51 protein-coding genes and 3 tRNA genes (1 of these 54 only partly in view) are annotated in these 57,671 nt (G+C 39.4%); 32 read left to right on the forward strand and 22 right to left on the reverse strand.

Annotation, left to right across the window (positions count from 1 at the left end):
* Both pheT and ihfA read left to right on the forward strand, forming a co-directional pair.
* Nucleotides 1–1,222 carry the 3' portion of a phenylalanine--tRNA ligase subunit beta gene (gene pheT / locus SJ312_RS02835; RefSeq protein WP_110591605.1) on the forward strand. 1,166 nt of this gene lie to the left of the window's left edge, so only the last 1,222 of its 2,388 coding nucleotides appear in the window; the start codon falls outside the window, past its left edge; it ends in the stop codon at nucleotides 1,220–1,222.
* A gap of 4 nt (nucleotides 1,223–1,226) precedes the next feature.
* The gene (gene ihfA, locus SJ312_RS02840; protein ID WP_004263721.1) at nucleotides 1,227–1,523 is read left to right on the forward strand and encodes an integration host factor subunit alpha; all 297 of its coding nucleotides are present in this window, start codon (nucleotides 1,227–1,229) and stop codon (nucleotides 1,521–1,523) included.
* 52 nt (nucleotides 1,524–1,575) lie between these two features.
* Here the strand turns inward: ihfA and SJ312_RS02845 are convergent, their stop codons facing one another.
* Nucleotides 1,576–2,742, reverse strand: a complete 1,167-nt coding sequence (locus SJ312_RS02845; RefSeq protein WP_319866897.1) for a hypothetical protein — start codon at nucleotides 2,740–2,742, stop codon at nucleotides 1,576–1,578.
* Between the two features lie 109 nt (nucleotides 2,743–2,851).
* Between SJ312_RS02845 and btuC the strand changes: the two genes are divergently transcribed.
* The 11 genes from btuC to SJ312_RS02900 all read left to right on the forward strand — a co-directional run bounded on the left by btuC (nucleotide 2,852) and on the right by SJ312_RS02900 (nucleotide 13,835).
* Entirely contained in the window at nucleotides 2,852–3,856 is a 1,005-nt protein-coding gene (gene btuC / locus SJ312_RS02850; RefSeq protein WP_153673497.1) for a vitamin B12 ABC transporter permease BtuC, read from the forward strand.
* 2 nt (nucleotides 3,857–3,858) lie between these two features.
* Nucleotides 3,859–4,635 (forward strand): ATP-binding cassette domain-containing protein, encoded by a 777-nt coding sequence (locus SJ312_RS02855; protein WP_110591608.1) that lies wholly within the window; start codon nucleotides 3,859–3,861, stop codon nucleotides 4,633–4,635.
* Between the two features lie 119 nt (nucleotides 4,636–4,754).
* Nucleotides 4,755–5,900, forward strand: a complete 1,146-nt coding sequence (gene arnB / locus SJ312_RS02860; RefSeq protein ID WP_319866898.1) for a UDP-4-amino-4-deoxy-L-arabinose aminotransferase — start codon at nucleotides 4,755–4,757, stop codon at nucleotides 5,898–5,900.
* Entirely contained in the window at nucleotides 5,900–6,892 is a 993-nt protein-coding gene (gene arnC / locus SJ312_RS02865; RefSeq protein ID WP_004263733.1) for an undecaprenyl-phosphate 4-deoxy-4-formamido-L-arabinose transferase, read from the forward strand. Before arnB ends, arnC begins: the two co-directional genes overlap by 1 nt.
* Nucleotides 6,892–8,877, forward strand: a complete 1,986-nt coding sequence (gene arnA, locus SJ312_RS02870) for a bifunctional UDP-4-amino-4-deoxy-L-arabinose formyltransferase/UDP-glucuronic acid oxidase ArnA (RefSeq protein ID WP_096863958.1) — start codon at nucleotides 6,892–6,894, stop codon at nucleotides 8,875–8,877. Before arnC ends, arnA begins: the two co-directional genes overlap by 1 nt.
* Complete coding sequence (gene arnD, locus SJ312_RS02875; protein ID WP_004263737.1) at nucleotides 8,877–9,770, forward strand: 4-deoxy-4-formamido-L-arabinose-phosphoundecaprenol deformylase; 894 nt, start codon at nucleotides 8,877–8,879, stop codon at nucleotides 9,768–9,770. Before arnA ends, arnD begins: the two co-directional genes overlap by 1 nt.
* 7 nt (nucleotides 9,771–9,777) lie before the next feature.
* The gene (arnT, locus tag SJ312_RS02880; protein WP_319866900.1) at nucleotides 9,778–11,436 is read left to right on the forward strand and encodes a lipid IV(A) 4-amino-4-deoxy-L-arabinosyltransferase; all 1,659 of its coding nucleotides are present in this window, start codon (nucleotides 9,778–9,780) and stop codon (nucleotides 11,434–11,436) included.
* On the forward strand, nucleotides 11,433–11,780 hold the full coding sequence (gene arnE / locus SJ312_RS02885; protein ID WP_004263742.1) for a 4-amino-4-deoxy-L-arabinose-phosphoundecaprenol flippase subunit ArnE: 348 nt from the start codon (nucleotides 11,433–11,435) through the stop codon (nucleotides 11,778–11,780). The genes arnT and arnE overlap by 4 nt, the downstream gene beginning before the upstream one ends.
* The gene (arnF, locus tag SJ312_RS02890; protein ID WP_004263744.1) at nucleotides 11,777–12,184 is read left to right on the forward strand and encodes a 4-amino-4-deoxy-L-arabinose-phosphoundecaprenol flippase subunit ArnF; all 408 of its coding nucleotides are present in this window, start codon (nucleotides 11,777–11,779) and stop codon (nucleotides 12,182–12,184) included. Before arnE ends, arnF begins: the two co-directional genes overlap by 4 nt.
* Nucleotides 12,185–12,266: 82 nt before the next feature.
* A complete protein-coding gene (locus tag SJ312_RS02895) occupies nucleotides 12,267–12,755 on the forward strand; it encodes a C40 family peptidase (protein ID WP_004910384.1) in 489 nt (162 codons plus the stop codon).
* Nucleotides 12,756–12,818: 63 nt separating this feature from the next.
* Nucleotides 12,819–13,835, forward strand: coding sequence for a lipoate--protein ligase A (locus SJ312_RS02900; RefSeq protein ID WP_110591611.1), 1,017 nt, complete (start codon nucleotides 12,819–12,821; stop codon nucleotides 13,833–13,835).
* A 78-nt stretch (nucleotides 13,836–13,913) separates the two neighbouring features.
* Here SJ312_RS02900 and SJ312_RS02905 read toward each other — a convergent pair whose 3' ends face one another.
* From SJ312_RS02905 to SJ312_RS02925, 5 genes are all read right to left on the reverse strand, one after another.
* Complete coding sequence (locus tag SJ312_RS02905; RefSeq protein WP_004910390.1) at nucleotides 13,914–14,285, reverse strand: helix-turn-helix domain-containing protein; 372 nt, start codon at nucleotides 14,283–14,285, stop codon at nucleotides 13,914–13,916.
* 617 nt (nucleotides 14,286–14,902) lie between these two features.
* The gene (locus tag SJ312_RS02910) at nucleotides 14,903–15,952 is read right to left on the reverse strand and encodes a hemin-degrading factor (RefSeq protein WP_096863962.1); all 1,050 of its coding nucleotides are present in this window, start codon (nucleotides 15,950–15,952) and stop codon (nucleotides 14,903–14,905) included.
* A 115-nt stretch (nucleotides 15,953–16,067) separates the two neighbouring features.
* Entirely contained in the window at nucleotides 16,068–18,212 is a 2,145-nt protein-coding gene (locus SJ312_RS02915; RefSeq protein WP_153673493.1) for a TonB-dependent receptor domain-containing protein, read from the reverse strand.
* Nucleotides 18,213–18,579: 367 nt separating this feature from the next.
* Nucleotides 18,580–19,629 (reverse strand): 3-deoxy-7-phosphoheptulonate synthase, encoded by a 1,050-nt coding sequence (locus SJ312_RS02920; RefSeq protein WP_187710300.1) that lies wholly within the window; start codon nucleotides 19,627–19,629, stop codon nucleotides 18,580–18,582.
* A 123-nt stretch (nucleotides 19,630–19,752) separates the two neighbouring features.
* Nucleotides 19,753–20,616, reverse strand: coding sequence for a pyruvate, water dikinase regulatory protein (locus SJ312_RS02925; protein WP_004263762.1), 864 nt, complete (start codon nucleotides 20,614–20,616; stop codon nucleotides 19,753–19,755).
* Between the two features lie 261 nt (nucleotides 20,617–20,877).
* Between SJ312_RS02925 and ppsA the strand changes: the two genes are divergently transcribed.
* The gene (gene ppsA, locus SJ312_RS02930; protein WP_004263765.1) at nucleotides 20,878–23,256 is read left to right on the forward strand and encodes a phosphoenolpyruvate synthase; all 2,379 of its coding nucleotides are present in this window, start codon (nucleotides 20,878–20,880) and stop codon (nucleotides 23,254–23,256) included.
* A 707-nt stretch (nucleotides 23,257–23,963) separates the two neighbouring features.
* On the opposite strand, the gene ydiK is transcribed toward ppsA, so the two are convergent.
* On the reverse strand, nucleotides 23,964–25,079 hold the full coding sequence (gene ydiK / locus SJ312_RS02935; protein ID WP_094961757.1) for an AI-2E family transporter YdiK: 1,116 nt from the start codon (nucleotides 25,077–25,079) through the stop codon (nucleotides 23,964–23,966).
* A 256-nt stretch (nucleotides 25,080–25,335) separates the two neighbouring features.
* On the opposite strand from ydiK, the gene SJ312_RS02940 reads away from it, so the two are divergent.
* The 9 genes from SJ312_RS02940 (at nucleotide 25,336) to SJ312_RS02980 (ending at nucleotide 36,162) form a co-directional block, all read left to right on the forward strand.
* Nucleotides 25,336–28,389, forward strand: a complete 3,054-nt coding sequence (locus SJ312_RS02940; protein WP_187710301.1) for an FAD-binding and (Fe-S)-binding domain-containing protein — start codon at nucleotides 25,336–25,338, stop codon at nucleotides 28,387–28,389.
* On the forward strand, nucleotides 28,389–28,805 hold the full coding sequence (gene menI / locus SJ312_RS02945) for a 1,4-dihydroxy-2-naphthoyl-CoA hydrolase (RefSeq protein ID WP_094961759.1): 417 nt from the start codon (nucleotides 28,389–28,391) through the stop codon (nucleotides 28,803–28,805). Before SJ312_RS02940 ends, menI begins: the two co-directional genes overlap by 1 nt.
* Nucleotides 28,806–29,216: 411 nt before the next feature.
* A complete protein-coding gene (gene sufA, locus SJ312_RS02950) occupies nucleotides 29,217–29,585 on the forward strand; it encodes a Fe-S cluster assembly scaffold SufA (RefSeq protein WP_004263773.1) in 369 nt (122 codons plus the stop codon).
* A 16-nt stretch (nucleotides 29,586–29,601) separates the two neighbouring features.
* The gene (gene sufB, locus SJ312_RS02955; RefSeq protein ID WP_187710302.1) at nucleotides 29,602–31,101 is read left to right on the forward strand and encodes a Fe-S cluster assembly protein SufB; all 1,500 of its coding nucleotides are present in this window, start codon (nucleotides 29,602–29,604) and stop codon (nucleotides 31,099–31,101) included.
* Nucleotides 31,102–31,146: 45 nt separating this feature from the next.
* Entirely contained in the window at nucleotides 31,147–31,893 is a 747-nt protein-coding gene (sufC, locus tag SJ312_RS02960; protein WP_004263776.1) for a Fe-S cluster assembly ATPase SufC, read from the forward strand.
* Nucleotides 31,868–33,175: a Fe-S cluster assembly protein SufD gene (sufD, locus tag SJ312_RS02965; protein WP_110591616.1), complete on the forward strand. Its 1,308-nt coding sequence runs from the start codon at nucleotides 31,868–31,870 to the stop codon at nucleotides 33,173–33,175. Before sufC ends, sufD begins: the two co-directional genes overlap by 26 nt.
* 5 nt (nucleotides 33,176–33,180) lie before the next feature.
* Nucleotides 33,181–34,419 carry a cysteine desulfurase SufS gene (sufS, locus tag SJ312_RS02970; RefSeq protein ID WP_110591617.1) on the forward strand — a complete coding sequence of 413 codons (1,239 nt, stop codon included), beginning with the start codon at nucleotides 33,181–33,183 and terminating at the stop codon, nucleotides 34,417–34,419.
* Nucleotides 34,420–34,452: 33 nt separating this feature from the next.
* Complete coding sequence (sufE, locus tag SJ312_RS02975) at nucleotides 34,453–34,869, forward strand: cysteine desulfuration protein SufE (protein ID WP_096863970.1); 417 nt, start codon at nucleotides 34,453–34,455, stop codon at nucleotides 34,867–34,869.
* A 228-nt stretch (nucleotides 34,870–35,097) separates the two neighbouring features.
* Complete coding sequence (locus tag SJ312_RS02980) at nucleotides 35,098–36,162, forward strand: L,D-transpeptidase family protein (RefSeq protein ID WP_094961761.1); 1,065 nt, start codon at nucleotides 35,098–35,100, stop codon at nucleotides 36,160–36,162.
* Nucleotides 36,163–36,259: 97 nt separating this feature from the next.
* On the opposite strand, the gene SJ312_RS02985 is transcribed toward SJ312_RS02980, so the two are convergent.
* The 6 genes from SJ312_RS02985 to SJ312_RS03010 form a co-directional block, all read right to left on the reverse strand.
* Nucleotides 36,260–36,496, reverse strand: coding sequence for a major outer membrane lipoprotein (locus tag SJ312_RS02985; protein WP_004263789.1), 237 nt, complete (start codon nucleotides 36,494–36,496; stop codon nucleotides 36,260–36,262).
* A gap of 481 nt (nucleotides 36,497–36,977) precedes the next feature.
* Nucleotides 36,978–38,390 carry a pyruvate kinase PykF gene (gene pykF / locus SJ312_RS02990; RefSeq protein ID WP_004263791.1) on the reverse strand — a complete coding sequence of 471 codons (1,413 nt, stop codon included), beginning with the start codon at nucleotides 38,388–38,390 and terminating at the stop codon, nucleotides 36,978–36,980.
* A gap of 417 nt (nucleotides 38,391–38,807) precedes the next feature.
* Nucleotides 38,808–38,884: transfer RNA gene (locus tag SJ312_RS02995), tRNA-Val, on the reverse strand.
* A gap of 30 nt (nucleotides 38,885–38,914) precedes the next feature.
* A tRNA-Val gene (locus SJ312_RS03000) sits at nucleotides 38,915–38,991 on the reverse strand.
* Between the two features lie 30 nt (nucleotides 38,992–39,021).
* A tRNA-Val gene (locus SJ312_RS03005) sits at nucleotides 39,022–39,098 on the reverse strand.
* Nucleotides 39,099–39,256: 158 nt separating this feature from the next.
* Nucleotides 39,257–40,630, reverse strand: coding sequence for an MATE family efflux transporter (locus tag SJ312_RS03010; protein WP_110591619.1), 1,374 nt, complete (start codon nucleotides 40,628–40,630; stop codon nucleotides 39,257–39,259).
* 275 nt (nucleotides 40,631–40,905) lie between these two features.
* On the opposite strand from SJ312_RS03010, the gene SJ312_RS03015 reads away from it, so the two are divergent.
* Nucleotides 40,906–41,571 carry a riboflavin synthase gene (locus SJ312_RS03015; protein ID WP_004263802.1) on the forward strand — a complete coding sequence of 222 codons (666 nt, stop codon included), beginning with the start codon at nucleotides 40,906–40,908 and terminating at the stop codon, nucleotides 41,569–41,571.
* Nucleotides 41,572–41,784: 213 nt separating this feature from the next.
* Here the strand turns inward: SJ312_RS03015 and SJ312_RS03020 are convergent, their stop codons facing one another.
* From SJ312_RS03020 to punC, 3 genes are all read right to left on the reverse strand, one after another.
* Entirely contained in the window at nucleotides 41,785–42,057 is a 273-nt protein-coding gene (locus SJ312_RS03020; RefSeq protein WP_004263806.1) for a putative quinol monooxygenase, read from the reverse strand.
* 24 nt (nucleotides 42,058–42,081) lie between these two features.
* Nucleotides 42,082–42,840: a helix-turn-helix transcriptional regulator gene (locus tag SJ312_RS03025; RefSeq protein ID WP_232062735.1), complete on the reverse strand. Its 759-nt coding sequence runs from the start codon at nucleotides 42,838–42,840 to the stop codon at nucleotides 42,082–42,084.
* A gap of 316 nt (nucleotides 42,841–43,156) precedes the next feature.
* Complete coding sequence (punC, locus tag SJ312_RS03030) at nucleotides 43,157–44,383, reverse strand: purine nucleoside transporter PunC (RefSeq protein ID WP_319866906.1); 1,227 nt, start codon at nucleotides 44,381–44,383, stop codon at nucleotides 43,157–43,159.
* Nucleotides 44,384–44,506: 123 nt separating this feature from the next.
* Here punC and punR point away from each other — a divergent pair, with 123 nt between their 5' ends.
* A complete protein-coding gene (punR, locus tag SJ312_RS03035) occupies nucleotides 44,507–45,412 on the forward strand; it encodes a DNA-binding transcriptional activator PunR (protein WP_004263815.1) in 906 nt (301 codons plus the stop codon).
* 9 nt (nucleotides 45,413–45,421) lie between these two features.
* On the opposite strand, the gene purR is transcribed toward punR, so the two are convergent.
* Nucleotides 45,422–46,447, reverse strand: a complete 1,026-nt coding sequence (gene purR, locus SJ312_RS03040; RefSeq protein ID WP_110591620.1) for an HTH-type transcriptional repressor PurR — start codon at nucleotides 46,445–46,447, stop codon at nucleotides 45,422–45,424.
* A gap of 441 nt (nucleotides 46,448–46,888) precedes the next feature.
* Nucleotides 46,889–47,467, reverse strand: coding sequence for a superoxide dismutase [Fe] (gene sodB, locus SJ312_RS03045; protein ID WP_004263823.1), 579 nt, complete (start codon nucleotides 47,465–47,467; stop codon nucleotides 46,889–46,891).
* A gap of 479 nt (nucleotides 47,468–47,946) precedes the next feature.
* Between sodB and SJ312_RS03050 the strand changes: the two genes are divergently transcribed.
* On the forward strand, nucleotides 47,947–48,294 hold the full coding sequence (locus SJ312_RS03050) for a Grx4 family monothiol glutaredoxin (RefSeq protein ID WP_004263827.1): 348 nt from the start codon (nucleotides 47,947–47,949) through the stop codon (nucleotides 48,292–48,294).
* A gap of 104 nt (nucleotides 48,295–48,398) precedes the next feature.
* Here SJ312_RS03050 and rnt read toward each other — a convergent pair whose 3' ends face one another.
* Together rnt and gloA are read right to left on the reverse strand one after the other, a co-directional pair.
* Nucleotides 48,399–49,043 carry a ribonuclease T gene (rnt, locus tag SJ312_RS03055; protein WP_110591621.1) on the reverse strand — a complete coding sequence of 215 codons (645 nt, stop codon included), beginning with the start codon at nucleotides 49,041–49,043 and terminating at the stop codon, nucleotides 48,399–48,401.
* Between the two features lie 144 nt (nucleotides 49,044–49,187).
* Nucleotides 49,188–49,595 (reverse strand): lactoylglutathione lyase, encoded by a 408-nt coding sequence (gene gloA / locus SJ312_RS03060; RefSeq protein WP_036958666.1) that lies wholly within the window; start codon nucleotides 49,593–49,595, stop codon nucleotides 49,188–49,190.
* 168 nt (nucleotides 49,596–49,763) lie between these two features.
* On the opposite strand from gloA, the gene SJ312_RS03065 reads away from it, so the two are divergent.
* Both SJ312_RS03065 and slyA read left to right on the forward strand, forming a co-directional pair.
* A complete protein-coding gene (locus tag SJ312_RS03065; protein ID WP_004263835.1) occupies nucleotides 49,764–50,003 on the forward strand; it encodes a DUF1289 domain-containing protein in 240 nt (79 codons plus the stop codon).
* A gap of 535 nt (nucleotides 50,004–50,538) precedes the next feature.
* Entirely contained in the window at nucleotides 50,539–50,973 is a 435-nt protein-coding gene (gene slyA / locus SJ312_RS03070; protein ID WP_094961765.1) for a transcriptional regulator SlyA, read from the forward strand.
* 436 nt (nucleotides 50,974–51,409) lie between these two features.
* On the opposite strand, the gene SJ312_RS03075 is transcribed toward slyA, so the two are convergent.
* Entirely contained in the window at nucleotides 51,410–51,877 is a 468-nt protein-coding gene (locus SJ312_RS03075; protein WP_036958672.1) for a glycine zipper 2TM domain-containing protein, read from the reverse strand.
* A gap of 531 nt (nucleotides 51,878–52,408) precedes the next feature.
* On the opposite strand from SJ312_RS03075, the gene anmK reads away from it, so the two are divergent.
* The 4 genes from anmK to pdxY all read left to right on the forward strand — a co-directional run bounded on the left by anmK (nucleotide 52,409) and on the right by pdxY (nucleotide 56,738).
* On the forward strand, nucleotides 52,409–53,530 hold the full coding sequence (anmK, locus tag SJ312_RS03080) for an anhydro-N-acetylmuramic acid kinase (protein ID WP_153673491.1): 1,122 nt from the start codon (nucleotides 52,409–52,411) through the stop codon (nucleotides 53,528–53,530).
* Between the two features lie 20 nt (nucleotides 53,531–53,550).
* A complete protein-coding gene (gene pdxH / locus SJ312_RS03085; RefSeq protein ID WP_036958675.1) occupies nucleotides 53,551–54,204 on the forward strand; it encodes a pyridoxamine 5'-phosphate oxidase in 654 nt (217 codons plus the stop codon).
* 161 nt (nucleotides 54,205–54,365) lie between these two features.
* On the forward strand, nucleotides 54,366–55,640 hold the full coding sequence (gene tyrS, locus SJ312_RS03090; protein ID WP_094961766.1) for a tyrosine--tRNA ligase: 1,275 nt from the start codon (nucleotides 54,366–54,368) through the stop codon (nucleotides 55,638–55,640).
* 234 nt (nucleotides 55,641–55,874) lie between these two features.
* A complete protein-coding gene (pdxY, locus tag SJ312_RS03095; protein ID WP_319866911.1) occupies nucleotides 55,875–56,738 on the forward strand; it encodes a pyridoxal kinase PdxY in 864 nt (287 codons plus the stop codon).
* A 114-nt stretch (nucleotides 56,739–56,852) separates the two neighbouring features.
* On the opposite strand, the gene gstA is transcribed toward pdxY, so the two are convergent.
* On the reverse strand, nucleotides 56,853–57,458 hold the full coding sequence (gene gstA, locus SJ312_RS03100) for a glutathione transferase GstA (protein WP_319866934.1): 606 nt from the start codon (nucleotides 57,456–57,458) through the stop codon (nucleotides 56,853–56,855).
* Nucleotides 57,459–57,671: the final 213 nt, after the last annotated feature.

Consider the following 57,671-nt stretch of genomic DNA (forward strand, 5'->3'; position numbering starts at 1 on the left):
TGAAATTATTGATGTAACCAGTGAACAGCATTTACCAAAAGCCGCAAATATTAAACTGACACGCAATAAATTAGACCGTTTGATTGGTCACTTTATTGAAGATGAGTTAGTTACTGATATTTTGACGCGTTTAGGGTGCAAAGTCACGGTTTCTGCTAATACATGGGATGTTGTCGCCCCAAGTTGGCGCTTCGATATGCAAATCGAAGAAGACTTAGTGGAAGAAGTTGCTCGTGTATATGGATATAACAGCATCCCTGATGTGCCATTACGTGCTGATTTGACCATGACTAACCACAAAGAAGCTAACTTACCTTTAAAACGTATTAAAGCAATGTTAGTTGACCGTGGTTACCAAGAAGCAATCACTTATAGTTTTGTTGACCCTAAAGTTCAAGCTTTACTGCATCCACAACAAGACGCGTTGCTTTTACCTAACCCTATTTCTGTTGATATGTCAGCGATGCGTTTATCGTTACTGACTGGTTTATTAGGAACGGTTGTCTATAATCAAAATCGTCAACAAAATAGAATTCGTTTATTTGAGACAGGTCTGCGCTTTATTCCTGATAATCAAGCAGAATATGGAATTCGCCAAGAACCTATGTTGGCAGGGGTCATTACAGGTAACAGATTTGAAGAACATTGGTCATTAGATAAACAAGTTGTTGACTTCTTTGACTTAAAAGGTGATCTTGAAGCTGTTTTTGAATTGACTGGGAAACTAAATCAAATTACATTTAAATCTGAGGCACATCCTGCATTGCATCCAGGTCAAAGTGCTGGGATTTATCTGGAAAATGAACACATTGGCTTTATTGGTGTAGTTCACCCAGAATTAGAACGCAAACTCGATTTAAATGGTCGTACGGTGGTGTTTGAGGTTCGTAGTGATGCGATAGCACAACGTGTCATCCCTGAAGCTAAGGCGATTTCGCGCTATCCATCGAACCGCCGTGACATCGCTGTTGTCGTGCCAGAAGATGTGGCTGCTGCTGAAGTTTTAGCAGAGTGTAAAAAAGTTGGCATAAATCATATAGTTGGCATAAACTTATTTGATGTGTACTGTGGTGAAGGAATAGCGGATGGCTATAAGAGCCTTGCTATCAGTCTTGTCTTCCAAGATACCCAGCGTACTATGGAAGAAGAAGAGATCACTGCTACCGTTGATCTGTGTATTGCTGCGTTAAAACAGCGATTCCAAGCCTCCTTGAGGGACTAAACCTATGGCGCTTACTAAAGCTGAAATGTCAGAAAATTTGTTTGAAAAACTGGGTGTTAGCAAACGTGATGCTAAAGACCTTGTCGAAACTTTCTTTGAAGAGGTTCGCCTTTCCTTAGAAAATGGTGAGCAAGTAAAATTATCTGGATTCGGTAACTTTGATTTACGTGATAAAAATCAACGTCCCGGACGTAACCCAAAAACTGGGGAAGATATTCCAATTACTGCTCGCCGTGTTGTTACCTTCCGCCCAGGCCAAAAATTAAAAAGCCGTGTAGAAAAAGCAACTCCGAAAGAGTAATTATATCGTTTGATATGAAAAAAGACCGCCTAGGCGGTCTTTTGTTTTTTTGTCACATAAATTGTTTGAGCTCTCTATCTATTAACGTCATAAGAAGTTCATTCGCGGAATTCTTAAAAGCGGTTTCTTTCATCATAACTTTATGTTTTTTCTTTTTACTTAACTTATTGAAATTATTATATTCGTCAGTTGTTATTTTGGTTGATGACAACCCTCCACCAACAGCTATGGCAATATTCTTTGGTTCCATTTTGTTTTCTTTTGAATGTATCGCGATTTTAACAAACAGCGGCATACAAATTTGTAAATGCAATGGTAGTTTTTGCAGCTCAGGCAATCTTTCATCCGCGTTGTTTTTGGCTATCTGTAAAGTTTTATCTCTCTTGTTTGGAGCCATATTTTTAACATTTTTTTTTGTTTTATTTTCTTTATCTCTCTTGTTTGGAGCCATATTTTTAACATTTTTTTTTGTTTTATTTTCTTTATTGATTGATTTTTCATATTTATTTATTAATTTTTTGAGTTTGTCTTCTTCATTTGAATGCTCGGTTATTATTTTGTTTCGTAACTCTTTAATGGCGCCGGTAAGTTCATTTTGTGTAAAACTATTATCTTCTCTTATTTTTTGACTAAAGCTTGCATTATCAGTTAGTTTTACTAAGAGGTCAGAAATTTTAGAGTTAACACCGCTTATCCTTAAGATACCTTCTTGTTTAATAAATGTTGGGTTACTCAGCAAAGCTAAAATAATCGTATTCATGGAATGAAGCTCTGCTTTTTCACCCTCAGATATATCAGGATACTGGTTGATTAATTCAATATTTTTTAAGTAGATCTTGTTGGCTGCACTTGCCCATTCTTCAGTTGGGCACTGAGCTGACAAATCACTCGCTTCAAGTTCATATTGTTTCTGAAGCTGCTTCGCATGAATTGGTTCAATAGGTTGATTTACAAAGTTGTTAGTAGGTTGGTTATTGGCAGATGGAGGTAAGACAGTTGTACTTTTAATATATGCGGGGTTATCTATAATCTTAATATTGTCAAACTTATATTTTACCATAAATTTGAGTTCATGATACAGAGAATCAAGGGACTGCATTACTGTATTTTTAATGGCTTTTAGTGAATGAATAAAAGACGTGTTTTGTCTTTCATCAGATGATTTCGCTTTATTATCGTGTATCTGATTTGTAGACGAATATGTTTTAAAATAGCTCATATGTATTACTCCAAAGTAAAAAAAACTAAAGAAGTTTAGATTCATTCGTATACTATCTCTTACATAAAAAGCTATAATTCATTAACTTAATGAAAAAACATTTATTATCATGATAGCTAACCAACTTGAGCATTTGAAAAATAAACAAAAGGCAACGGACTTACGTTTGATTGTTATATTGGTTATCAGTCTGTGTATCGTGTCCGTTTTTTACCTTTGTGTTGGGGAAATATGGTATTGGCCGAATCAATGGGTCGGAGAAAGTGCCAAGCTTTTTGTTTGGCAAATTCGTTTTCCACGCCTATTAGCCGTGATAGTTATTGGTGCAGCGTTAGCTGTTACTGGGGCCCTTATGCAAGCTTTATTTGAAAACCCACTAGCTGAGCCTGGGTTATTAGGGGTAAGCAATGGAGCGGGTGTTGCTGTGGTGCTGGCTGTATTATTGTCTTCAGGCGTGACGCACTATTGGCTATTAAGTATTAGCGCAATTATGGGAGCACTATTGTTTACCTCCATATTGCTCTATTTTGCTCGCCGTAAAAACTTGAATAACTCTAGCTTATTGCTTGTTGGTGTTGCTCTGGGCGTGATTAGTGGTGCCTGTATGACATGGATGGTGTACATGAGCAGCAACCTTGATTTGCGACAGTTACTCTATTGGATGATGGGGAGTTTTAGTGGGGTTGATTGGCGACAATTTGGTCTTGTTATTGGTTGCTTGCCATTTTTAATTTGGGTGCTTTTCCAAGGAAATATACTGAATTACCTTTCATTAGGAACGGTACAAGCCTATCAATTAGGTATCTCAATTCATAAATGGCGTTTTATATTGATTATTATTAGCGGTGTATTAATTGGTCTCAGCGTTGCTATTGCGGGGGCGATTAGCTTTATTGGCTTAGTTATTCCTCATATATTGAGATTAAGTGGTTTAACAGATAACCGCGTATTATTGGTTGGTTCTGCAGTGGCAGGGGCATTAGGGTTATTAACAGCAGATATTCTGTCTCGGTTATTAATCGCCAATGCGGAAGTTCCCATTGGTGTTATTACGGCAACCTTAGGGGCCCCGGTATTTATTTTCTTGTTAATCCGTCACCAACAATGGCGGTAAAAATGATGGAAAATAAATTAATTATTGATATTAAAAATATTACCATCGATACACGCTTGGTCAATGTTTCAGCTCAAGTGCTAGCTGGTGAACAAATTCATATATTGGGTGCCAATGGGGCCGGGAAAAGTACATTATTAGCTGCGATAAGCGGTTATTTGCCTGTAGGTGGCGATATTTTAATTGGTGGGCGAAGTATACGGCAATATCATATTGCTCAATTGAGCCAACAACGTGCTTATCTTTCACAATTAGTTAGTTACATTCCAATACTCAAAGTTTTTCAATATGTTGGCCTGTTTTCACCTAACACAGTGTTTTCTGCTGGTGTTTTTGAGCGTTTATGTAGCGATTTTCAACTAACATCATTATTAAGTAAACCTATTAACCAACTCTCGGGTGGTGAATGGCAAAGAGTCCGAATTGTAGCAGCATTTTTGCAGGTCTGGGATAAACAGCAATGCGAGGGGAAATTTATATTATTGGATGAGCCGACCAATAATTTAGATATTATTCAGCAAGCAATGCTTGATAAATGGATTAAATATTTTTGTGATTGCTTAGGAACCGTTATAATGAGTGGTCATGATCTTAGCCATTCGTATAAAAATGCATCTTGTATTTGGATGATAAAACAAGGACAGTTAGTCGCAGTAGGGAAACCAGAATGTATAATGACAGAAAAAAATTTATCTGACATATTTATGTCTGAAATTAAGTTAAGCCACAGTGCATCTCACCGGGTGTGGCAGGTTATAAATTTAACGGATAAGCAATAAGGTGTTTTTATCACTTATTTTTGCATGATAACCCCGCAATGTTTGCAGGTGTTGAGGTTCGGTTAAAGTATAATTAACTAGAATATTCTATTCACAATGAAAACTAGGCTATAAACAATATGAGCAATTTCTTACCATTTTCAAAACCGGCAATCGGTTATGAAGAGGTCAAGGCAGTTGAAAAAGTTCTGCGTTCAGGCTGGATAACTACAGGCCCACAGAATCATCAATTAGAAGAAGATTTTTGTAAGCGTTATGGCTGTAAGCATGCGATTGCACTTTCTTCTGCAACAGCGGGGATGCATGTTGTCTTAATGGCATTAGGTATTGGCCCTGGTGATGAAATTATTACACCATCACAAACATGGGTTTCTACGATTAACATGATTGAATTGCTTGGTGCAACCCCTGTGATGATTGATGTTGATCGTGACACATTAATGATCCAACCTGATGCCGTAGAAAAAGCGTTAACAGAAAAAACAAAGGCCATTATCCCAGTTCATTATGCGGGGGCTCCTTGTGATCTTAACGCATTGCGTTTGATTGCTCAAAAAGCCGGTGTAGCTTTAATCGAAGATGCAGCACATGCCGTGGGTACTCGTTATAAAGATGAGTGGATTGGCGAAAAGGGAACGTCTATTTTCTCTTTTCATGCCATCAAAAATGTCACCTGTGCGGAAGGGGGATTAGTCGCAACAGATGATGACAAGCTCGCTCAGCGTGTACGCACGCTTAAGTTTCACGGTCTAGGCGTTGATGCGTTTGATAGACAAATGCAAGGCCGTAAGCCGCAAGCAGAGGTTGTTGAACCTGGTTTTAAATATAATTTGTCTGATATCCATGCTGCAATAGCGGTTGTGCAATTATCTCGTGTCGAGCAGTTAAACCAGCGTCGTGCTGAACTGACGGCGCGTTATCGTGAATTGCTAAAAAAATCCCCATTACAGATGCTTACCGTACCTGATTACCCACATTTACATGCTAATCATTTATTCATGGTGCGTGTTGATAAAAAACAATGCGGTATTGACCGTGATACTTTCATGGAAAAATTGAAAGAGCATGATATTGGAACAGGGCTGCACTTTCGCGCTGCACATACTCAAAAATATTATCGCGAAAAATACCCTGAATTAGTTTTACCTGAATCAACCTGGAATAGCGCCACATTGTGTTCATTACCTTTATTTCCCGATATGACGGATGCAGATGTTGAACGGGTTGTCAAAGCTGTAGAAGCAGTTCTTTTGGAGTCAAAATAGTGTCACACGCAGATGAATTTGATGAGATAAAAAAAGTCTCAGTGGTAATCCCTGTCTATAATGAAGAGCAGAGCTTACCGCAATTACTAGAACGTACTATCAAATCATGTAAACAATTAACTCAATCTTATGAATTAATTTTAGTTGATGATGGTAGTAGCGATCGTTCAGCGCAAATGCTTACAGAAGCAGCGGAAAATCCAGAAAACCACGTTATTGCAATTATTTTAAACCGTAATTATGGGCAGCATTCTGCTATTATGGCCGGTTTTAACCAAGCGGATGGCGATTTAGTAATTACCTTGGATGCGGATTTGCAAAATCCGCCAGAGGAAATCCCTCGTTTAGTGCAAACAGCGATGCAAGGTTATGATGTAGTTGGTACACGCCGTGCGAATCGCCAAGATTCTTGGTTTCGCAAAACAGCGTCTAAAATGATTAATGCGATGATCACCAAAGCAACAGGCCGCTCTATGGGTGACTATGGCTGTATGTTACGTGCGTATCGCCGTCATATTATTCAAGCTATGTTGCAATGTCATGAAAGAAGTACATTTATTCCTATTTTAGCAAATACATTTGCACGTAGAACCATTGAAATTGATGTAGCGCATGCAGAACGCGAGTTTGGTGATTCTAAATACAGCTTTATGAAGCTGATTAATTTAATGTATGACTTATTAACATGCTTGACTACGGCACCACTGCGTTTATTGAGTGTTGTCGGTAGTATTATCGCCGCTGGCGGTTTTTTATTAGCGGTATTGTTAATTGCATTGCGTTTAATTTTTGGCGCAGAGTGGGCCGCAGATGGCGTATTCACGCTGTTTGCAGTACTCTTTATGTTTATTGGTGCACAGTTTGTTGCCATGGGTTTATTGGGCGAATACATTGGTAGGATCTACAATGATGTGCGCGCGAGACCCCGTTATTTTATTCAAAAAGTCGTTGGAGCAGATGCGAAATCCGACAAAAATCAGGAAGAAGACTAATGAAAGCTATTGTTTTTGCCTATCATGATATTGGCTGCGTAGGGCTAAAAGCGCTTGAAAAAGCAGGTTTTGATATCCAAGCAGTGTTTACCCACACTGATGACCCAAATGAAAACCACTTTTACTCCTCTGTTGCGCGTTTAAGTGCTGACATGGAGCTTCCTGTTTTTGCGCCTGAAAACGTTAATCACCCATTGTGGATTGAACGTATTCGCGAAATGAAACCTGATGTGATTTTCTCCTTCTACTATCGTGATATGTTGAGTGAAGAGCTGTTAGCTATCGCGCCTAAAGGTGCGTTTAATCTACATGGTTCATTACTCCCTAAATATCGCGGTCGTGCGCCTATCAATTGGGCATTATTAAAAGGCGAAAGCGAAACAGGTGTAACCTTACATAAAATGGTAGCTAAAGCCGACGCTGGCGATATCATTGCTCAAGAAAAAGTGGTTATTACCGATACAGACACTAGCCTAACTTTACATGCAAAAGTCCGTGAAGCGGCGGAAGTTTTGCTGGATAAAACACTGCCATTAATCGAAACTGGTAGCTACAAAGCCGTTGCACAAGACGAAAGTCAAGCAACGTACTTTGGTCGTCGTACCGCTGAAGATGGTTTGATTAATTGGAACGACAGTGCAAAAGACGTTAATTGCTTGATTCGTGCAGTGACTGAACCTTACCCAGGTGCGTTTACCTATTTAGGTGCGCGCAAAATGGTTATTTGGCGCGCACGCGTTTTAGATGATAACCAAGGTAAACCAGCAGGTACGGTACTTTCGAGTGACCCACTGCGTATCGCTTGTGGTCAAGGTGCTATCGAAGTGATTAGCGGCCAAAGTGAGACGGGTTTATATATGCAAGGTAGCCGCCTTGCTAATGAAATGGGTATCGTGACAGATGTTCGTGTTGGTGCAAAACCAACGGCACAAGTAAAACGTCGTACACGTGTTCTGATCCTTGGTGTTAACGGCTTTATCGGTAACCACTTGACTGAGCGCCTGTTAAAAGACGGTAATTACGATATTTATGGTATGGATATCGGTTCTTCCGCAATTGAACGTTTTATTGGTAACCCTCGTTTCCACTTTATCGAAGGTGATGTGAGCATCCATACAGAATGGATTGAATATCACATCAAAAAATGTGACGTTATTCTGCCTTTGGTTGCGATCGCGACGCCAATCGAATATACCCGTAACCCACTGCGTGTTTTCGAGTTAGACTTCGAAGAAAACTTAAAAGTTGTACGTTACTGTGTGAAATACAACAAACGCATCATTTTCCCATCAACTTCTGAAGTTTATGGCATGTGTGATGATAAAGAGTTTGATGAAGATGAATCACGCCTGATCGTAGGTCCAATCAATAAACAACGTTGGATTTACTCAGTATCTAAACAATTACTTGACCGAGTGATTTGGGCATACGGTGCAAAAGAAGGTCTGAAGTTCACCTTATTCCGTCCATTTAACTGGATGGGACCACGTTTAGATAGCTTGAACTCTGCGCGTATTGGTAGTTCTCGTGCAATTACACAGTTGATCTTGAACTTGGTTGAAGGTTCTCCGATTAAACTGGTTGATGGTGGTGCACAAAAACGCTGTTTTACAGATATTAAAGACGGTATTGAAGCACTGTTCCGTATTATCGAAAATAAAGATGGTAAGTGTGACGGCCAAATCATCAATATCGGTAACCCAACGAATGAAGCCAGTATTCGTGAATTAGCGGAAATGTTGCTGGAAAGCTTCGAAAAACACCCACAACGTGGAAAATTCCCTCCATTTGCAGGTTTCCGTGAAATCGAAAGCAGCAGCTATTATGGCCAAGGGTATCAAGACGTTGAACACCGTAAACCAAGTGTTGAAAACGCACGTCGTTTACTGGACTGGGTTCCAACTATCGATATGAAAGATACCATTGAAGAAACATTAGATTTCTTCTTACAAGGTGCTGTTGAAGAGTTAGGTAATAAAGACTAATGAAAAAAGTTGGCTTGAGAATTGATGTGGATACCTACCAAGGTACATTAAAAGGGGTTCCACAATTACTCAAAGTGCTCAAAGAGCATAATATTCAGGCCAGCTTTTTCTTCAGCGTAGGACCCGATAACATGGGGCGCCATTTATGGCGCCTTTTGCGTCCTAAATTTCTGTGGAAAATGCTTAGGTCTAATGCAGCATCCCTTTATGGGTTAGATATCTTATTAGCGGGCACAGCATGGCCGGGTAAAAAAATTGCTAAGGATTTAGGTTACTTGATGAAACAAACCTTGGATGCTGGTCATGAAGTTGGCTTACATGCATGGGATCATCAAGGCTGGCAGGCTAAGGTTGCGAAATGGAGCAAACCGCAACTGACAGAGCAGGTTAAGCTAGGTGTTGATGCATTGGAGCAAGCTATTGGGCATCGTGTGACTTGTTCAGCCGTCGCTGGTTGGCGAGGCGATGAGCGCGTATTGGAAGTTAAACAAACGTTTAACTTTGACTACAACAGTGATTGCCGTGGTAAATATCCATTTAGGCCAATTTTAGCGGATGGCTCATTAGGGACAGTTCAAATTCCTGTAACACTGCCGACTTACGATGAAGTTGTGGGAACAGTCGTGAGTGATGAGGCATTTAATGATTTTATTCTTCAAGCAATTAAAGAAGATCAAGGCATTCCAGTTTATACTATTCACACTGAAGTGGAAGGGATGTCTAAATCGGAACAATTTTCACAATTATTGGAACGAATTACACAAGAAGATATCCAATTCTGTACATTGAGTGAATTACTGCCAGACGATTTGAATTCATTGCCAAAAGGGCGTGTGGTGAGGGCACCATTCCCTGGGCGTGAAGGCTGGCTAGGCTGCCAAGAAGAGGAATAAGCAACCTATGTTGAATAACCGAGCGAGCAAAGTAGGAGCCTCTCTGCTGGCTCTTTTTTTTATCTTAACCTATTTATTGCCGTTGGATAGCCGTTTACTTTGGCAACCAGATGAAACACGATATGCGGAAATTAGCCGTGAAATGTTACAGCGTGGGGATTGGATTGTTCCTTACATGCTGGATGTACGTTATTTCGAAAAACCAGTAGCAGGTTACTGGATAAACAATATTAGCCAGATGATTTTTGGTGAAACTAATTTTGCTGTTCGCTTTGGTTCGGTTTTTTGTATTTTCCTCAGTGCATTACTTGTCTACCGTATGGCAAAAATGATGTGGCGTAATAACCACGTTGCTTATGTTGCTAGCCTCATTTATATCTCAATGTTCTTGGTGTTCTCCATTGGAACTTACAGTGTGCTCGACCCAATGTTGTCTTTATGGATAGCGGCAAGCATGTTCTGTTGTTTATGGGCAATGAAATCGAGAGACGTAAAATCCAAACTAGCGGCATGGCTTTGTCTTGGGCTGGCTTGTGGCATGGCATTTATGACTAAAGGCTTTTTAGCCCTTGCGATCCCCGTGATAGTCATGCTTCCTGTCACAATCTATCAAAAGCGGTTCCTTGAGTTACTAAAGTACGGGCCGCTTGCAATAATTTCGGCGGTTATTATCAGTTTGCCATGGGCTTTGGCGGTTGCAAAACAAGAACCAGACTATTGGCACTATTTCTTTTGGATTGAGCACATTAAGCGTTTCACAGCAGATGATGCGCAGCATATTGCACCGTTTTGGTATTATATTCCAATTATCATTCTTGGCGCTATTCCATGGGCAGGGCTGTTGCCAGGTGCGATAATGAAAGGCTGGAAAGAACGTAAATCTAGCCCCGATATGTTTTTCTTACTGTGCTGGTTTGTTGTTCCTGTTATCTTTTTCAGTATTTCCCGCGGTAAGTTACCAACGTATATGTTACCGTTTATGGCGCCATTGGCATTGCTTATGGCGAAGTATGGGGTTGATTGCGTTCGTAATGGTAAAATGAAAGCATTGAAAGCCAATGGGATCATTAATGTTGTATTAGGGATCACTGCGGTTATAGCGGTAATTGTCGTGAGCACGGTGATCAAAAAACCGTTATACGAACCTGATGAATGGTCAAAAATGGTGTTAGGTGTCGTTGCATTTTCTATTTGGGCGATTATCGGTTACCTATGTACGGTATTAAATGCTAAATATTGGTTATGGGCAGCCTCGTGCTCTTTGGCCGTGAGTTTGTGTATTGGTAGTGCTCTGCCGAACAACACCATCGATTCTAAATTACCTCAAAACTTTATTCATCAAAATCATGATTTACTGATGAATAGCAAATATTTGATGGCCAGTAATGTTGGGGTCGCAGCAGGCCTTGCGTGGGAAACACAAAATTCCAATATCTATTTATACAATAGTAGTGGAGAGCTAAGTTACGGTTTGGAATACCCAGATAGCCAACATCGCTTAGTTAAACCGGATCAATTTGCACAGTGGCTAGAAAAAGCACGCAAAGAAGGGCAGGTAACTGTTGTCTTTTTATTAGGCCGTAAAGAAGGGTTACCGGATATTCCTAAGCCAGATGAAGTCATTAAAAATTCACGTATGGCGATTGTGGTTTACCATCAACAATGATTGCACAACTACTGCTGTTATTGCTGGTTAGCGTTTTGACCTGCGTTGGGCAAGTGGCTCAAAAGCAAGCCGTCGTCAATTGGCAGAGTAATAAAACCAATAAAACAGCATCAGCCTTTCGGTGGCTGGTGCTGGCGGTTTTTATGCTAGGCCTTGGCATGTTGTTTTGGTTGAAATTATTGGAAACCATGCCGCTGAGTATCGCTTATCCAATGTTAAGTATTAATTTTGTATTAATTACTTTAATTGGCCAGTTTGTTTATAAAGAGCAAACTGGGCTTAACCACTGGTTAGGGGTTGCTGCCATTATGTTTGGTATTTTGCTAATGAGTATCGGCGTATGAACAAGGGTTATTTGTGGGTGATTAGCAGTGCTTTATTAGTCACAGTCGCTCAACTGAGCTTAAAAGCCGGGGTAGTTGAACTACCCTCATTCACACTTGGCTGGCATTGGCTACAATTAGAGTGGTTACTCGCAAATATTACTAGCTTAGGAATTATTTTTTTAGGGTTAGTTTGTTATGCGTTATCGATGTTATGTTGGCTATTAGCTTTAAAACACATAGCATTGAATAAAGCTTATCCGCTTATTAGCTTAAGCTATGTTTTCGTTTATTTATTAGCGGTTTTCTTGCCTTGGTTTAATGAACCTGCGACAGGGCTAAAGGCTATTGGAATTGGCTTTATTTTATTAGGGGTATGGCTAATTAGCCGGCCCAATAAATCACCAAGTGATAGAACGGAATAATTTCTTAGTTGCTTATATTATAGTCTTCACGCACTATAATATAGGCAAGTTATCGCAATAAGATAGATAAATAAGGTGCTTTATGGTTATCAAAATACAACACCTACCACTATTATTGTGTTTAGTTTTAATTGGTTGTTCATCGACATCTGTTAAAAGAACGCCGCCGCCGCCATTAAAAACACAACTATCAGACCCAATCATGACGATAGCGCAATTAAAAGATCAGCTAGAGCAGTGGTATGGTACGCCTTATCATTATGGTGGAATGAATCAGAATGGTGTGGATTGTTCCGGTTTTGTCTATCGCACATTTAACGACCGTTTTGCCATTCAGTTACCTCGAACAACAGTAGATCAAACTCAATTAGGCACACGGATTGATAAATCTGATTTGATGCCGGGGGATTTGGTGTTCTTTAAAACAGGTTCAGGGGAGAATGGGTTACATGTGGGGATTTACGATACCGATAATACATTCATTCACGCATCAACGAGTAAAGGGGTAATTCGTTCATCAATGGATAATGTTTATTGGCGAAAAGTGTTTTGGCAAGCAAGACGTATCTAAATTCACTATTTTATTCAGTGATTATGCTATCTTAAGGGCAAGTTTTGTTTTAAGGATAGCTCAATGTCAACAGTACGTTTACTCATCTCAGAATCCTACGACCCTTGGTTTAACCTTGCGGTTGAAGAAACTATTTTCCGACAAATGCCAACCGACCAACGTGTTATGTTTCTTTGGAGAAATGCGGATACCGTGGTTATAGGGCGTGCTCAAAATCCGTGGAAAGAATGTAATACACGGCGGATGGAAGAAGATAATGTTCGTTTAGCTCGGCGCAGTAGTGGTGGTGGTGCTGTCTTTCATGATCTAGGTAACACTTGTTTCACATTTATGGCGGGAAAGCCAGAATATGATAAAACAGTTTCTACACAAATCATTGTTGATGGATTAGCACAGGTCGGTATCAACGCACAAATTTCAGGTCGCAATGATTTGGTTTTAGATACAGAAAGTGGTCCGCGAAAAATATCCGGTTCTGCATACCGAGAAACGAAAGATAGAGGTTTTCACCATGGAACCTTGCTGATTAATGCAGATTTAAGTCGTTTAGCTAATTACCTGAACCCAGATCCTAAAAAATTACAGGCAAAAGGGATCACGTCAGTGCGTTCTCGTGTAGCTAATTTATCTGAACTTGTTCCTAATATTTCTCATGAAATTGTTTGTGAGGGAATAATTAAAAGCTTTTTTAATTACTTCGGTGAAACGGTCGAAGCAGAGTATATTTCCCCTGAAAGATTACCTGATTTGCCAAATTTTCCAGAAACCTTTGCTAAGCAAAGTAGTTGGGAATGGAATTTTGGGCAAGCACCAGCGTTCACTCACTATTCAGATACACGTTTTTCTTGGGGAGGAATCGAGTTTCATTTTGATATCGAAAAAGGCGTGATAAATCGCTGTCAGTTTTTTACAGATAGCTTAGACCCATCCCCTTTGGAGTGGTTAAGTGAGCAATTGACGGGTAAAACATATCAGACAGAAACAATACGCTCCTTAGGTAAACAAATGGCCGTAAAATGGCCTCAATTGCAGGAACAGTTAGCTGATTTGGAAAACTGGCTAGTCCATGAATTAAGTTAAAAAAAGAGCCGACATAGTCGGCTCAGACATAGACTTCAAAATTGCAAATAACTAATAGGAAGGGATGTTCTAAAATAATCAGTTATGACAGCTACAAGTCATAAAGTTTTTGCATTCAGGTAATTCACCTGATTGGCGAAATTTTGCAGGCGTTGTATCAAAGTGCTTTTTAAAGATGCGGGTAAATGTCGCCTGTGAACTAAAGCCATATTGCAATGCGATATCAAGAATAGGTAAGTTGCCTTCACGTAATGATTTAGCTGCTTCTAATAAACGACGTTTACGGACGTATTCACCAAGCGTGCAGCCTTTCATTTCTTTGAAAACACGCTGTAAATGCCATTTTGAATAGCCGCTTTTATCGGCAATTGTGTCGATTTTGATGCCTTCATTGCGCTGCAACTGACTTTCAAGCCATTTAACAATATCGTTGACTACACTTTCTGACATATTTACCTCCTACTCAAGTAGGCTATTGTTCATTAATAACTAATAATAACTCACGAAATTAGGGTCTATTCTTCCTGTTTTTCCGATATATCGATAGGCTAAACGTGCGGTTTATTAATGAGAATAACTATCAGTACAATAGATGTTGAAAAAAATAACATTTTAAACATTCAATATTGTATGTTTAAAATTCTTTTAATTCAAGTAACTATGTTTTTATGTCATTTTTATAGATGAGAAAAAGAGAAAGTTTTCATCATGTTCAAAAAAATTGTTCAAGCTATTCGAAATTATTAACCAAGTAAATAATTGAAATATTATTGCTTCATTTATAATCGTATTTCTATAACAATAAACAGGAAATTCCGAGGTAATTGTTATGATTGAAAGTGCTTGTAACTACAGTTTTCGTAGTATGAATAACTAATATATGCGGTAAGTTAAATACTTTATGCGAGAGATGGATGATTATTCTATTTCTATATCAAAAAGTGGCGTGAATTAATGAGGTAAAGGGTCTATGGCAATTTTCATGTCTAATTCAAACCACAATTTCTGATTGAAAAGTATTTAGAAAATTACCATGACAGATTATCTACTTTCTTATTATTCTTTTATTATATGCGAGATATCGAAAGAATTTGCTTGCTCCATTCTATTTGTTCAGGAGTGCCTTCAATACGCTGGCCATACATTTGAATAATTTGGTTACCTTGGGTATCAAAGACCTCAAGACTTGTCACAAATCCATCTTTAGTTGGCTTACGTGTGACCCAGCACTCAGAAATGCCATTTTCAATGATATGAAGTTTAAAGTTTGTACTTGAAACATTTAACCAATCAGTTTGAGAACTTTCAACAGAGAGTGATGATAGTTCATTTATTTTTCCTGTAAATATTTGCACACACCCACGGTTTCCTACAAAGAGCATAACTTCATTTTTTGCATGGTATGCAAGAGAGAGTAATTCAGATAAAGCCGTAGTAGGGACTTGCCATGCTAATTCTTGGCTAACGACACGAAAAACTTGCTGACGACTTAAATTGTGTTTCTTTAATATACCAAAGAACTGATGAACATTGGTCATCTCACGCCATTGTTGCTCTAATTGAGAGGCGAGTTCTTCGCTAATTTTCTGTTCTGAAAATGGCGAAATTGTTTTAGGTTCGATAGGCGGATTCTCTGATGTGCTGTAGCGCTCTATCATGGCTTGCCAAGCAGCTATATCAGAGTTGTCGGTGGAAAAGACCTTGTGTAACGAATCACCATATTTATCGAAAAATTGAATACTGTGGCGAGTTCCCTCTGGCATTTTTTCAGTGAGTGCAAAAACTGAGCTCCACTGCGCAAAGAACATGCGTAAGTCTAATGCTTTAGGGTTTAGAAATAGCCCACCGTGGTTACTAAATTTTGGGTTATTGTATGCACCCGTTTGAATACTAACAGCGTACTGATTACGAGTGATCCCTATAGCTTTGCCTATTGTGGTTAAATCTTGCAAGATATCAATAGGTTTACTGACCAATCGTTGAACATTATCTTTACCGACACGACAATGAATTAGTTGGGCCTCCGATACGCCAAGTAAGGCCGCTATTTCTTGGGAGTGCTTATCAGAGTGCGTTTTCTTAGCTTGCAGGTAATCATTATAGAGGTTTGAATTCACAAATTTTTCCTTAATAAAATTAAAAGACATAGTGAAAAGTTATCAACTGATTTATTTTTTATACTGCTGATAAATTCAATAAAATCAGTTGATAACATGGTTTTTTACTACTTAACTACCAGTTGTAATTCATGTTGAGATAAAAGTTCCGACCTTCTTGGGGTACACCAGTGGAAGATAGATATGGCTTATCAAATGCATTTTTCATTGTGAGAGTCGAACTTAACCCTTTTATGAATTGATCTGCTTGGTAATTCACATAGAAATCATGAATGCTATAGCCCGCATATTGAATGACTTCTTTATGATAGCGGTCTAATCCTTTATCAGACCTGTGATGCCACTTTTTATATTTATCGTTACCTTGAAGTTGCGTTCTTGCAGAGAATTCCCCTATCCAACCTAGAGTAAAGCCAGTACTAGCAACCGGTACATTGAATCGAGCCGTTAGTGTTTCAGGGCGTATAGATGAAAGAGAATAATGTGAGCCGTCTTCTCTACCTGTGGTTTTATTGTGATTGATATTTAACTCAAACCACCGTGTTCTGTAGCTTATAAAGCTATCGATGCCATAAATGGATGCGCTGGGGATATTGATATAATAAAGTTCATCTGGGAACCATTGGCCATACCTTGGCGTATAAAGACCTTCAAGGGCAATATGGTTTTTAGCTTTGGTCTTAAAGTAGGTTGAACCGAATTGAAGGTCGCTATTATCAATAAATACCCCATCAAAACTGATTTTTATACCTGTTTCGAGGGTTCTATTCGTTTCTGGACGTAAATCAGGCGATGGACGAAAGTTCGAGGGAGTGCCAAAAAAGGGTATAGTGAAATGGTTTGAATTGTTATAAAGCTCGGACATACGTGGAGTACGGTATGCTTCAGCGTATGATGAGTAAAGATTGAGCCAATGGGTTGGAGTAATACTAACAGCCATACGGGATGACAAGTTGATATGTTTATTTTCAGGGAAATTATTCCTCGATGCACGGTATTGTGTAAAGCGCGTTCCAATTGATAAAGTTAACGGTAATTGATGCAATGTCATGTCATTGACTAACCAGCCAGACAGGTTATCAAGTTCTGCTGGTGGATAACTTATTGCATACTGATTTGACGTTTGCTTTTGCTGATAATATTCGAAACCACTTTGAATATGATGATTTACCCAGTTATACATAGGTAAAGTGAAGCTATTAGTAAATTTAGTCCCATAGGTATATTGATTTCGCGTTTCAGAGCCATACTCTTTTGGTTTGCTCTTGACCTTAACTGTATCAGTTTGATCTAAATATAAATCTGTATAATAAATATCCCACTGGGCTTGCCAATTTACCTCATTTTTGGGTGTAAAAAATTGGCTAATGGCAACATCTCGCTGATGGCTTTGTCTTTCATGCGGTGTATTTGGATATCTATTTTTTTCTGAAGGTTTAGCGGGTTGTTTTACCCCTAAACTGTTGTTGCGGTATTCTTTTAATTGTAACGTCAAGTTATATGAAGGGTGGGCAAGCCAGCTGCTTTTGAGCATCCAGTTGCTTAGCTGTTCAGTATTATCAACCTCTTCAAACTCGGGTGAGCCGAGTAGGTGCTTTTTACGTTGACTATAGGTAAACAGAGTATCTGTTGATTCAGTTCTGCCTAATAGCGTTGCACCTGCATAGTAACCGTGATCATTACGGTTAATACCGCTAAAGACCTGACCACCGATTTTTTGCCCTGGTTTTAATATGTCAGCTGCATTTATTGTTTTGAATGATACGACTCCGGCTAACGCGCCGCCGCCATGATGTACAGATGATGCGCCTTTATGGACGTAGACTTTTTTTACTAAGGTGGGGTCAATAAATGTAGCTTCATATAAGCCGGAATAAAAGTCTTGGGTGATATTATCAACGGTGACTTTAACACCTCGTGAATCATAACCCCGCATTTGAATGCCCTGGCCATAAGTGCTATTAGAACCAGAAACAAATACTCCAGCTTGGCCTTTTAGTAAATCTAAGGCGGATGTCGCAGATTGATATTCAGGCGCTTTTGCATCAATTACATCGACTTGTTCTGCTACAGCGATATTTTCTAAACTAAGAGGTGAGGTAGAAACGTGAATAATGTCGCGGGTATCCGCTTTGGGAGTCGATAAATTTTCAGCCAAGACGGTGTTGCTAAACCCGGTCATTACAACGGTGGCAGCAATAGCTGAGAGTGATATTTTATGATCTTGATGGATTGATGCAGGCATCGATTTAAACAGCATAGGAAATCCTTTCCTTTGGTTTCAGAATTTGCTGGCTGCCTGGATAAATAATCTGGGTGGCATGCAATAAATATTTATGTAACTCATTTATTTATTAGAACTATTTAGCCCTGCAATGTCGTAGCGAATAATGGGCTAGGCTACAGAAGTTCTAACGGATAAATTAGTTTGTAGTGAGAATTATTATCGTTGGTGCGAGGTGGGTCAAGGATTTTTTGGATTAAAATTCTGTTTTTATTTTATTAATTGGATTATTATATTATTTAATTATGCATTAAATGATAATTATTTTTTTTGTAAATATAAAAGCCCTTTAGTTTCTATGTTCACTAAAGGGCTCATAATAAAAAAATTGGAATGATTTGGCTTATTTAAAGCGTGACTCAACAGCTTGAGCAAGAATTTCAATAAGTTGTTCGGTATCTTCCCAGCCAAGACATGGGTCGGTAATAGATTGGCCATAAACTAACGGTTGGTCAGAAACCACTTTTTGTGTGCCTTCAACTAAGAAGCTTTCTGCCATCACTCCACTGATAGCGGTCGAGCCATCTTTTATTTGCTCCGCAATATCTCGTGCAACTTCGAGTTGGCGACGATGAATTTTTTGGCAATTACCATGGCTGAAATCGACCACTAAATGCTCTGGTAATTCGAATTTACGCAGTTTGTCACAGGCTGCTGCTAAGTCACCAGCCGTGTAATTAGGCTGTTTACCGCCACGCATAATGATATGGCCATGCGGGTTACCACTGGTTTGGTAAATGGTCATTTGGCCGTTCTTATCCGGCGATAAAAACATATGCTGCGCCTTTGCAGCTCTTATCGCATCAATAGCAATATTAATATTGCCGTCGGTGCCATTTTTGAAACCTACCGGACAGGACAATGCGGATGCCATTTCACGGTGAATTTGGCTTTCTGTTGTGCGAGCGCCAATTGCTCCCCAACTAATAAGATCGGCAATATATTGGCCCGTGACCATATCAAGGAATTCGGTTGCCGTGGCTAACCCTAATTGGTTAACTTCAATCAATAATTTACGAGCTAACCGGATACCAGTGTTGACTTGGCAAGAATTATCGAGGTTAGGGTCAGAAATTAACCCTTTCCAACCAACGACAGTACGTGGTTTTTCAAAGTAAGTCCGCATGACGATTTCTAAACGGTCTTGATGAAGCTCTCTTAACACATTTAGTTTTTTAGCGTATTCAATAGCGGCATCAATGTCATGAATGGAACAAGGGCCGACAATGACCAGTAAACGTGGGTCTTGGCCGGATAATATTTGTTCTATGCGTTTTCGTGACGCTGTCACGTTTTCAGCGACTTTTTGGGAAATAGGAAACTCATCAGCAAGAGTTTGTGGGGTAATTAAACTGTCCACTCTCGCAGTACGTAATTCATCAGTTTTGTGCATTTTCTTTCTCAAAGAACTTTAATAGGCATATGCCCTATAAGTGATTAAGATCACAATAAACGAATATGGCTTAATTTCAACCTCCAACTTAGCAGGAATGAATATTTTTTTTATTTGTATTCATTAAAAGATTCGTCTTTGTAAGCCCATGGTATCAATCACTTTTGCTGAAATTTCTTCAACAGAATAGTTAGTTGTATTTAAGTAGTTGATTTTATTTTGTCTAAATAAAGCTTCCACTTCAGCTATCTCAATACGGCATTGCCTTATGGATGCATAACGGCTATTTTCACGGCGCTCTTCGCGGATAGCTGCTAGCCGTTCAGGGCTAATAGTTAAACCAAACAATTTATGTGTATATGGGCGTAATGCTGCAGGTAATTGTAAATTATCCATATCATCAGCCGTAAATGGGTAATTTGCCGCTTGGATACCAAATTGCATCGCTAAGTAGAGGCTTGTTGGCGTTTTGCCACAACGTGAAACACCAATTAGTATCACTTGAGCTTGGTCTAAATTTCGTAAAGAAATCCCATCGTCGTGAGCCAGTGTGTATTCAATAGCAGCTATACGTGCATCATATTGATTCATATTTTGCATGGATAGGCCATGGGTTCGGTTGAGTTTTGGCTCAGGTTCTAGGCCGACTTCCTTCTGAATTGGGGCGACTAGACTTTGGACGATATCTTGGCAAAAACCTGCACTCTGGGTAATGATTTGCTTAACTTCAGGGGAGATAATCGAATAGAACACTAAAGGACGCAACTGGGTTTCTTCGAAGATAATATCTATTTTTTGCTTAATTTCATGTGCACGAGCTTCGCTTGTTACAAACGGCAGAGTATAAGAAATAAATGACAGAGGAAATTGAGAAAGTACGGCGTGCCCCAAAGTTTCAGCGGTTATCGCTGTTCCATCAGAAATAAAAAAAACAGTACGTTGAACTTGGCTTACCATATTATTCATTGCTCCTAATTCGCTCATCATTATTCGTCTCTATTGTATTTATCACTGGATATTGGGAAATATTATCTTTGTTTAAAGTTTAAAAATTAGTTTATAGGGAAAACTATAGCCATTTTTTGAACGATTTTTAGAACAAAAAAGTTTTCTTCAGTGATGGAACGATTCACCAGTCCATCTTCTCTTAGCGTCTGTGCTAGTCTATTTCACGAGGCGAAATTTCGCCAACGAGATTTTTTACGATTTGTACTCTGTCACTAAATTGCTATAAAAGGATCGCTTTCAATGTCCACAAATGGCCTCACTCCGTGTAATGTACTTTGGTATAACCAATTAGGGATGAATGATGTTGACCGTGTCGGGGGCAAAAATGCTTCTCTCGGTGAAATGATCACTAACTTATCTGATCTGGGAGTATCCGTACCTAACGGTTTCGCGACAACCGCACAGGCGTTTAATGATTTTCTGGAGCAGAGCGGTGTAAATCAACGCATTTATAACCTGCTAGATGAAACGGATATTGATGATGTGAACCAACTGGCTGTAGCAGGTGCTCAGATCCGTCAATGGGTGATTGATACACCATTGACGAAGGAGTTGGAACAAGATATTCGTGATGCTTTCGCACAACTGTCAGAAGGTGAAGCGGAAGCTTCATTTGCTGTCCGCTCATCGGCAACTGCTGAGGACATGCCTGACGCTTCGTTTGCAGGGCAACAGGAAACATTCCTTAACGTTCAAGGAATTGACGCTGTATTAGTTGCGATTAAACACGTTTTTGCTTCATTGTTTAATGACCGTGCGATTTCATATCGTGTTCACCAAGGTTATGATCACCGCGGTGTAGCACTGTCCGCGGGCGTTCAACGCATGGTACGTTCAGATTTAGCCTCATCGGGTGTTATGTTTACGATTGATACTGAATCGGGCTTCGACCAAGTCGTATTTATTACCTCTGCGTATGGTTTAGGTGAGATGGTGGTGCAAGGCGCCGTGAATCCAGACGAGTTTTATGTCCATAAACCAACGTTAGCCAATAACCGTCCTGCAATTGTGCGCCGTACCCTGGGCTCTAAAAAATTACAAATGGTGTACGCCAACAGTAAAGAGCACGGTAAACAAGTACAAATTGAAGATGTGCCAGAAGCACTACGCAATCGTTTCTCTTTAACTGATCTCGAAGTGGAAGAGCTTGCACGCCAAGCTATACAGATTGAAAAGCACTACGGTCGCCCAATGGATATTGAGTGGGCAAAAGATGGTCATAATGGGCGTTTGTATATTGTCCAAGCAAGGCCAGAAACCGTTCGCTCTAATCAACAAGTGATGGAGCGTTATCAATTAAAACAACAAGGACAAGTTTTAGTTGAAGGACGTGCAATCGGTCATCGTATTGGCTCTGGGGCTGTTAAAGTCATACATAACTTGAGTGAAATGGATAGAATTCAGGTGGGTGATGTACTTGTTACCGATATGACAGACCCTGATTGGGAGCCTATCATGAAAAAAGCCGCTGCGATTGTTACGAATCGTGGTGGACGTACATGCCATGCTGCGATTATCGCGCGTGAATTAGGCATTCCTGCGGTTGTGGGTTGTGGTGATGCGACTGACCGTTTGCAAGAAGGCCAAGAAGTGACAGTTTCTTGTTCAGAAGGTGATACGGGCTTTGTGTACGAAGGTAAACTGGCGTTTGAAATTCACAGTTCTGAAGTGAGTGATATGCCAAATCTAGATGTCAAAATCATGATGAATGTCGGTAACCCTGACCGTGCATTTGATTTTGCTTGCTTACCTAATGAAGGTGTGGGTCTAGCTAGACTTGAGTTTATCATCAATCGTATGATTGGTGTTCACCCAAGGGCATTACTGGAATTTGATCAGCAATCTCCTGAGTTACAAGCAGAAATTCGCCAAATGATGGCGGGTTATGATGACCCGATTGAATTTTATGTCGGTAAATTAACCGAAGGGATTTCTACTCTAGCCGCTGCTTTCTGGCCAAAACGCGTTATTGTCCGTTTATCTGACTTCAAGTCTAATGAATATGCCAACTTAGTCGGTGGGGATATTTATGAACCTGAAGAAGAAAATCCAATGTTAGGTTTCCGTGGTGCAGGGCGCTATGTATCTGACAGCTTCCGTGCCTGTTTTGCATTGGAATGCGAAGCGGTTAAACGTGTTCGCAACACTATGGGGTTAACGAATGTTGAAGTTATGATCCCATTTGTGCGGACAGTTGCACAAGCTGAGTCTGTAGTTGCTGAGCTGGCTAAACATGATTTGAAACGTGGTGAAAACGGTCTAAAAGTCATTATGATGTGCGAAATTCCATCAAATGCTTTACTGGCAGATCAATTCCTCGAACATTTCGACGGTTTCTCTATCGGTTCGAATGATATGACTCAGTTAACATTAGGTCTTGATAGGGATTCTGGTGTTGTTTCTGAGTTATTTGATGAACGAAACGATGCGGTAAAAGCCATGTTATCTATGGCTATACAGGCTGCAAAACGACAAAACAAATATGTAGGTATTTGTGGTCAAGGGCCATCCGACCATCAAGATTTTGCTCAATGGCTGGTAGATGAAGGTATTGATAGTTTATCTTTGAATCCAGATACCGTGGTACAAACATGGCTGACGATAGCTGAGAATCAATAGTTATCTCGTTTTTTAATTATCAAGGCTGAATGTGAATAACATTCAGCCTTCGCATTTATTTGATTAAAATTACCTATTACAGAAATTGATTAATACTATTATTAATAGGTTGATAGCAAACAGTTCTAAATAAATATTCATATAATACTTTTTAGGTATAAATAAAAAAAGAATATAATTACTCTTATTTTGTGTATTTAGTTTGGGCAGAAAATATACCTTAAATAGAAATAACAAAATTTATTTAATTATATAACGCTAAAGGAGTATGAAAACTGCTAGTTATGTCAAAAATTGATATTAATCAATAATTATAAAGTGATGTTCTGATTACGATATGAATAATATTCATATTAAATGAAGATAAAAAAAAAGCCTATCATGGGCTGACAGGCAAAGACTACACACAGCAATTCAGTTAAATAAAGCGACGCCTAAAAAGGGAGGGGCATAGCTTTTTATATCCATATGATTCAATAATAGAATATTAAACTATTCATATTATACAATCATTAAGAACACTCTCAATATTAATATTACTCATTGTTACTTAAAGAGAATTAATTCAATAGATTTATGTTAACATAAATTAGACTAAATACTAACGTTAGAATGTTAAATATTGTTTCTAAATATTAATGGAGCAATACTTATTAAGTTAGCAGGCATGTCTTGCTTGAACATGCCTGCTACTAATCAACTACGTACTACTTTTTAATCGAAAACTCTTCTTCTAGAAATTTTTCAGTTTCTGTTAAGTCTTCACTTGGAACTGCAACCTCATTCATCCAAGCTTTTAATAAGCTATATGAAACGGCTAATACAACAGGGCCAATAAACAAACCAATCATGCCAAATGATAAAATTCCACCAATAACACCAACAAGGATCAGAACCATTGGTAAGTCAGCCCCCATTTTAATGAGCCATGGGCGAAGAACGCCATCCATAGTGGCAACAACGGCGGCCCATATAGCAAGGATAATTCCCCATGTCGTATCACCTGTCCAAAATAGCCAAATGACGGATGGCACCATAATGAGTAGAGGCCCCAATTGCGCCACACAGCATATAAACAACAAGACAGTTAAGATGGCCGCATAACCAATACCCGACAAGGCAAGTCCAATTCCTCCGACGATGGCTTGAATTAGCGCGGTGACGACGACACCAAGGGCAACAGCTCGAATAGATTGTGCCGCTAACACGACGGCAGCATCCCCACGGATCCCTGCGAGACGGACCGCAAAGTGACGGATGCCAACCATGACAGATTCGCCTTTAAGGTAGAGCAATCCACTAAATAGCAGCATTAGCATCAAGTGAAAAACAAATCTTCCTGCGCTAATAGCCTGCGTGGCAAACCAGCCAGCAGCTTGGCCAAAATAGGGTTGAATTTTAGCAAGTAAAGCATTCCCCCCACTGGCGACTAAGCTATGCCATGCATAGTAAATTTTCTCACCCACCATTGGAATGGTATTGAGCCATTCTAAATCAGGCAATGTTAAGCTTGACGGCGATTTCGCTAAATCAATAAGTGGTGTGCTATTTTCAATGATACTGCCAATTAGAATACCCAATGGAATAACGAACAGCAGTAATATAAGAAGAACCATCACCAATGTAGCTAACCAGCGCTTATGCCATAAGCGAGCTTCCAGTCTTAATAATAGTGGCCAAGTAGCAATTACCATCATTCCAGCCCATACAAAGCCAAGAATAAATGGATTAAGTACCCAAAAGCAGGCTGCTATCATTAAAACGATGGATAATAGGCCGAAAATAAGTTTGGGAAGATCCAAGCGTTTTTGCGATTTTTCCATTAATGACTGGTCCTTTACAAATGAAAATTCTGTGTCTGTGGCAAATTTTTAGGTGAAAATAACGTAATTTTTTTTCACGGTTAAAAAAAACAATATTGTGATATGGTTCATAATGACAATGTCATCAGCGGCTGTGCTGTCTTTACAGGCTGTGAAGGTAACCCATCATAGACCTAAGACACTATTGTGCAACTTAAAATAAAGATAGTACATAACGAGTAATGCGAACACTAAACAACAAGAGTCATCGTTAATAATGATCCCGCGTATATCAGAAGCTCCTCATCTTAGTCATCTAGTTATTGAGTTCTTGCATGAGCTACAAGAACAGGGTTTTACTGGAGATAACGGCACCAGCTATGCTGAGCGTTTATCCATGGCAACAGATAATAGTATTTACCAACTATTACCCCAAGCGGTTGTATTTCCGCGTTCGAGTGCAGATGTACAAATTATCACTCGGCTTGCGGGGCAAGCGAAATTTCGTGAGCTTAGCTTTACACCTCGGGGTGGTGGGACGGGAACTAATGGGCAATCCTTAACTGAAGGGATTGTTGTGGATATGTCCCGTTATATGAATAGGATTTTAGAAATAAATCCAGAGCAAGGTTGGGTTAAAGTTGAGGCTGGGGTCATCAAAGACCAATTAAATCAATACCTCAAACCTTACGGTTATTTCTTTTCGCCGGAGCTATCTACCAGCAACCGAGCAACATTAGGTGGAATGATCAACACTGACGCATCAGGTCAAGGCTCATTAGTATATGGTAAAACCTCTGATCACGTGTTAGGCGTTAAAGCCATGGTGTTAGGTGGAGAATGCCTAGATACACGTGCTATGCCTATCGAACTCGCCCAAACGATTGCGTCAGAAGATTCAACAGTGGGGCGTATATATAAAACAGTATTAGAACGCTGTTTAGAGCAACGTCCATTAATTGAAGAAAAATTTCCCAAGTTAAATCGTTTCCTGACAGGGTATGATTTACGTCATGTATTTAATGATGAACTAACAGAATTTGACCTTACCCGTATCTTGACTGGGTCTGAAGGGTCTTTAGCCTTTATTACCGAGGCGACGCTTGATATCACACCTTTGCCAAAAGTACGCCGCTTAGTAAACGTCAAATATGACTCTTTTGAGTCCGCATTACGTAATGCACCTTTTATGGTTGATGCAAAAGCCTTGTCTGTTGAAACAGTTGACTCGAAAGTATTGAATTTAGCGCGTGAAGATATTGTTTGGCACTCAGTTAAAGCATTGATTACTGACATTCCAAATAAGGAAATGTTGGGGCTGAATATTGTTGAGTTTAGTGGTGATGATGAAGCGGAAATTAACCAATTAACTGAAAGCCTTTGTCAGCGGCTTGATGAGTTAATGGCGAATAACCAAGCCGGCGTGATTGGTTATCAAACCTGTCATGACCTTGAAGATATTACGCGCATTTATAACATGCGTAAAAAAGCAGTTGGGCTGTTAGGGAACAGCAAGGGGGCTGCAAAGCCAATTCCGTTTGTTGAGGATACTTGTGTTCCTCCTGAGCATCTTGCTGATTATATAGTGGAATTCCGTGCATTATTAGATAGTCACAACTTGAATTATGGCATGTTTGGTCACGTGGACGCAGGGGTATTACATGTCCGTCCTGCGCTTGATATGTGTGATCCGCAGCAAGAAGTATTGATGAAACAAATTTCTGATGAAATTGTGGCATTAACCGCTAAATATGGTGGGCTTTTGTGGGGGGAACATGGGAAAGGTTTCCGTGCGCAATATAGTCCTGAATTTTTTGGCGATGTATTATACGGTGAGCTTCGGAATATTAAAGCGGCATTTGACCCCGATAACCGTTTGAACCCAGGTAAAATTTGCCCACCTGCGGGGTTGGATGCACCGATGAAGCAGGTTGATGACATCAAGCGAGGAACGTATGACCGGCAAATTCCAGTCCAAATGCGCCAAGAGTTCCGTGGTGCTATGGAGTGTAATGGCAATGGGCTGTGTTTTAATTTTGATGTGAAAAGCCCGATGTGCCCGTCGATGAAGGTGAGTGGTCAACGAGTCCATTCCCCGAAAGGCCGCGCGACACTTGTTCGTGAATGGTTAAGGTTACTAGCGGAACAAGGCGTTACACCAGAACACCTTGAAAAAGGTATAACACAAAGCCAACCATCATTGCGTGGTCTTATAGAGAAAACACGTAATACTTGGCGTGCGAAGCAAGGTGATTATGACTTCTCTCATGAAGTGAAAGCATCAATGGCAGGGTGCCTCGCCTGTAAAGCCTGCTCAACACAATGCCCGATTAAAATTGATGTGCCATCATTTAGAGCTAAATTTTTAGCATTGTATCATGGGCGTTATTTGCGACCTATTCGGGACCATATTGTTGCAAACGTCGAAGCGAGTGCACCAATACTTTCCAAGGTACCTAGCGTATTTAATTTCTTTTTACGTCAACCGGTGGTGCAAAAACTGAGCCAACACACCATTGGTATGGTGGATTTACCGTTATTTTCTCAACCCACATTAAAACAAGAACTTTCAGGCCATGCCGCGGTTTCTGTTACGCTTGAACAACTTGAAAGTATGGCGGATTCACAGCGTGAAAAATATGTGCTGGTGGTTCAAGACCCTTTCACTAGCTATTACGATGCCAAAGTGGTGGCAGATTTTGTCCGCTTAATTGAAAAGTTAGGCCTTAAACCTGTATTGTTACCGTTTTCACCGAATGGAAAAGCGCAACACATCAAAGGCTTTTTAGCGAAATTTGCTAAAACAGCTCGCAAGACAGCGGACTTTTTAAATCGAGTGGCAAAATTACAGTTGCCAATGGTCGGTGTTGACCCTGCACTGGTACTTTGTTATCGCGATGAATACCATGAAATTTTAGGTAAAGAACAGTGCCAATTTACGGTGATGTTGGCGCATGAGTGGTTAATGACATTGCCTGAACCACACAATGTGCAAGTGGCTTCGACACAACCATGGTATTTTTTCGGTCATTGTACGGAATCAACGGCTTTACCTAATAGTGCGAATCAATGGGCAGCGTTATTTGCTCGCTTTGGGCAAACATTAAATAATGTTAGTGTTGGCTGTTGTGGCATGGCAGGGACTTATGGGCACGAAGTGGCCAATCTTCAAAATTCAAAAGGAATTTATGATTTATCGTGGAAAGGCGCGATGTCTTCTTTGCCAAAAGATCGCTGTTTAAGTTCAGGTTATTCTTGCCGTAGCCAAGTTAAGCGAATGGAAAATGTATCGATAAAACATCCGATTCAAGCACTGTTGGAGATAGTTTAATGATTTGGAAACGTCAATTTAATTTGCAACAACTCGCTGAAATGTCAAAAACCTGCATGTTAGGGCATCTTGGCATTGAAATCACGGCAATTGGAGATGATTATTTAGAGGGAATAATGCCTGTCGATCATCGTACCAAACAGCCTTTTGGGTTATTGCATGGCGGTGCTTCTGTTGTGTTAGCCGAATCCTTGGGTTCAATTGCGGGTTATATGTGCTCGGAAGGGGAACAAAAGGTGGTCGGGTTGGAAATCAATGCAAATCATGTTCGTGCTGCTCGCTCAGGAGTTGTAAAAGGTATTTGTAAGCCTATTCATTTAGGACGTCGCCAGCAAGTGTGGAATATTGAAATTTTCAATGAACAAGGCAAATTGTGTTGTACTTCTCGCCTGACAACTGCGGTATTATTTGAATAATAACCATTCTATATATAGGGTTTTTTTGGCTAATTAAATGCCAGAACACCCTATAAAACCCTTATTATTGTATGGTTATATGGCCATTCTTTCTATAAATTCATTTTTTATCAAGTTAATTAAGTTGTATAATAAATGCATCTTTATTAATTTGTGTCATTTAAGTGTATTATTTAGTACAAATTTAAATAAAAAACACAACTCTACTTATTCATTATTTATCAATGGGTTGATCTTATTTTGCTAGGTGCTTGTTTGTTTTTTAACCTGATAATGAGCAAGAAAAGAGCTAAAATAGCTATAACCTCTTAAAACAAATGGTTGAAGTCAATTAGCTAATCATTACCATAGGGTAGGCAGAGTTAATCTCCTGATAACAGGCTGAAAAGCCATAAGAAATGTGGGGTCAATATGACTGACGGTGTAGAGACATTTTCATTTGATGAAAACAATTGGCAGGGAGTTAGCCTGACACAAAGCGCTGCAAAACAAATCAAAAAATTGATGGTGCAAAACCCAAACACTAAAGGGCTTTCACTTGGCGTAAAACAGTCCGGCTGCGCGGGTTTTGGTTATGTATTTGAAATGATCGAAAACCCAACAGAGCAACACCTGTTATTTGAACTCGATGGCGCACATCTTTATGTGCCAAAAGAAGCAATGCCATTTATTGATGGCACAGTCGTTGATTTTGTCCAAGAAGGGCTGAATCAAATTTTCAAATTCAATAACCCGAAAGCCCAACATGCCTGTGGGTGTGGTGAAAGCTTCGGCGTTTAACATGTGAAGTCAGATTATGTCACAGAGCAATGTAGAAGTTGGCGATGATGTTCAAAGCTGGCTTGATGACCAGCGTTATAAAGAAGGCTTCTTTACCGAAGTCGCGACTGATGAAATGGCGAAAGGCATCAACGAAGATGTGATCCGCGCAATTTCAGCAAAACGTAATGAGCCTGAGTGGATGCTCCAATTCCGTCTTGATGCCTTTAATCACTGGAAAGGCATGGAAGAGCCTCATTGGCTTAAAGCGAATTACCCAAATCTCGATTATCAAGACTATAGCTATTATTCTGCGCCATCTTGTGGCTCATGTGATGATACCTGTGGTTCGCAATCTGGTGCAACCCAAGGCACAGGTGTAGCGGAAGCCAATAATTATTTAACGGCTGAAGTTGAAGAAGCTTTTAACCAATTGGGTGTTCCTGTACGTGAAGGGAAGGCTGTTGCGGTTGACGCCATTTTTGACTCGGTCTCGGTATCTACAACTTACCGTGATGACTTAGCCAAACATGGGGTTATTTTTTGTTCGTTCAGTGAGGCTATTCAAGAGTACCCTGAACTGGTGCAGAAATATCTCGGGTCAGTCGTTTCGAGCCATGATAACTTTTTTGCGGCATTAAATGCGGCGGTAGCTTCAGATGGTACGTTTGTGTATGTACCAAAAGGCGTACATTGCCCAATGGAGCTATCAACTTATTTTAGGATCAACGCAGCCAAAACAGGCCAGTTTGAGCGTACGATTTTAATTGCCGATGAAGGTAGCTATGTCAGTTATATCGAAGGGTGTTCTGCGCCTGTTCGTGATAGCTATCAGCTCCATGCGGCGGTTGTTGAAGTGATTATTCATAAAGATGCCGAAGTTAAATATTCGACTGTCCAAAACTGGTTCTCCGGTGGAGATAGCGAAGCCGGTGGGATCCTGAACTTTGTGACTAAGCGTGCATTGTGTGAAGGTGAAAATTCAAAAATGTCATGGACGCAGTCAGAAACTGGCTCTGCCATCACATGGAAATACCCAAGCGTTATCCTTAAGGGGGATAACTCTGTCGGTGAGTTTTTCTCTGTTGCATTAACAAATGGTAATCAGCAAGCAGATACCGGAACGAAAATGATCCATATCGGGAAAAACACCCGTTCAACGATTATTTCTAAGGGTATTTCAGCAGGTAAGAGCCAAAACAGTTATCGCGGTTTAGTGAAAATTTTACCAAGTGCACATAATGCTCGTAACTTTACCCAATGTGACTCTATGTTAATTGGTACACAGTGCGGTGCACATACTTTCCCGTATGTGGAAGTTAAAAATAATACGGCACAGCTCGAACATGAAGCGACAACCTCACGTATTGGAGAAGACCAGTTATTTTACTGTTTACAACGTGGTATCAGCGAAGACGATGCGATATCAATGATTGTAAATGGTTTCTGTAAAGATGTGTTCTCGGAGCTTCCATTAGAATTTGCCGTAGAAGCACAAAAATTACTGGCAATCAGCTTAGAGCACAGTGTTGGTTGATCCTAATCGAGTTTATTTGCGCTAAGGCGCTAAAGGCATGTAAATATGTTAAGTGTTAAAGATTTACACGTGAGTGTAGAAGGTAATGAGATTTTAAAAGGGTTATCTCTGGAAGTAAAACCAGGGGAAGTTCACGCCATCATGGGCCCAAATGGCTCTGGTAAAAGTACATTATCAGCCACACTTGCTGGCCGCGAAGAGTATGAAATTGATAGCGGTGAAGTGACGTTTAAAGGTAAAGACCTGTTTGAGTTAGATCCAGAAGAGCGTGCAGGGGAAGGCGTTTTCCTCGCATTCCAATACCCTGTTGAAATTCCAGGGGTCAGTAACCAATTTTTCTTACAAACCGCCGTTAATGCGGTCAGAGAATATCGCCAGCAAGAAGCATTAGATCGTTTTGATTTCCAAGATTTTATTGAAGATAAAATCAAATTATTAGAAATGCCAGAAGATTTACTTGCTCGTTCTGTTAACGTGGGTTTTTCCGGCGGTGAGAAAAAACGTAACGATATCCTGCAGATGGCAGCTCTAGAGCCTCAATTGTGTATTCTTGATGAAACTGACTCCGGTTTAGATATTGATGCGCTGAAAATTGTGGCTAACGGTGTGAATTCATTACGTTCGCCTGAACGTTCATTTATTATCGTAACCCACTATCAACGTATTTTGGATTATGTAAAGCCTGACTTTGTCCACGTGTTATATCAAGGGAAAATCATCAAATCAGGTGATTTCAGTTTAGCGAAAAAACTGGAGGAGCAGGGTTATGGCTGGCTTATTGACCAACAGTGAAAGAGCACAAAAACGTGCTGAAGTTGCAAAGCTCAATGAGCAAGCAATGTCACGTTTTTCTGAATTGTTTGAGCAACGACACGGTGTTAATTCTCAACATGCTAAAACGCATTGGGAAATGGCAAAACAAGTTGGCTTACCTGCGTTTCGCCATGAAGATTGGCACTATACACCACTAAATACGGTACTTGAGGCTCAGTATCGTTTTAGTGATAGCGATGTTGAAGCAAAAGACTGTGAAGCATTGGCTCTGCCGATTGACGCCTATCGCCTTGTTTTAATTGATGGGCGCTATAGTTCAGCACTAAGCTCCATTGATATGGGGCCATTCCAAGTGTCTTTGCTTGATAACCAAGACTTGCTTCCTTCGCCTGTAAATAGCGAGATTTTCTTGCATTTAACAGAAAGCTTGGCGGTACAACCGTTAGTTGTTCATCTTGCTGCAAATAAAATAGCAGAGAAACCATTGTATCTGCTGAATATTTCAACGGGTAGCAGCGATAAACAGGCTACGAATATTAGCCAGTATCGCTACCATTTAACGTTAGATGCGAACAGCAAAGCTCAAGTGATTGAGCATTATGTCAGTTTGAATGACCAAATGCACATGACGGGCAGCCGTTTAACGGTTGAAGTCGGTGATAATGCAGATTTTAGTCACTTTAAGTTAAATATTGAAAATGGTCAGGCTCAGCATTTTGCTCACAATGATATTGTTATTGGGCGTGATAGTCGGGTGAAAAGTACGAGCTTTTTACTTGGCGCATTATTAACGCGAAACCATACCAGTGCTCGCCTTGATGGTGAAAATACAGAATTTGAACTTAACAGTTTATTGCTGCCTAAAGGCAATGAAATTGCAGATACTCGTACGTATTTGGAGCACAATAAGGGTTACTGTAATAGCCGCCAACTACATAAAGTCATTGCGATGGATAGCAGTAAAGCTGTCTTTAATGGCATGATTAAAGTAGCGCCGAATGCATTAAAAACAGATGGTCAGATGACTAACAATACGTTGTTGTTAGGTGAAAAAGCTGAAATTGATACTAAACCTCAGCTTGAGATTTATGCGGACGACGTAAAGTGTGGTCACGGTGCAACGGTCGGTCGTATTGATGACGAACAACTGTTTTATCTGCGTTCAAGAGGCATTGAGGGTAAAGCAGCAAAACATATGATTATCATCGCATTTGCTGCAGAACTTACAGAATCTATTGAATCGGAAGAGTTAAAACACGCTGTGATGGCAAACATCCGCCAGCGCTTAGCGGAGGTTTAATCCCCATGCTATTCAATGTCGCTTCAGTCAGGCAGGATTTCCCTGCCTTATCTCAGTCTGTCAATAATCATCCGTTAGTCTATTTGGATAGTGCAGCAAGTGCACAAAAGCCTTTACAAGTCATTGAAAAAGAAAGTGAATTTACGTTGAATCAATATGCCGCGGTTCATCGCGGTATACATACTCTCAGTGCAAATGCTACGACAATGATGGAAGAGGTTCGTCAAAAAGCGGCCGCTTTCATTCACGCAGCTTCAAATGAAGAAATTGTGTTTGTTAAAGGCACAACGGAAGGTATTAACCTAGTAGCAAATAGTTTTGGTCGAAAGTATTTCCATGAAGGGGACAATATTGTCATCACTGAAATGGAACATCATGCGAATATTGTACCTTGGTATATGTTAGCTGAAGAAATTGGTTTTGAAATCCGAGTTATCCCAATTTCTGATGATGGTAGGCTACAGTTAGAGGTATTAAATGATGTCATTGATTCACGTACGCGATTATTGAGCTTTACACATATCTCTAATGTATTGGGAACAGTTAATCCCGTACAGGAGATAATCAAGCAAGCACGAGCAATTGCTGCCTCAAAAGGCGGTGAAATCACGGTATTGGTTGATGGTGCGCAAGGTGCAATGCATCAGCAGGTTGATGTACAAGCCTTAGACTGTGATTTCTATGTGTTTTCAGGTCACAAGCTATATGGCCCGACGGGTATTGGTATCCTTTATGGTAAAAAAGCTATTTTGGATATGATGCCACCATGGGAAGGTGGTGGGGCGATGATCCGCCAAGTCAGCCTGACCAAAGGGATCACTTTTGCTGACGCACCTTGGCGCTTTGAAGCGGGAACACCGAATGTAAGCGCAATTATTGGTTTAGGGGCGGCATTTGATTATTTAAATGCACTAAATTTATCTGATGTATTTGCTCATGAAGCTGAAGTGATGGCTTATGCTTCTAAGAAATTGCAAGAAATACCTTCAGTTATATTATATGGCAATGACCAACGGGAAGGTGTTCTGGCTTTCAATTTAGGCAAGCACCATGCTTATGATGTTGGGTCTTTCCTTGACAGGTATGGCATTGCAATCCGTACTGGGCATCATTGTGCTTTACCATTAATGGAACATTACCAAGTTCCCGCTATGTGCCGCGCTTCTGTAGGGATATACACCACTAAAGAAGAAATCGATTCTTTATGCAATGCGTTACAGCGCATCAAAAAATTGTTAGGCTAAGCACATAAGAAACAGATGGTAAAGGAACTGAGCATGCCCGCATTACCCGATGAAAGTAAGTTATTACGTAATTTCTCTCGCTGTCAGGACTGGGAGGAGCGTTACCTCTATATGATAGAGCTAGGGGGGCGTTTACCTGAACTCTCTGAGGTACAAAGAAGCGATAATAATTTAATCGCTGGATGCCAAAGCCAAGTGTGGATTGATATGCAAAAACAAGCGGACGGTACAATTACGTTTGCAGGTGATAGCGATGCAGCCATCGTTAAAGGGCTAGTTGCAATTGTTATTATTCTTTTTCAAGGTAAAACAGCGCAACAAATATTAGCACTCGATGTGAAGTCATTTTTTGAACAATTAGCATTAGAGCAGCATTTAACACCTTCACGTACTCAAGGTTTGAATGCGATGATCCGCACAATTTTATCGCGAGCGGCACAATTAGTATAATCTTACCGAGGGAGCGTTATGCTCCCTCTCTTATATTTTACTTCTTGGGTATTATTCTTTATCCGAGCAATTCATTAAAGTCATCGTATTTAGTTATCATAAAAAGACTACTTCCATATTAATACTTAATAAAAATATTTATTTAGTATTAAAGATATGAGAGATAGTTGCTATTATGAACAATAATCATTGAATTATTGTAAGAACATTATTTTCCTTGGAGTAGGTATGAAAAGAGTTTTGACGGTGGCAAGTTTGTTTGTCATGAGCGCCTTATTGGCTCCAGCTCAAGCAAAAGAATATCCATTACCTGACAGTAACACTCGACTTATCGGGGAAAATTACACGTATATCGTACCCAATGACGGGCGTCCACTGGAAGCCATTGCCAGTGAGCACCAAATTGGGCTACTAGGCATGCTTGAAGCAAACCCTGGAACGGACCCGTATCTTCCTGAAGCTGGAAAAGAGCTTATCATTCCAGCACAAATGTTGTTACCGTCAACGCCAAGAACCGGAATTGTGATTAACTTAGCAGAGCTGCGTTTATATTATTATCCGGCGAACAGCGAAGAAGTGATTGTTTACCCTATAGGTATTGGCCAATTAGGTCGTGATACACCTGAAATGGTAACTTCAGTAAGCCAATCAATTAAAGACCCAACATGGACGCCAACGGCGAACATCCGTAAAAATTATGCTAAAGAAGGTATAACGCTTCCTGCTGTTGTTCCAGCAGGTCCTGAAAACCCAATGGGCTTGTATGCATTACGACTAGCATATGGGCGTGGTGAATATCTGATCCACGGTACTAATGCAGATTTTGGTATTGGTATGCGGGTGAGCTCCGGTTGTATTCGTTTACGTCCTGATGATATTGAAGCGTTATTCAAGACAGTACCAAAAGGAACTCGTGTCCAAGTTATTGATCAGCCTGTAAAATACTCCAAAGAAACTGATGGCAGTTATTACATTGAGGTGCATCAGCCATTATCTCGGACAAATAATGATGACCCACAAACAATGCCAATCAAACTGACTGACGATTTCAAGCGTTTTCTGGAAAATGAAGGGGTTGATAAGGCTTTAGTAGAAAAAGAGCTAGCAAGACGTTCTGGGATGCCTGTGCGTGTGAATAATGATCAGGGTAATAGTTCTTCAGACTCTGAAACGCAGCACGAAGGGTTAGTGCCTATTGAACCTTTTACTATTTCACAGCCACAGCCTATCTATGACCATAAAGTCAGCGCAGTGCTACCCACTAAATATCGCTCTTCCTCTGTAGTTGAATAACTACTCCAAAATAATAAGGGCCTATTTTCATAGGCCCTCATAAATACTATTAGCTTCAAAGAAGCGCTGTTTCAACTAGACAACGACCAAATCTAACTTATTTTTTGTAAGTACGAACTTGGTTGTCTAAACGTTGGTTAGCACGTGCTGCTTCTTCTTGAGCTGTCTGTACGTCAGAACGCAGAGACTGAACGTCGTTGCTCAGTTGATCAACTTTACCATTCAGAGTTTGTACGTCTGAAGAGAGTTTTTGCACTTCAGTGCTGTTAGAACAACCCGCTAGTAATGCTGAAGCTAATACGATAGAGCCCAGTACAATTTTAGTACGAATCATTATTTTACCCTCTAGATTGATTTATCTTGAAAATATAAAAAGCAAGTCACCAAACAATAGAGCTAAGACTGTTATTTACAGCTTGCTATATCCCTTTAAAACAACCTAATGAAAATTAGGGTATGGCACTTACTATGTCTTATGCTAGTACTAAATATAAAGTTTTGCTAGAAATACTTTATATTTAGTACTAGGAAAAAGAAGAAAAATTTAAATTAAGATCAATGAAGGTTGTTATTTGACCAATTTGAGTGCGTTTTATGATATTACGCTTAAATAGCAATAAGATATTTACTAGAGAAAATGAAATAAATGAATAGTTACATCAGGGCAGCACTATATGTTAAATTCAAATTAAAAGGCCTGACTCCGATTGAATATCGAAATCAGGCCTTACAAGCCGCTTAACTAAAAGTGTCCAACTTTATGGGTTCACTTCAAGTGATCTCTATCGGCCTTTTAAAAGACAAATAAAATTTAATTACAGCACGTGAACTGAAGAGGTATTGGTTGTACCGCTTTGTACTAACGCACCGGAAACCATCACAACAGCATCACCAGGAGCCGCTAATCCACTTTCTAGAGCTGCGCGTTTACCTTCACGATAAAAGTCATCTGTAGATGTAAATCCGCCAACTATCATTGGGATCACACCTTTTACTAACAATAACTGACGTGCAGTTTCTTCATTAGTCGTTAACGCGAGGATTGGTGCAGTAGGGAAATATTTACGAACAGACTTAGCAGACTTACCGCCGTAGGTTGCTACAACGATTAGTGGAACATCTAATTTTTCAGACATTTCCACTGCACCACGACATACAGCCTCAGTGACACGTAGGCGTTGGCTTGGTTTTTGATTATCGATACGAGTTTGCATGATGCGGTCAGTACGCTCACAGATAGTCGCCATAATAGTTACGGCTTCTACAGGGTATTTACCTTTCGCACTTTCACCTGAAAGCATAACTGCATCAGTACCATCCAAAATAGCATTGGCTACGTCACCCGCTTCTGCACGAGTAGGGCGTGGGTTTTTGATCATTGAATCTAACATTTGTGTAGCAGTAATCACGACTTTACGTGCAGCAACACATTTTTCAATCATCATTTTTTGGGCGAAAATAACTTCTTCAACCGGGATTTCGACCCCTAAGTCACCGCGAGCAACCATGATGCCGTCAGAGGCTTCTAAAATCTCATCAAAATTATTCAAACCTTCTTGGTTTTCAATTTTAGAAATGATTTGGATGTTCTCACCACCATGTTTTTTCAGGTGAGCTCGAATTTCTTCGACATCTGAGCGTTTACGAATAAATGAAGCAGCAACAAAATCAACACCTTGTTGGCAACCAAAAACTAAATCTTCTTTATCTTTCTCTGCTAATGCCGGTAAGCCAATAGAAACGCCTGGCAGGTTAACCCCTTTTTTCTCTCCGAGGTCACCGTTATTTAAAACTTCACAAACGACTTCAGTTGCAGTGACATTAGTCACTTTCATGCCAATTAAGCCATCATCAACTAATACGGTATTGCCAACTTTTAAATCTGAAGTTAAGCCTGCGTAGGTCACGGCAACTTTATCTTTATTGCCTACAACAGAGGTATCGGTAGTAAATGTAAAAGTTTGACCCGCAACGAGTGAAACATCGTTACCACCTTCCAATTTCATGGTGCGAATTTCAGGGCCTTTGGTATCTAACAGAATAGCTGCTTGTTTGCCGGTTTTGGCACAAACAGAACGAAGGTTTTTGATTCGTTGACCATGTTCTTCATAGTCACCGTGAGAAAAGTTGAGGCGCATGACATTCATGCCAGCATCAAGAAGTTGAGTCAGTTTTTCTTCTGATTCGGTTTTTGGACCGATAGTACAAACAATTTTGGTTTTTTTCATGGCAGTCTATCTAATGTTATAAAGGAAATCGGTATTGTCGCCGATGCTTAGTCATTTTATAAATCGTACGCATGGTAAATTTTGTTGCGCAACTCATTTATAAGAATAGGCGACAGTCTGGTGTTTAATGCATTATTACACTTAAATTTGTCACATTTTGTTTCTTATTATAGTGTAGATGACAAATTCAATTAAAGCTAACGTATTGATTTACTACTGGTGAAACCTTTCAGCCAGCGTGAGTATTATAGACAACAAAAAACTGTGAGACAAATCAAATTTTACTAAATTGAGAGAAGAGACCATTCAGATCAAAAATTCATTTAAAATTAAGGAAGTTAATTTGTTGCGCAACAAATTAAGGGAATAATAATAGACAATCAAGAGAAATTTTAGGTAGCAGGGAGATAAATAAAATGGTGCGTCCGAGTAGACTCGAACTACCGACCCCCACCATGTCAAGGTGGTGCTCTAACCAACTGAGCTACGGACGCACTGGAAAATTTGATTGTGTTAATTTGAAATGGTGCGTCCGAGTAGACTCGAACTACCGACCCCCACCATGTCAAGGTGGTGCTCTAACCAACTGAGCTACGGACGCGCTGAAAATTAACATTGTGTTCACTAGAAATGGTGCGTCCGAGTAGACTCGAACTACCGACCCCCACCATGTCAAGGTGGTGCTCTAACAAACTGAGCTACGGACGCATCTAAAAGATATCTAGGTGACAACGGGGATGAATATTAACGTTATGAAGTTCATCTGGCAAGGGGAAAATGTATTTTCGCGATAGTTTGTTCGTATTTAAAACTATCTGGTGCGAAATACATCTTCTCCCATAATAAAAAGCTTAAAAAACCGTCAATTAGCGAGCTGAGCGAAGTAAGACAACATCCTCTGTTTGCTTATGGATCCATATAATTCGTGTTGCCATTCCTATTGCAGCGGCACTTAAACCAATAATAAAGCCAATCCAGAAGCCTTTAGGCCCCATAGCTGGTACGATAAAATCAGTTAACGCTAAAATATAACCAGAAGGCAAGCCAAGTAACCAATATGCAGTGAAGGTAATAAAGAAAATGGAACGCGTATCTTTATAACCACGTAAAATTCCGGCACCAATAACTTGCACAGAATCTGACAGCTGATAAATAGCGGCGTATAACATTAAGCTGCTTGCTAAAACAACGACCTCTGGGTTTTTGTTATACATCATTGCAATCGGCTCACGGAAAACGGCGGTGAGAACTGCAGTAAAACAAGCGACCATTAAGCCAACAGTAATACCAGTATAAGATGAAACTTTAGCAGCTTCAGTCGATTTCTGCCCTAAGTTATAACCTACGCGAATGGTTGCTGCTATTCCTAATGATAATGGGAACATAAACATCACAGAACTGAAATTCAACGCAACTTGGTGACCAGCTACTGCAACAACCCCTAATGGGGCGACTAGCAGTGCAACGACAGCAAATAAAGTGACTTCAAAGAAAAGTGCCAGACCAATAGGCGTACCTAACACGATAATTCGCTTTAAGATTAATGGATTTGGCGATGTGAAAGAGAGTGTAGGGCGAATATCACGCTGCGCAGTAGCACGTTTCACATACCATCTCATCATCAGACACATAGCCCAATACACTGATGCAGTGGCGACACCACAACCCACACCACCTAAAGCAGGTGCACCAAAGTGACCATAAATAAAGATATAGTTAATAGGAATATTAATCATTAGGCCAAGAAAACCAATCACCATCCCCGGCTTGGTTTTTGAAAGCCCTTCACATTGGCTACGATATACTTGGTAAAATAAGTAGCCTGGAGCTCCCCACATAATGGCATGTAAAAAACGGACAGATTTATCTGCCAATTCTTTATCAATATGGGGCATATTGCTAATAATAAGCTGACTGTTATAAAGAAGGCACATAATGCCTAAGGCTAAAAGTAGCGCTAACCATAGACCTTGTTGAATTTGGTCGCCTATTAGGTTGCGACGGCCTGACCCATTCATTTGTGCAACGATTGGGGTTAATGCCATCAAAATTCCTTGGCCAAAAAGAATAGCTGGCAGCCAGATGGAAAACCCAACTGCAACTGCGGACATCTCAATTTCACTAACACTTCCAGCCATAACCGTATCCACAAACCCCATTGCAGTTTGTGAAAATTGAGCTAAAACGATAGGAATACCAAGTGCCAACAAGCTACGCGCTTCTGTAAAATATTTCTGCACGCATACACCTTTGTAATAAAAGCAAGTAAGAGAAAAAAACTAGAAAAATAAATGAGTTACTAAAAACACATCGATTGCTAAAAACCGCTTATTCTATCCCGTTTCTAAATGGATTCCAATAATGATATGGTAACAAACTATGAAAGAGCATTTTAGAACCTAATATATTGTTACATACTAGGTTTATTATCGTTTTGTTTATCACTCAAATAGGATAGATCTCTAACAATTCTGATGTAAACTGAGCCTATTAATCCACTACACTGAGAATCATTATGTTTACAGGCATTGTTCAAGCGACTGCTCCTATTGTTGAAATTACAGAAAGGGCCAACTTTCGAACTCATGTAATGAAATTTACCCCAGAATTACTTATAGGTTTAGAAACAGGGGCTTCCGTTGCACATAATGGTTGTTGTTTGACGGTAACAAAGATTGATGGTGAAAGAGTTAGTTTTGATCTAATTAAAGAAACCCTGAGATTAACTAACTTGGGGGAATTACAAGAAGGTGATGTTGTTAATATCGAACGGGCTGCAAAATATGGTGACGAAATCGGTGGCCATGTTGTTTCAGGTCATATTATGACAACAGCTGAAATTAGTAAGATCTTCACATCTGAAGATAACCACCAGATTTGGTTATCAATTCGTGATAAATCTTTGATGAAATATATTTTGCATAAAGGCTTTGTCGCGATTGACGGTATCAGTTTAACGGTCGGAGATGTAATCAACAATCGGTTCTGCGTACATCTCATCCCTGAAACATTAGAGAGAACAACATTAGGTAAAAAACGGTTGGGTGATAAAATAAATATTGAGATAGACCCTCAAACTCAGGCTATTGTTGATACCGTTGAGCGTGTTTTAAATCAAAAAGAACAAGAAAAATTACTACAGCAAGCAGAAGAGATGGCGGACATAGCGAAAACAGAGTAAACAGACGTAAAAGGTGATAACCGCGTTATTTACTTTAAAGAAAAATAGCAGAAGAAACAGCCAAGTAGGCTATAGCTATAATGATTTATGCTATAGCCTAAATAAAATATGGTTAGTCTTTGTTTATTGAATGTCTGTCATGAAGTTCTATTAAATAATGAAAATTAACATTATCAAAAAATATGACTAGTTCCGGTTTTCAATATTAATAGATCATTTTTCACTGAAGTTGACAGAGAAGCTGGCGTTATCACGTTCAATTGCTTCAACTAATCGCCTGAAATGCGGACTATTTTTATGCATTTCTAATGCTTGAGTGTCTTCCCATTCCTCAAAAACAATATAACCATTTTCTTTAGCCATAAGATCATATTGAATGCATCCTTTCTCTCGGCGGCTCAGTTTTGCTAAGTCGCGAACGATTTCTTTCGTTAAATACCCATCTGTCCTTTCTGTTGTAATTTGGGCATACACAACAATACTCATTCCGTTCTCCTTATGTATTAAGAACTATCTTAATGGGTACTTAGTTTTTGTATTGTAAAAAAGCGAATAACTCGATTTTAAAAATGCCGACGGCGTCATAGTAAAGTATCTTTTAAAATCACGGTAAAAGTGGGATTGATCATAATACCCTGTTTCAAACCAACGGTAGGTGTCTTGTTCTACTACCATACTTTTTAAAACATGTTCTAAGCGGCAATTGATCTGGTACCTTTTTGGTGTAATGCCGTATTCTTTCAAAAACTCTTTTTGAATGACTCGGACGTGTAATCCTGTCTCTTCAGCAATTTCTGTGATTTTTTTTGTTGGATTTCGATACAGTAATTCTAAAACTTCATCAATGAAGTGAGGCTTTTTCTTAGCTTTAGTCCTATTAAAGCAATCTAACAACTCTTTAAATGAAGAATTAGCTAAAGCTTCAAACCAGCGGTCTTTCCATATCTCATTTAGTGCGATTGGGGTGTCAGTATAGTTTAATGTTTTTTGAGGCAGTAGAAAACGTAAGGCATCATGACGAATACGTAATACCATTACTTTTGAATGATTAGGGCTAGCAGTAAATGTATTAACCCTAGGAATAATCAGCTGGTAAGGGTCTGTTATTGAATCGTTATCAGTTGTCATGCGAAATGCATCTGATGAAACCCAGATTTCAGCACCTGTTCCAGGGAAAATTTTAATTGCTTCTGTAAACTCTTTGATTATCAAAATAGAACTAACAAAGGATTTTAATTCATCTGGTGGATAGTACTGTTTTAACATCATTCTTGAGCACTCATTATTTAATGTCGCAATGATAACGTTTTTTAACAAGAAAATTAACCATGAAATATCTATATCTTAGTAGATGACAAAATTAAAACTTTAATTTTTAGTGAAATCCGCTTTGAATTAAGAAAATTGATGAGAAAGGTAAGGTTTTACCAGCCAAGAATAATCGGCTATTGGTTATATAGCAAAATACTGAACATATATTACCGTATGGTCACTAGTGCTATACACTGAAGGAAATTTTTATGAATTTGCTAAAATAAAAATCATGCCGATAAGATTCGGCATGATTGAGTCGGTAAGCTATACTTTATGAATTCGTTTGGCAATCAACCTGCTTAATAGTTTGGTTATTTTTGCTTGCACAGCGTTGCATAAAATAGCCAATGGCCATTGGAATGATCGTTACTACCATCACCCCAGTTGTTGCTAACAATGGGTCGAAAGTAAGAGCAGAAACAAGTAGACTGGCTAAAAAACATAAACCTAGTTGTAAGGCATTTTGTAATGCGGCAGCTTTACCACTGGCGCTAGGAAATGCATTTAGTGCTTTGGATACTGCAATTGGGTAAGAGGCTCCGTTCATAGCTGCCATAAAGCAGAATGGGATCAAGATCATAGTTAATGATGGTGTGGTATAAATAGCCATGATGAATAAAATAGACATGCTTACCGCATAACCAACAAGTAACAATGGAAATATTGTTTCTGCTCGGACTTTTGCTAATAAAATACGGCAGCCATACCCACCAACAATAAAGGCTAAAGTTTGTGGAATATAACTCAAACCGATATCCGCAGGGTTGAAACCCATATTACGTAAGATAAAAGGCGAGCCAGTTAGCCAAGCGAAAAAACCCGCACTGCATGAAGCGTAAACGAGCACATTACCGCTGAAAACTGGCGAACTGAGTAAGTTTGAGAAAGAAATCTTAGCTTGTGGTTGGCTGTCATCAATTATTGTTTTAACTGAAACATTTTTCAAAAAGAGTGTTGGCAATAAAAGTAATATACCCACAGCCATTAGGATCAGGAAAATTGCTTCCCATGTTTGGTGTTCTAGTACCCATGCTCCTAATAATGGTGCTAAAGCAGGGGATAGCGCAACTAACGGCATAATAGAAGCAAAAACTTTTTGGGTATTTGCTTCATCATAGCGGTCGATAACAAGAGCTTGCCATAAAACTGCAGCGGAGCAGACACCAACAGCCTGTAAAAATCGTAGTGTTAATAACTGTGTTGCGGTTTCCACCCAATAAATAGCTAAGCTACTGATAATGAAAATAGTTAAGCCCACAATGAGCACAGGCTTACGGCCAAGTTTGTCTGACAATGGCCCCCATAACAATTGAGCGAAGGCAAAACCGGCTAAAAATATACTGAGAGAAGCACTGATAGCGCCTTCTGATGTATGCAGGGTGTCTTGCATAGCACCGAATGCAGGTAAATACATATCAATAGCTAAAAACCCCAGCATGCTAAGTCCTGCAAGGTAAACCATAAATCCAGGGGAATTTTTTTTCACAGTATTCGACATAATTATTACTTATCTGATATTTAAAAAAAATGTTAATGATGATGCCATTGTATAGGCTATTTTTTTAGGTTGTGAAACGGTAATATTTGGATCTTGCTATCAAAATTTTTGAAAGGAGAGGTTATGTGGTCTGCGCATGCACTAGAAGTGATTGATGCTGTTGCCCGAACTGGGAGCTTTAGTGGTGCTGCTGAAGAGTTACACCGTGTACCTTCTGCAATCAGTTATACCGTCAAGCAAGTTGAAGAATGGCTTGCGGTTCCGCTATTTGAGCGTCGACATCGCGATGTTGTTCTAACAGAAGCTGGAACGATATTTATTAAGGAAAGTCGTTCTGTTATCAAAAAAATGACAGATACAAGGCATCAATGCCAGCAGGTTGCTAATGGTTGGCGGGGGCAATTTAGTATTGCTGTTGATTGCATTGTAAAACCACAGAGAGCAGAGCAATTGATACTGGATTTCTATCGTCACTTTCCAGATATTGAACTTTTCATTCATCCTGAGGTATTTAATGGTGTTTGGGATGCACTTGCTGATGGGCGTGTAGATGTTGCTATTGGAGCTACTCGAGCCTCACCGATTGGTGAAAGATATAGTTTCCGTGATATGGGTTTTATGTCATGGATGTGTGTGGCGAGCCCTAAACACCCATTAGCGAATATAAGCGGCAAGCTAACAGACGACCAAATGCGCGAGTTTCCAAGTTTATGTCTCGAAGACACTTCTCGTAATCTACCAAAACGTGATACATGGGCTCTTGATAATCAACGTCGTCTTGTCGTACCTTCTTGGGAAAATGGTCTAGCTTGTTTGGTTAACGGGTTGTGTGTCGGAATGGTGCCAGAGCATCGTGCGGCTTCGTTTTGCGAAAAAGGCTTATTAGTTGAACTAGCATTAGCACAGCCATTTCCACCCAGTCCTTGTTGTCTAACTTGGGTGGAAAATAATACATCACCAGCGTTGAATTGGTTATTGGATTACCTTGGCGATAACGAAACGCTCAATGCCGAGTGGCTTTCAAACTAATTATGCGTATTATCGACGATAATCGATAAATGGGCCGTCAGCAACGGAACGGCGTTCTACAAGGCGAGGGTGGACTTCAATTGTTTGAGCATCTTCGCGCTTATTTACAATACGATCGAGCAGCATTGTGAAAGCCATTTGGCCTAAACGCTCTTTTGGTTGGTGAATTGTGGTCAATGCCGGGGTAAAATAGCGCGCATTTCGCACGTTATCATAGCCAATGATTGAAATGTCTTGTGGGACACGCAATCCCATCTCATCAGCGGCGCAAATTGCCCCCATTGCCATAATATCACCGCCACAGAAAACGGCAGTAGGGCGTTGCTTATGGCTTAAAATTTGCATCATTGCCTTATAGCCAGATTCTGGCTCGAAGTCCCCTTGAACAATCCATTCATCTTTTATGGTGATTTTGGCCTCTTCCATCGCCTTTTTAAAGCCAGTTAATCGACCAATACCCGTATTTCTTTCAAGAGAGCCAGGGATGGCTCCGATGTCACGATGTCCTCTATCAATCAAATAACGTCCTGCAAGATAGCCACCGTGGAATGAGTTATCAATAATACTATCGGTAAAATCGCCACGGGAAGTTCCCCAGTCCATCACTACCATTGGGATATTGCGGTAATCTTCCAGCATACTGATTAAGGGGGCAGGATATTCGGAGCACATTACAAGTAAACCATCAACACGCTTTTGTGCCAGCATCTGCAAATACGCTTTTTGTTTTCCCAAATTATTATGAGAATTACAAAGGATTAGCGTGTAACCTTTTTCATAACAGCTATTTTCAACTGATTCAATTACCTCTGCGAAGTAAGGAGCTTCACATGAGGTTGCCAACAACCCAATCGACTTTGTGTTGTTAACTTTTAGACTACGGGCAACCGCACTTGGCGAATAATTGAGCTCTTTAATTGCAGCCCAAACCGCAGCTTTAGTGTCATCAGCTACAAAGCGCGTTTTATTAATAACATGGGATACGGTTGTGGTAGATACGCCAGCGCGTTTCGCCACATCTTTAATCGTTGCCATGGGGGAAAAAAACTCCTGACCAATAACCGGTCTCTATAAGAATTCTTGTTAAAAAATTACCTGCATATTGATGCATTGATCCTTTGCTGGCAATAATTTAGCGATTTGTTGTCGATTTTGTCTGATCTAGCGCAAAAACGAAAGAAATAATTGATGTTATAACATGTGATATAGACACTAGTTTTACTTTTTTAGATATGTATACTGAATAACATTGGTTTTTGTATGGTTATTTGGTTGTTTAACTACGTTTGGATGAGAGGAACTCATGGATACAGATGTTAAATATGGTTTGCTTGCTGCGTTGGGCTCATTAGCATTGATTATATTTCTTGCTGCACATATTTTCTGATTTTATTTCAGCCTCGAATAGGGTGAATTTAATAAGGGCGAGAATATCTCGCCCTTATTGTATCTATACCTAGCAATAAGCAGAAATTGTTATGCTAAATTTTCTTCCACAAATTTCCAGTTAACTAGCGCCCAGAAATTTTCTAAATATTTAGGGCGAGCGTTACGGTAATCGATATAATAAGCATGTTCCCATATATCGACAGTTAACACAGGCTTATCATCACCAGAAATAGGTGTTGCAGCATTGGATGTATTTACGATAGCAAGGTTACCATCTGCTTTTTTCACTAACCAAGTCCAGCCCGCACCGAAGTTTTTGGTTGCTGCATCAGTAAATTGAGCTTTAAATTCAGCAAAAGAACCGAATGCCTTGTTGATAGCTTCAGCGACTTTACCTGTTGGCTCGCCACCAGCGTTTGGTGCTAAGCAATTCCAATAGAAAGTGTGATTCCAAACTTGTGCCGCGTTGTTAAAAACGCCTGCTTCAGAAGTTTTAATGATTTCTTCTAAAGATTTTCCTTCAAAGTTAGTGCCTTTGATGAGGTTGTTCAAGTTAACAACGTAAGTGTTGTGGTGCTTACCATAGTGATATTCTAAGGTTTCAGCAGAGATATAAGGTTCTAAAGCATCTTTTGCATACGGTAAAGCGGGTAGTTCAAATGACATTGCGTACTCCTTGATTGCTTTTATATCAATATACTTAGGGTGTTTGCTCTTAAAATGAGCGAAATAATATGTGACAGCTTATCATTACAGTTTCGCCTATTGGCGATATGATACTTAATACATTAATGATAACACGATAAACCATACAAAGATAAAGGTAATGGCGTTACTAAGATGTTAACAAATAAATAGAGATATTACACATAAAAATCATATAGATATTGTAATCGAAAAATCTAAGATATTAAGTTTCGGTTTTTATCTAGAAATAGCTACTTGTTTGACTTAAGTAGAGAGAAGATAGAAAAGGTGCCTTTTTGTTTTTTGGAATGCTATAGTAATGCCCCTATAAAACTGGCATATTGTATGAAACAATTCAGTTTCCTATTATATCAGTCAATGTATTCTGTTAAGTTGCGGTAGACTCTCAGTTACCGGCTGACTGCAAAACCTGCATCTTTGTTTTAAGGAAGTTAAAAATGACAACTATTGAAAGAATTGAGCGCCAAATTAAAGAAAACCCAATTTTATTATATATGAAAGGCTCTCCTAAACTTCCGAGCTGTGGTTTTTCTGCTCAAGCAGTACAAGCTCTGTCTTCTTGTGGTGAGCGTTTTGCATATGTCGATATCTTACAAAACCCAGATATCCGTGCTGAATTGCCAAAATACGCAAATTGGCCAACGTTTCCTCAACTATGGGTTGACGGTGAGCTGGTCGGTGGCTGTGATATCATCATGGAAATGTTCCAGCGTGGTGAGCTCCAATCTCTAATTAAAGAAACTGCTGATAAGTATCGTCCAGCAGATGAAGCTAGCACAGACTAAATTAAGCCATAAATAAATAAAAACGTAAAAACCGTATTTGATGAAAGCACTTATTACTTTTTATCAAACACGGTTTTTTTATGTAATAGCGATTAATTAAAAAATTATTGGGGTTCTTCAATAATTGGCCAACCACCCAGCTTTTTCCATTTATTAACGATCTCACAAAATAGCAGAGCCGTTCGATTGGTGTCATACAGTGCGCCATGAGCTTGTTTACCATCAAATGGAATACCTGCGGAAACACAAGCTTTTGCTAGAATTGTTTGACCGAATACTAAGCCGCTCAGTGCCGCAGTATCGAAGGTTGCAAATGGATGGAAAGGATTACGTTTTAAACCTGCTCGTTCGGCTGCATTCATCACAAAACTGTGATCAAAATTTGCATTATGAGCGACAATAATTGCACGATTGCAATCTGTATTTTTCATTCCTTTGCGAATGACTTTGAATATCGCATGAAGAGCCTCATATTCACTAACAGCACCGCGTAGAGGGTTTGTTGGATCAATCCCTGTGAAGGCAAGAGCAGATGGCTCAAGATTAGCACCTTCAAAAGGTTCTACATGAAAATGTAATGTTTCATCCATGGAGAGCCAGCCGTCTTTATCCATTTTTAAGGTGATGGCAGCAATCTCTAACAGGCCGTCAGTTTTAGCATTGAACCCGCCTGTTTCAACATCAATAACGACAGGATAGTATCCCCTGAAACGGTTCACTAGGGTATTTGGATTGTTTTTTTCAGACATTAGGACTTTCAATTTTAGTTTTCTGGTTAGGTAACATTATGCCAAAACCAGTAAAAATTTGCAGGTAAACAGTGATAAAAGTTTAGGCGCTAGATTTGGCACCTAAACTTTAAACTATATAGTACTTTTAAATTATATAGTTAATTAATGGCCTAACCCTTTACTTGCGCTTTTGTTTTCGATCAACTCAATCTTATAGCCATCAGGGTCTTCAACAAAAGCAATCACTGTTGTTCCACCTTTAACAGGGCCGGCTTCACGTGTTACGTTACCTCCTGCACTACGTATATCATCGCATGTTTTTGCAACATCATCGACGCCCAAGGCGATATGACCATATGCGTTACCCATATCGTATTGGTCAACCCCCCAGTTATAGGTCAACTCGATTACAGCGCCTTCACTTTCATCGCTGTAGCCAACAAATGCGAGAGAATATTTATACTCTGTATTTTCACTAGTTCTTAATAAACGCATGCCTAACACTTTCGTGTAAAAATCAATAGAACGCTGCATATCAGTAACACGTAACATAGTATGGAGTAAGCGCATTTTTAAACCTCTTAGAATCAGCCTGAATCGATTTACTTATTAATATAACGTGCTTAAATTAATAAATACAATGATTACAGTTTGTTTTTTGAACAAATAATGGTAATACTCATTTTCAGGAGTATATCATATATTTATCAGTGATTTTTTCTTTTGAAGGGGAAACTTATGGCGGAACAACTTGAATTTTTTGAGATCCCCAGCCCTTGCCGTGGTATTTGCCAAAGTAATGAACAAGGCTATTGTCGAGGTTGCTATCGCACTCGTGATGAGCGTTTTAATTGGCTAAAATTCTCTGATACTGAAAAACGAAATGTACTTCGTTTATGTCGCCAACGTTATTTAAGAATATTAAATAAAAAAACAGAACAAGAAAAAATCATAGATACACAACAACAACTCTTTTAGTTCACAGTTTTTAATATAATCATAAAAATAAATCAAATGTTTTATTTCTAATGTAAACTAATTCAGGTTGAATTATTAGCAAAATATTTATTTCTTGGTTTATATTTCAATAAAATTTTATTTATTCAAAATAGGTATAGGTTGAATCAAAATGACTGTAATTAACATGATTTTAAGATTAACTATATTTATTTGTTTTTTAAAGAATTATTTGGCATTACTTTTTTTATTGTTATTCATGGCTACTATAAGAGCTAAAATAGATAGATCAAAAAGGAGAGTGCGGCTATTCTTATTAATAAGATAATTGATAGGTTATCTGATTAATCCTAGATTGAGATAATGGATGAATCAGTGATGTATTAATTAGAGATATATCGCATAATAAAACAGCTACTATAACTAGGAATAGGTATTTAATAGCTAATGTATAAATAAAAAGCTGTAAATATAAAAGGAAATTAATATATAATTCAAAAAATAATATGAGGACGGTATATTTTTTAGACATTATAATTATATAAAGGAGGGTAAATTGGAATCACAAATTGGGACAGAGTTATCACGTGTTGTTCGCATGTGGAGAGCATTAATCGACTATCGTTTGAAGCCTCTTAAGCTTACACAGACACATTGGGTTACATTGCATAATATAAGTCAACTACCACCTGAGCAATCTCAAATACAGTTAGCGAAAGCGATTGGTATTGAACAGCCTTCATTAGTAAGGACTCTAGATCAATTAGAGGAAAAAAAATTGATTTCTAGACATACTTGTACAAATGATAGGAGAGCTAAAAGAATAAAATTAACGGAAGAGTCTGAACCCTTTATTAAAACGGTAGACCAAGTTATAAATAATACGCGTATAGAAATACTGAACAACATTAGTAAAGATGAGCTTTACCAACTATCACAGTTACTTATGAAACTTGAAAAAAATATCTTGAGGCTACAAAATGACTCTTGATGTAAAAAATATGCCTAGCTAATGAATGACATATTAATTATTAAATTTGTGTTTAAAATAATTTAGTATATGATTTTTTAATGAAATAGTAATTACACTTGGTTATAATTTTCATTAAATCATTATTATTATGAAATATAGTTAAGGCTATTAATTATTTTTTCGCTGTGATACCTTCATTTTTAATTGTTAGCTAGCTAATTTATCGGTAGATACTAATAAATACTTTATTAAAGGAGATAGGCTAAAATAAATTTATTGATTTGAATGCAAGGCATTTATATGTAAACAAGAAATTGTGTCATTCAAAAGCCATGCACAATAAATAAAAAATACGATTATCTACCATAAAGCAACGATATCATTCAGCAATACTATTTGTAAGTAATGCTCACCGGCCATGGCCGGTGAGCATGCCTAATTTAGTACTGTATGATTACCGAGGAGACACAGTAACAGTATTTCCGCTATTCGCAATCATAACACGTTGGCCATTACGGAAGGTGCTTGGGTCTTGTTTTTGAACAACAACAATGTTTTTACCGCTATCGAGGCGGATTTCTAATTGAACACCTTGGCTTCTATTTAATGCGCCTTGAGCTTCCTGACCAGCTAAACCACCTGCAATAGCACCTGCGGCAGTTGCTAATGTGTTACCTGTACCACCACCGATGGTGTTACCTAATAACCCACCAAGAACAGCACCACCAATTGCACCAATCACGTTACCGTCTTCACCAGCTTGAATAGTCACAGGGCGAGCATTCAGAACAGTACCATAAGTCACAGTCTGTACCTGTTTCGCATCCTTGGCTGAAATAGTATCACCAGAAAGCGTACTGGTATTGACACAGCCTGATAAAGCTGCAACTGCTACAACACCTACAAAAACTTTCTTAAGCATAAGAACTCCTATGAGATTTGCTGTCTGTGGCACTAACATAGCATCGTATATTTGTTTTCACCATAAACACAACAAGTATCAAAATAATGATATTAAAAAGCGATGGTTAGATTACCGATTTTGATTTAAATAGAGTGTAAACACTAGGTAAAATATCTCAAATTCGAGATGATTTCATTCAATAAGGCACTCTTTGTTAAATATTCATATAGGGTAGTCAGCTTATGAGCATCATTTCGCACCAGTTGCTAAAAGAATAGTCGTTAAAACTTTAGCTGAAATACTAAACAGTAATGCTGAGCTGATAAATGTATTATGTATCATTATATTGAAAATGAAAGTTTTAGATATTACAAAACGTCTTTTTTAGTTAGGTTGTCTAGCAATTTTTAGTTTTAGTGCATTTATTTATTATTCCTGCGAAGCGCTCCGAGAAATTGCATCGAATTGTTGACAAAATTTATCATCAAAGCACAATCTTTTGTAGCTGAGCGTTGTAAAGTTAATGTGCACTCTAAAGGAACAAGAATAATGATGAAATCAGGTCGTTACATAGGGGTTATGTCAGGAACTAGCCTAGATGGTGTTGATGTCGTTCTTGCCGCAATTAGTGACAAATTTGTCGCAGAGCAATCCAGTTTGAGTGTTGCATTTCCCATTGAATTAAAAAAAAGAATTTTAGATATATGCCAAGGGCAAACAACAACGCTATCAGAGGTTGGTAAAATTGATCGAGAGTTAGGCTCTTTATATGCAGATGCGGTAAACCAACTTCTTATTCAAACTGGTTTAACATCTGAAGATATCATTGCTATCGGTTGCCATGGGCAAACTGTTTGGCATGAGCCCGATGGCGAACAGCCTTTTACTATGCAGTTAGGCGACAACAACCGTATTGCCGCTTTAACAGGGATCACGACGGTAGGTGATTTTCGCCGAAGAGATATGGCTTATGGGGGACAGGGAGCACCTTTAGTTCCTGCATTTCACTTAGCTGTTTTAGGGCACCCTACAGAAAAACGAATTGTACTAAATATTGGTGGAATAGCTAATGTCACAGCTTTATTACCTGGTGCCTATGTTAAGGGTTATGACACAGGGCCGGGAAATATGTTAATGGATACGTGGAGCTGGCGTATAAAGCAACAGGCATATGATAAAGATGGTGAATGGGCAAGTCGAGGTCAAGTTGATCATGCATTACTAAAAGCGATGCTAAGTGACCCATACTTTAGACGTTCATCACCGAAAAGTACGGGGCGTGAGTATTTCAACACACAATGGTTAGAGCAGCATTTAGTTCATTTTCCATCAATTTCAGCTGACGATGTTCAAGCCACTCTGTGCGAATTAACCGCAGCTTCTATCGCAGAACAAGTATTACTGTGTGGCGGTTGTGAGCGCTTAATAGTATGTGGTGGAGGGGCAAAGAATACTTTTCTAATGCAACGGATGGCAGCCTTGCTTCCGGGAATTGAAGTGGCACCAAGTGATAAATTTGGTTTAAGTGGTGATGACATGGAAGCCTTGGCTTTTGCATGGCTAGCTGCTAGAACGGTATCTGGTCTTCCTGGAAATTTAGCCTCTGTTACTGGGGCAAGTAAAGAGACTGTGCTTGGGGCAATATACCCTAAAAATACCGATAAAAAATAACTGTGGTAAAGGACATAAAAATGAACGAGCTAGGTGAAATAGATCTTGCATCGGTACGTCGTGAATACACAAAAGGTGGGTTAAGACGTAATGACTTAACGCCAAACCCACTGACGCTTTTCGAACTCTGGATGAAGCAGGCGTGTGAAGCTCGCTTGAGTGACCCAACAGCAATGTGTGTTGCTACTGTGGATGAAACCGGGCAACCCTACCAGCGTATTGTACTTTTAAAACATTTTGATGATAAAGGCCTTGTATTTTATACCAATTTAGGTAGCCGAAAAGCACAGCATTTAGAAAAAAATAATAAAATTAGTCTACATTTCCCATGGTACCCATTAGAGCGCCAAGTCAATTTCACTGGGGTTGCTGAGCGTTTGAACCCTATTGAAGTTGTAAAATATTTTCATAGTAGGCCGAAAGATAGCCAAATTGCAGCATGGGCATCAGCACAGTCTTCTAAAATTTCAGCGCGTGGTATTTTAGAAGGGAAATTTTTAGAACTAAAACAAAAATTTAAGAACGGTGACGTCCCATTGCCTAGTTTTTGGGGGGGATATCGAGTGGTATTTAATAGTGTTGAATTTTGGCAAGGCGGTGCACACCGTTTGCACGACCGTTTTTTATACCAGCGAGAAGGTGATGGCTGGAAAATTGATAGATTAGCCCCTTAGGATCATGTTTTTTAGCTGGCACTTAATTGATATGCGCTTTATGCTATAGCCTCATTTAAGTAAATTGACAAATTACACTGGTGAGTTTTTGATAAGCCTCTCAAACTTACTGGTCATTCAAACCAAAATAGATAGACAAAATACAACTGATGGAGTCATTGATGTCTAGCAATAACCTGATTAAACAATTGCAAGAGCGGGGCCTCGTTGCCCAGGTAACGGATGAGGATGCGTTAGCAGAGAGACTGGCGCAGGGCCCTATCTCTCTCTATTGTGGCTTCGATCCTACCGCTGATAGCTTGCATTTGGGACATCTGGTTCCTTTGCTGTGTTTAAAACGATTCCAACTAGCCGGGCACAAGCCTGTGGCGTTGGTCGGTGGTGCAACGGGCCTTATTGGCGACCCGAGCTTTAAAGCTACTGAGCGTAAATTAAACACCACAGAAACCGTTCAAGAGTGGGTAGAAAAAATCCGTAACCAAGTTTCACCGTTTTTAAGCTTTGATTGTGGTGATAACAGTGCACGCCTTGCTAATAACTATGATTGGTTTGGCAAAATGGATGTGCTGACTTTCTTGCGCGATATTGGTAAACATTTTTCGGTTAACCAAATGATTAACCGTGAGTCTGTTAAGCAACGTTTAAATCGTGATGACGTTGGTATCTCTTTTACTGAGTTTGCTTATAACCTTTTACAAGGTTATGACTTCGCAAATATGAACAAAGAGATGGGTGTAGAGCTGCAAATTGGTGGCTCTGACCAATGGGGTAACATTACTTCCGGTATCGATTTAACACGTCGCTTACACCAAAACCAAGTATTTGGTATGACGGTTCCTCTGATTACTAAAGCAGATGGCACTAAATTCGGTAAAACTGAAGGTGGTGCAGTTTGGTTAGATTCCAAGAAAACCAGCCAGTATAAATTCTATCAGTTCTGGATCAACACTGCAGATGCGGATGTTTATCGCTTCTTAAAATTCTTCACATTCATGGAACTAGATGAAATCAATGCGCTAGAAGAAGAAGATAAAAACAGTGGAAAGGCACCTCGAGCTCAATATGTATTAGCGGAATTAGTCACTAAACTGGTACATGGCGAAGAAGGGTTAGCAGCAGCGAAACGTATTACAGAAAGCTTATTCTCTGGTGCAGTATCTGATTTAACTGAAGCTGATTTTGAACAATTGGCTCAAGATGGCATGCCTTGTATTACATTGGAAGCAGGTGCGGATTTACAGCAAGCTTTAGTTGATTCAGAGTTAGTGCCTTCTCGTGGGCAAGCAAGAACGGCAATTAGTTCTAACGCGGTATCAATTAATGGCCAAAAACAGACAGAGCCAATGTATGTGTTCTCTGACGCAGATCGCCTGTTTGGTCGTTATACCTTGATCCGTCGTGGTAAGAAAAACGACTGTTTAATTAATTGGAAATAGCTCTGACTAACCTTTGTAATATCAGCCCGGAATTTTCCGGGCTATACTCGTCATACTTCAAGTTGCATGGGTGTTGATTGTGCTATGCTCTTCGAATTATATATCGATGTATATAATTCGAACTATTTTCTCAAGCCGCTTACATGTAATTAGAATTATTTGGAGTATATCCATATTAGCAACGGATAATCACTGATTTCTCTTCATTCGACATAACAATTCTTTGGGTTTTCAATGAAAAGCGTATTATCAATTCAATCCCATGTTGTTTTCGGCCATGCAGGAAACAGTGCTGCCGCATTTCCTATGTGCCGAATGGGCGTAGGTGTGTGGCCACTCAATACCGTACAGTTTTCGAATCATACACAGTATTCACAATGGACCGGAAGTGTTTTTCCCGCACAACACTTAACCGACATCGTCGATGGTTTAGCTAAAATTCATAAATTAGAAATTTGTGATGCTGTATTAAGCGGTTATATCGGTTCAGCTGAGCAAGGAAATGATATTCTTGATATCGTGGAAAGGGTCAAAGTAGCTAATCCGCAAGCCCTCTATTTTTGTGATCCAGTAATGGGGCATCCGGAGAAAGGCTGTATTGTTGCTCCGGGAGTTGCTGAATTCCTTTGTGAGCGTGCATTGGCCGCGAGTGATGTTATCGCACCAAATTTATTAGAATTAGAAACATTAACGGGTAGAACAATTAAAAATGTTGAAGAAGCTACCCAAGCTGCACGTGAATTGTGTCACAAAGGCCCTAAAATCGTTCTTGTTAAACATTTAAGCCGAGCAGGGTATCGCGCAGATCGTTTTGAAATGATCCTTGTAACAGCAGAGCACAGTTGGCATGTTAGCCGTCCTCTTGTTGACTTTGGTGAAAAACAACCTGTAGGTGTCGGTGACTTGACCAGCGGTTTAATGTTGGTTAATTTATTGAAAGGTGAGCGCTTAGATAAGGGATTAGAGCACGTTGCCGCTGCAGTATATGAAGTGATGATAAAAACCAAAGAGATGGGGGAGTACGAATTACAACTCGTCGCTGCTCAAGACAAAATGGTTAACCCAGAACATAACTTCTGTGCAACACAATTAGATTAAACTGCTTTTCAGCTGATAAAATCTTAGTTGATAACATAAAGCGGGAAAACTATGTTTTTTCCCGCTTTATCAACAACCTTACAGCGCACTACTGAAAGCGTGCTATTTTACAGATTAGATTAGTCCTTCCGCTTTTAATGCATCTTGAACATTAGGGCGTTTAGCTATTTTAGCACTGTAATCTTGCAGGTGGGTCAGGCTAGTCAAATCGAGCCCAACGTGTTTTGCCCAATTACTCACAGTGAATAAATAGGCATCTGCGACACTAAAAGTATCTCCAGCAAAGAAAGCCTGTTTAGCGAGCACGTTATCAACATACGCAAACTTATTAAACAATACATTACGGACAGTATCTTTATACTCTTCTGGTGTTCCTGGAGTGAATAAAGGTGAGAAATTTTTATGTAGTTCTGTCGAAATAAAGTTTAAAGCTTCTAATTGGTGATAACGTTTCATAGAACCAGGAAGTGAGATTAGGTTACGATCCGGTTTTTGGTCCGCAATATATTGGACAATTACAGCACCTTCTGTGAGTTGTTCGCCATTATCTAACACTAAAGTGGGTACTTGTCCTTTTGGGTTTATTGCTAAAAAGTCTTCACCTTTCTCGGTTTTTTTCTCTTTTATATTTACTCGTTCAATACTGAAATCTAAACCTGTTTCACGCAGAATGATGTGAGGAGAAAGTGAGCAAGCACCGGGAGCGTAATATAATTTCATCATAAAACTCCTAAATTGTTGAGTTGGCATTCATATAGCAAATAAACACATATTGCTTAAGTATATCATTACTTTCTATTAACGAATTGCCATCAGGTGCGAGTTAAACAATAAAACCCATAATTGGATGGAAAGTGTCGTCAATATTAATAGGTAGTGTAAATCTAGTGATTGAAGCTATAAATAATAAAAATGCATAAATTTAAGATAGTT

The sequence above is a fragment of the Providencia sp. CIM-Carb-044 genome (genome assembly GCF_033901115.1).
Lineage (GTDB): Bacteria > Pseudomonadota > Gammaproteobacteria > Enterobacterales > Enterobacteriaceae > Providencia > Providencia hangzhouensis.

Coding starts and splice junctions, on each gene's coding strand:
- pdxY (WP_319866911.1), top strand. CDS start 55,875: ATGAAAAGCGTATTATCAATTCAATCCCATGTTGTTTTCGGCCATGCA.
- anmK (WP_153673491.1), top strand. CDS start 52,409: ATGATGAAATCAGGTCGTTACATAGGGGTTATGTCAGGAACTAGCCTA.
- arnA (WP_096863958.1), top strand. CDS start 6,892: ATGAAAGCTATTGTTTTTGCCTATCATGATATTGGCTGCGTAGGGCTA.
- punR (WP_004263815.1), top strand. CDS start 44,507: ATGTGGTCTGCGCATGCACTAGAAGTGATTGATGCTGTTGCCCGAACT.
- sufD (WP_110591616.1), top strand. CDS start 31,868: ATGGCTGGCTTATTGACCAACAGTGAAAGAGCACAAAAACGTGCTGAA.
- SJ312_RS03065 (WP_004263835.1), top strand. CDS start 49,764: ATGGCGGAACAACTTGAATTTTTTGAGATCCCCAGCCCTTGCCGTGGT.
- SJ312_RS02845 (WP_319866897.1), bottom strand. CDS start 2,742: ATGAGCTATTTTAAAACATATTCGTCTACAAATCAGATACACGATAAT.
- pdxH (WP_036958675.1), top strand. CDS start 53,551: ATGAACGAGCTAGGTGAAATAGATCTTGCATCGGTACGTCGTGAATAC.
- btuC (WP_153673497.1), top strand. CDS start 2,852: ATGATAGCTAACCAACTTGAGCATTTGAAAAATAAACAAAAGGCAACG.
- arnF (WP_004263744.1), top strand. CDS start 11,777: ATGAACAAGGGTTATTTGTGGGTGATTAGCAGTGCTTTATTAGTCACA.
- SJ312_RS03075 (WP_036958672.1), bottom strand. CDS start 51,877: ATGCTTAAGAAAGTTTTTGTAGGTGTTGTAGCAGTTGCAGCTTTATCA.
- ydiK (WP_094961757.1), bottom strand. CDS start 25,079: ATGGAAAAATCGCAAAAACGCTTGGATCTTCCCAAACTTATTTTCGGC.
- SJ312_RS02855 (WP_110591608.1), top strand. CDS start 3,859: ATGATGGAAAATAAATTAATTATTGATATTAAAAATATTACCATCGAT.
- ppsA (WP_004263765.1), top strand. CDS start 20,878: ATGTCCACAAATGGCCTCACTCCGTGTAATGTACTTTGGTATAACCAA.
- sufS (WP_110591617.1), top strand. CDS start 33,181: ATGCTATTCAATGTCGCTTCAGTCAGGCAGGATTTCCCTGCCTTATCT.
- gloA (WP_036958666.1), bottom strand. CDS start 49,595: ATGCGCTTACTCCATACTATGTTACGTGTTACTGATATGCAGCGTTCT.
- SJ312_RS02980 (WP_094961761.1), top strand. CDS start 35,098: ATGAAAAGAGTTTTGACGGTGGCAAGTTTGTTTGTCATGAGCGCCTTA.
- SJ312_RS03015 (WP_004263802.1), top strand. CDS start 40,906: ATGTTTACAGGCATTGTTCAAGCGACTGCTCCTATTGTTGAAATTACA.
- SJ312_RS02985 (WP_004263789.1), bottom strand. CDS start 36,496: ATGATTCGTACTAAAATTGTACTGGGCTCTATCGTATTAGCTTCAGCA.
- SJ312_RS02940 (WP_187710301.1), top strand. CDS start 25,336: ATGATCCCGCGTATATCAGAAGCTCCTCATCTTAGTCATCTAGTTATT.
- SJ312_RS03025 (WP_232062735.1), bottom strand. CDS start 42,840: ATGATGTTAAAACAGTACTATCCACCAGATGAATTAAAATCCTTTGTT.
- arnD (WP_004263737.1), top strand. CDS start 8,877: ATGAAAAAAGTTGGCTTGAGAATTGATGTGGATACCTACCAAGGTACA.
- SJ312_RS02915 (WP_153673493.1), bottom strand. CDS start 18,212: ATGCTGTTTAAATCGATGCCTGCATCAATCCATCAAGATCATAAAATA.
- sufB (WP_187710302.1), top strand. CDS start 29,602: ATGTCACAGAGCAATGTAGAAGTTGGCGATGATGTTCAAAGCTGGCTT.
- SJ312_RS02895 (WP_004910384.1), top strand. CDS start 12,267: ATGGTTATCAAAATACAACACCTACCACTATTATTGTGTTTAGTTTTA.
- sufA (WP_004263773.1), top strand. CDS start 29,217: ATGACTGACGGTGTAGAGACATTTTCATTTGATGAAAACAATTGGCAG.
- SJ312_RS03050 (WP_004263827.1), top strand. CDS start 47,947: ATGACAACTATTGAAAGAATTGAGCGCCAAATTAAAGAAAACCCAATT.
- purR (WP_110591620.1), bottom strand. CDS start 46,447: ATGGCAACGATTAAAGATGTGGCGAAACGCGCTGGCGTATCTACCACA.
- sufE (WP_096863970.1), top strand. CDS start 34,453: ATGCCCGCATTACCCGATGAAAGTAAGTTATTACGTAATTTCTCTCGC.
- ihfA (WP_004263721.1), top strand. CDS start 1,227: ATGGCGCTTACTAAAGCTGAAATGTCAGAAAATTTGTTTGAAAAACTG.
- punC (WP_319866906.1), bottom strand. CDS start 44,383: ATGTCGAATACTGTGAAAAAAAATTCCCCTGGATTTATGGTTTACCTT.
- rnt (WP_110591621.1), bottom strand. CDS start 49,043: ATGTCTGAAAAAAACAATCCAAATACCCTAGTGAACCGTTTCAGGGGA.
- SJ312_RS02905 (WP_004910390.1), bottom strand. CDS start 14,285: ATGTCAGAAAGTGTAGTCAACGATATTGTTAAATGGCTTGAAAGTCAG.
- SJ312_RS02920 (WP_187710300.1), bottom strand. CDS start 19,629: ATGCACAAAACTGATGAATTACGTACTGCGAGAGTGGACAGTTTAATT.
- sufC (WP_004263776.1), top strand. CDS start 31,147: ATGTTAAGTGTTAAAGATTTACACGTGAGTGTAGAAGGTAATGAGATT.
- pykF (WP_004263791.1), bottom strand. CDS start 38,390: ATGAAAAAAACCAAAATTGTTTGTACTATCGGTCCAAAAACCGAATCA.
- tyrS (WP_094961766.1), top strand. CDS start 54,366: ATGTCTAGCAATAACCTGATTAAACAATTGCAAGAGCGGGGCCTCGTT.
- SJ312_RS03020 (WP_004263806.1), bottom strand. CDS start 42,057: ATGAGTATTGTTGTGTATGCCCAAATTACAACAGAAAGGACAGATGGG.
- arnE (WP_004263742.1), top strand. CDS start 11,433: ATGATTGCACAACTACTGCTGTTATTGCTGGTTAGCGTTTTGACCTGC.
- gstA (WP_319866934.1), bottom strand. CDS start 57,458: ATGAAATTATATTACGCTCCCGGTGCTTGCTCACTTTCTCCTCACATC.
- SJ312_RS02925 (WP_004263762.1), bottom strand. CDS start 20,616: ATGATGAGCGAATTAGGAGCAATGAATAATATGGTAAGCCAAGTTCAA.
- sodB (WP_004263823.1), bottom strand. CDS start 47,467: ATGTCATTTGAACTACCCGCTTTACCGTATGCAAAAGATGCTTTAGAA.
- SJ312_RS02900 (WP_110591611.1), top strand. CDS start 12,819: ATGTCAACAGTACGTTTACTCATCTCAGAATCCTACGACCCTTGGTTT.
- menI (WP_094961759.1), top strand. CDS start 28,389: ATGATTTGGAAACGTCAATTTAATTTGCAACAACTCGCTGAAATGTCA.
- arnT (WP_319866900.1), top strand. CDS start 9,778: ATGTTGAATAACCGAGCGAGCAAAGTAGGAGCCTCTCTGCTGGCTCTT.
- arnB (WP_319866898.1), top strand. CDS start 4,755: ATGAGCAATTTCTTACCATTTTCAAAACCGGCAATCGGTTATGAAGAG.